Source organism: Corynebacterium sp. ES2775-CONJ (genome assembly GCF_024814515.1).
Taxonomy (GTDB): Bacteria; Actinomycetota; Actinomycetes; order Mycobacteriales; family Mycobacteriaceae; genus Corynebacterium.
This window is the reverse complement of sequence record NZ_JANUXT010000004.1, coordinates 228,657-286,327: the sequence shown is the minus strand read 5'-3', so window position 1 is coordinate 286,327 and position 57,671 is coordinate 228,657. Positions and strand designations below refer to the sequence as shown.

At 53.7% G+C, this 57,671-nt stretch carries 45 protein-coding genes, 6 tRNA genes and 1 pseudogene (2 of these 52 cut by a window edge); 19 read left to right on the top strand and 33 right to left on the bottom strand.

What is annotated here, in order from left to right; translation table 11 throughout:
- A protein-coding gene (cysK, locus tag NXT01_RS06865; RefSeq protein ID WP_259078976.1) for a cysteine synthase A crosses the window boundary here: on the top strand, positions 1 to 686 show its 3' portion. The gene continues 250 nt to the left of window position 1, outside the view; only the last 686 of its 936 coding nucleotides appear in the window; its start codon lies off the left edge, out of view; the stop codon is at positions 684 to 686.
- A gap of 86 nt (positions 687 to 772) precedes the next feature.
- Positions 773 to 1,363 (top strand): serine O-acetyltransferase EpsC, encoded by a 591-nt coding sequence (gene epsC / locus NXT01_RS06860; protein ID WP_259078972.1) that lies wholly within the window; start codon positions 773 to 775, stop codon positions 1,361 to 1,363.
- A gap of 38 nt (positions 1,364 to 1,401) precedes the next feature.
- On the opposite strand, the gene NXT01_RS06855 is transcribed toward epsC, so the two are convergent.
- The 5 genes from NXT01_RS06855 to NXT01_RS06835 all read right to left on the bottom strand — a co-directional run bounded on the left by NXT01_RS06855 (position 1,402) and on the right by NXT01_RS06835 (position 2,433).
- Entirely contained in the window at positions 1,402 to 1,695 is a 294-nt protein-coding gene (locus tag NXT01_RS06855; protein ID WP_259078971.1) for a GNAT family N-acetyltransferase, read from the bottom strand.
- Between the two features lie 53 nt (positions 1,696 to 1,748).
- Positions 1,749 to 1,824, bottom strand: a tRNA-Phe gene (locus NXT01_RS06850).
- Between the two features lie 22 nt (positions 1,825 to 1,846).
- Positions 1,847 to 1,920, bottom strand: a tRNA-Asp gene (locus NXT01_RS06845).
- A 331-nt stretch (positions 1,921 to 2,251) separates the two neighbouring features.
- Positions 2,252 to 2,325 (bottom strand) — tRNA-Asp (locus NXT01_RS06840).
- A gap of 32 nt (positions 2,326 to 2,357) precedes the next feature.
- Positions 2,358 to 2,433, bottom strand: a tRNA-Glu gene (locus tag NXT01_RS06835).
- Positions 2,434 to 3,299: 866 nt separating this feature from the next.
- On the opposite strand from NXT01_RS06835, the gene NXT01_RS06830 reads away from it, so the two are divergent.
- The gene (locus tag NXT01_RS06830) at positions 3,300 to 5,483 is read left to right on the top strand and encodes a hypothetical protein (protein ID WP_259078970.1); all 2,184 of its coding nucleotides are present in this window, start codon (positions 3,300 to 3,302) and stop codon (positions 5,481 to 5,483) included.
- 329 nt (positions 5,484 to 5,812) lie between these two features.
- Here the strand turns inward: NXT01_RS06830 and NXT01_RS06825 are convergent.
- A tRNA-Lys gene (locus tag NXT01_RS06825) sits at positions 5,813 to 5,885 on the bottom strand.
- Between the two features lie 137 nt (positions 5,886 to 6,022).
- Positions 6,023 to 7,537: an acetyl-CoA hydrolase/transferase family protein gene (locus NXT01_RS06820; protein WP_259078969.1), complete on the bottom strand. Its 1,515-nt coding sequence runs from the start codon at positions 7,535 to 7,537 to the stop codon at positions 6,023 to 6,025.
- A gap of 206 nt (positions 7,538 to 7,743) precedes the next feature.
- Here NXT01_RS06820 and dusB point away from each other — a divergent pair, with 206 nt between their 5' ends.
- Positions 7,744 to 8,883, top strand: coding sequence for a tRNA dihydrouridine synthase DusB (gene dusB / locus NXT01_RS06815; protein WP_259078968.1), 1,140 nt, complete (start codon positions 7,744 to 7,746; stop codon positions 8,881 to 8,883).
- On the opposite strand, the gene mshD is transcribed toward dusB, so the two are convergent.
- Positions 8,880 to 9,776 (bottom strand): mycothiol synthase, encoded by an 897-nt coding sequence (mshD, locus tag NXT01_RS06810; RefSeq protein WP_259078967.1) that lies wholly within the window; start codon positions 9,774 to 9,776, stop codon positions 8,880 to 8,882. The two genes, dusB and mshD, sit on opposite strands and share 4 nt — an antisense overlap.
- 19 nt (positions 9,777 to 9,795) lie before the next feature.
- Between mshD and NXT01_RS06805 the strand changes: the two genes are divergently transcribed.
- On the top strand, positions 9,796 to 10,560 hold the full coding sequence (locus tag NXT01_RS06805; protein WP_259078965.1) for a DUF2993 domain-containing protein: 765 nt from the start codon (positions 9,796 to 9,798) through the stop codon (positions 10,558 to 10,560).
- Here NXT01_RS06805 and NXT01_RS06800 read toward each other — a convergent pair.
- The gene (locus NXT01_RS06800) at positions 10,528 to 11,571 is read right to left on the bottom strand and encodes a diacylglycerol kinase family protein (RefSeq protein WP_259079005.1); all 1,044 of its coding nucleotides are present in this window, start codon (positions 11,569 to 11,571) and stop codon (positions 10,528 to 10,530) included. The genes NXT01_RS06805 and NXT01_RS06800 overlap by 33 nt on opposite strands.
- Before the next feature lie 47 nt (positions 11,572 to 11,618).
- Between NXT01_RS06800 and NXT01_RS06795 the strand changes: the two genes are divergently transcribed.
- The gene (locus tag NXT01_RS06795) at positions 11,619 to 12,260 is read left to right on the top strand and encodes an FABP family protein (RefSeq protein ID WP_259078963.1); all 642 of its coding nucleotides are present in this window, start codon (positions 11,619 to 11,621) and stop codon (positions 12,258 to 12,260) included.
- Here the strand turns inward: NXT01_RS06795 and NXT01_RS06790 are convergent.
- The gene (locus NXT01_RS06790; protein ID WP_259078961.1) at positions 12,257 to 13,126 is read right to left on the bottom strand and encodes an aminodeoxychorismate lyase; all 870 of its coding nucleotides are present in this window, start codon (positions 13,124 to 13,126) and stop codon (positions 12,257 to 12,259) included. The genes NXT01_RS06795 and NXT01_RS06790 overlap by 4 nt on opposite strands.
- Positions 13,127 to 13,158: 32 nt before the next feature.
- On the opposite strand from NXT01_RS06790, the gene NXT01_RS06785 reads away from it, so the two are divergent.
- Entirely contained in the window at positions 13,159 to 14,172 is a 1,014-nt protein-coding gene (locus NXT01_RS06785; RefSeq protein WP_259078960.1) for a folate-binding protein YgfZ, read from the top strand.
- A gap of 136 nt (positions 14,173 to 14,308) precedes the next feature.
- The gene (locus tag NXT01_RS06780; RefSeq protein WP_259078958.1) at positions 14,309 to 14,485 is read left to right on the top strand and encodes a DUF3073 domain-containing protein; all 177 of its coding nucleotides are present in this window, start codon (positions 14,309 to 14,311) and stop codon (positions 14,483 to 14,485) included.
- A gap of 53 nt (positions 14,486 to 14,538) precedes the next feature.
- Here NXT01_RS06780 and purM read toward each other — a convergent pair whose 3' ends face one another.
- The 12 genes from purM to purD form a co-directional block, all read right to left on the bottom strand.
- Positions 14,539 to 15,585, bottom strand: coding sequence for a phosphoribosylformylglycinamidine cyclo-ligase (gene purM / locus NXT01_RS06775; RefSeq protein WP_259078956.1), 1,047 nt, complete (start codon positions 15,583 to 15,585; stop codon positions 14,539 to 14,541).
- Positions 15,585 to 17,072: an amidophosphoribosyltransferase gene (purF, locus tag NXT01_RS06770; protein WP_259078954.1), complete on the bottom strand. Its 1,488-nt coding sequence runs from the start codon at positions 17,070 to 17,072 to the stop codon at positions 15,585 to 15,587. The genes purM and purF overlap by 1 nt, the downstream gene beginning before the upstream one ends.
- A gap of 57 nt (positions 17,073 to 17,129) precedes the next feature.
- Positions 17,130 to 17,504, bottom strand: coding sequence for a sterol carrier family protein (locus NXT01_RS06765; RefSeq protein ID WP_259078952.1), 375 nt, complete (start codon positions 17,502 to 17,504; stop codon positions 17,130 to 17,132).
- Between the two features lie 2 nt (positions 17,505 to 17,506).
- Positions 17,507 to 18,178 carry a hemolysin III family protein gene (locus NXT01_RS06760; RefSeq protein ID WP_259078946.1) on the bottom strand — a complete coding sequence of 224 codons (672 nt, stop codon included), beginning with the start codon at positions 18,176 to 18,178 and terminating at the stop codon, positions 17,507 to 17,509.
- Between the two features lie 100 nt (positions 18,179 to 18,278).
- Entirely contained in the window at positions 18,279 to 20,570 is a 2,292-nt protein-coding gene (gene purL / locus NXT01_RS06755; RefSeq protein WP_259078943.1) for a phosphoribosylformylglycinamidine synthase subunit PurL, read from the bottom strand.
- Between the two features lie 19 nt (positions 20,571 to 20,589).
- The gene (gene purQ / locus NXT01_RS06750; RefSeq protein WP_259078939.1) at positions 20,590 to 21,261 is read right to left on the bottom strand and encodes a phosphoribosylformylglycinamidine synthase subunit PurQ; all 672 of its coding nucleotides are present in this window, start codon (positions 21,259 to 21,261) and stop codon (positions 20,590 to 20,592) included.
- Complete coding sequence (gene purS / locus NXT01_RS06745) at positions 21,261 to 21,515, bottom strand: phosphoribosylformylglycinamidine synthase subunit PurS (protein WP_259078934.1); 255 nt, start codon at positions 21,513 to 21,515, stop codon at positions 21,261 to 21,263. Before purS ends, purQ begins: the two co-directional genes overlap by 1 nt.
- A gap of 609 nt (positions 21,516 to 22,124) precedes the next feature.
- Positions 22,125 to 24,233 (bottom strand): S9 family peptidase, encoded by a 2,109-nt coding sequence (locus tag NXT01_RS06740; RefSeq protein ID WP_259078932.1) that lies wholly within the window; start codon positions 24,231 to 24,233, stop codon positions 22,125 to 22,127.
- A 40-nt stretch (positions 24,234 to 24,273) separates the two neighbouring features.
- Positions 24,274 to 25,167 carry a phosphoribosylaminoimidazolesuccinocarboxamide synthase gene (locus NXT01_RS06735; RefSeq protein ID WP_259078931.1) on the bottom strand — a complete coding sequence of 298 codons (894 nt, stop codon included), beginning with the start codon at positions 25,165 to 25,167 and terminating at the stop codon, positions 24,274 to 24,276.
- Between the two features lie 344 nt (positions 25,168 to 25,511).
- Positions 25,512 to 26,942, bottom strand: a complete 1,431-nt coding sequence (gene purB / locus NXT01_RS06730) for an adenylosuccinate lyase (protein ID WP_259078929.1) — start codon at positions 26,940 to 26,942, stop codon at positions 25,512 to 25,514.
- A gap of 178 nt (positions 26,943 to 27,120) precedes the next feature.
- Entirely contained in the window at positions 27,121 to 33,186 is a 6,066-nt protein-coding gene (locus NXT01_RS06725) for a collagen binding domain-containing protein (RefSeq protein WP_259078919.1), read from the bottom strand.
- A gap of 362 nt (positions 33,187 to 33,548) precedes the next feature.
- Positions 33,549 to 34,820, bottom strand: a complete 1,272-nt coding sequence (gene purD, locus NXT01_RS06720; protein WP_259078913.1) for a phosphoribosylamine--glycine ligase — start codon at positions 34,818 to 34,820, stop codon at positions 33,549 to 33,551.
- A 49-nt stretch (positions 34,821 to 34,869) separates the two neighbouring features.
- Here purD and NXT01_RS06715 point away from each other — a divergent pair, with 49 nt between their 5' ends.
- On the top strand, positions 34,870 to 35,280 hold the full coding sequence (locus NXT01_RS06715) for an HIT family protein (protein ID WP_259078910.1): 411 nt from the start codon (positions 34,870 to 34,872) through the stop codon (positions 35,278 to 35,280).
- On the opposite strand, the gene NXT01_RS06710 is transcribed toward NXT01_RS06715, so the two are convergent.
- Together NXT01_RS06710 and NXT01_RS06705 are read right to left on the bottom strand one after the other, a co-directional pair.
- Positions 35,277 to 36,716, bottom strand: a complete 1,440-nt coding sequence (locus NXT01_RS06710) for a cell wall metabolism sensor histidine kinase WalK (RefSeq protein ID WP_259078908.1) — start codon at positions 36,714 to 36,716, stop codon at positions 35,277 to 35,279. The two genes, NXT01_RS06715 and NXT01_RS06710, sit on opposite strands and share 4 nt — an antisense overlap.
- 12 nt (positions 36,717 to 36,728) lie before the next feature.
- Positions 36,729 to 37,433 carry a response regulator transcription factor gene (locus tag NXT01_RS06705; RefSeq protein ID WP_259078907.1) on the bottom strand — a complete coding sequence of 235 codons (705 nt, stop codon included), beginning with the start codon at positions 37,431 to 37,433 and terminating at the stop codon, positions 36,729 to 36,731.
- A 115-nt stretch (positions 37,434 to 37,548) separates the two neighbouring features.
- Between NXT01_RS06705 and NXT01_RS06700 the strand changes: the two genes are divergently transcribed.
- From NXT01_RS06700 to NXT01_RS06690, 3 genes are all read left to right on the top strand, one after another.
- Positions 37,549 to 39,045, top strand: a complete 1,497-nt coding sequence (locus NXT01_RS06700; RefSeq protein WP_259078906.1) for an MFS transporter — start codon at positions 37,549 to 37,551, stop codon at positions 39,043 to 39,045.
- A 115-nt stretch (positions 39,046 to 39,160) separates the two neighbouring features.
- Positions 39,161 to 40,507: an MFS transporter gene (locus NXT01_RS06695; protein ID WP_259078904.1), complete on the top strand. Its 1,347-nt coding sequence runs from the start codon at positions 39,161 to 39,163 to the stop codon at positions 40,505 to 40,507.
- On the top strand, positions 40,507 to 41,940 hold the full coding sequence (locus NXT01_RS06690) for a threonine/serine exporter ThrE family protein (RefSeq protein WP_259078903.1): 1,434 nt from the start codon (positions 40,507 to 40,509) through the stop codon (positions 41,938 to 41,940). Before NXT01_RS06695 ends, NXT01_RS06690 begins: the two co-directional genes overlap by 1 nt.
- Before the next feature lie 416 nt (positions 41,941 to 42,356).
- On the opposite strand, the gene NXT01_RS06685 is transcribed toward NXT01_RS06690, so the two are convergent.
- A tRNA-Thr gene (locus NXT01_RS06685) sits at positions 42,357 to 42,429 on the bottom strand.
- Positions 42,430 to 42,590: 161 nt separating this feature from the next.
- Between NXT01_RS06685 and NXT01_RS06680 the strand changes: the two genes are divergently transcribed.
- The 5 genes from NXT01_RS06680 to otsB all read left to right on the top strand — a co-directional run bounded on the left by NXT01_RS06680 (position 42,591) and on the right by otsB (position 47,214).
- Positions 42,591 to 44,015, top strand: coding sequence for a threonine/serine exporter ThrE (locus tag NXT01_RS06680; RefSeq protein ID WP_259079004.1), 1,425 nt, complete (start codon positions 42,591 to 42,593; stop codon positions 44,013 to 44,015).
- A gap of 98 nt (positions 44,016 to 44,113) precedes the next feature.
- Positions 44,114 to 44,488: a hypothetical protein gene (locus NXT01_RS06675; protein WP_259078901.1), complete on the top strand. Its 375-nt coding sequence runs from the start codon at positions 44,114 to 44,116 to the stop codon at positions 44,486 to 44,488.
- An 88-nt stretch (positions 44,489 to 44,576) separates the two neighbouring features.
- Entirely contained in the window at positions 44,577 to 46,007 is a 1,431-nt protein-coding gene (locus NXT01_RS06670) for a trehalose-6-phosphate synthase (protein ID WP_259078899.1), read from the top strand.
- Positions 46,004 to 46,468 (top strand): META domain-containing protein, encoded by a 465-nt coding sequence (locus tag NXT01_RS06665; RefSeq protein WP_259078895.1) that lies wholly within the window; start codon positions 46,004 to 46,006, stop codon positions 46,466 to 46,468. The genes NXT01_RS06670 and NXT01_RS06665 overlap by 4 nt, the downstream gene beginning before the upstream one ends.
- Entirely contained in the window at positions 46,465 to 47,214 is a 750-nt protein-coding gene (gene otsB / locus NXT01_RS06660; protein ID WP_259078894.1) for a trehalose-phosphatase, read from the top strand. Before NXT01_RS06665 ends, otsB begins: the two co-directional genes overlap by 4 nt.
- Here the strand turns inward: otsB and NXT01_RS06655 are convergent.
- Positions 47,175 to 48,269: a substrate-binding domain-containing protein gene (locus NXT01_RS06655; protein ID WP_259078892.1), complete on the bottom strand. Its 1,095-nt coding sequence runs from the start codon at positions 48,267 to 48,269 to the stop codon at positions 47,175 to 47,177. The two genes, otsB and NXT01_RS06655, sit on opposite strands and share 40 nt — an antisense overlap.
- A gap of 32 nt (positions 48,270 to 48,301) precedes the next feature.
- Here NXT01_RS06655 and NXT01_RS06650 point away from each other — a divergent pair, with 32 nt between their 5' ends.
- Positions 48,302 to 49,111 carry a PHB depolymerase family esterase gene (locus tag NXT01_RS06650; RefSeq protein WP_259078887.1) on the top strand — a complete coding sequence of 270 codons (810 nt, stop codon included), beginning with the start codon at positions 48,302 to 48,304 and terminating at the stop codon, positions 49,109 to 49,111.
- Here the strand turns inward: NXT01_RS06650 and rlmB are convergent.
- The 7 genes and pseudogenes from rlmB to NXT01_RS06610 form a co-directional block, all read right to left on the bottom strand.
- Positions 49,108 to 50,046, bottom strand: coding sequence for a 23S rRNA (guanosine(2251)-2'-O)-methyltransferase RlmB (rlmB, locus tag NXT01_RS06645; RefSeq protein WP_259078886.1), 939 nt, complete (start codon positions 50,044 to 50,046; stop codon positions 49,108 to 49,110). The genes NXT01_RS06650 and rlmB overlap by 4 nt on opposite strands.
- Before the next feature lie 34 nt (positions 50,047 to 50,080).
- On the bottom strand, positions 50,081 to 51,466 hold the full coding sequence (gene cysS, locus NXT01_RS06640; RefSeq protein WP_259078885.1) for a cysteine--tRNA ligase: 1,386 nt from the start codon (positions 51,464 to 51,466) through the stop codon (positions 50,081 to 50,083).
- A 100-nt stretch (positions 51,467 to 51,566) separates the two neighbouring features.
- A pseudogene (nagE, locus tag NXT01_RS06630) lies at positions 51,567 to 53,644 on the bottom strand (N-acetylglucosamine-specific PTS transporter subunit IIBC).
- A 12-nt stretch (positions 53,645 to 53,656) separates the two neighbouring features.
- Positions 53,657 to 54,529 (bottom strand): PRD domain-containing protein, encoded by an 873-nt coding sequence (locus NXT01_RS06625; protein WP_259078879.1) that lies wholly within the window; start codon positions 54,527 to 54,529, stop codon positions 53,657 to 53,659.
- A gap of 431 nt (positions 54,530 to 54,960) precedes the next feature.
- Complete coding sequence (gene ispF, locus NXT01_RS06620; protein ID WP_259078878.1) at positions 54,961 to 55,446, bottom strand: 2-C-methyl-D-erythritol 2,4-cyclodiphosphate synthase; 486 nt, start codon at positions 55,444 to 55,446, stop codon at positions 54,961 to 54,963.
- The gene (gene ispD, locus NXT01_RS06615) at positions 55,439 to 56,206 is read right to left on the bottom strand and encodes a 2-C-methyl-D-erythritol 4-phosphate cytidylyltransferase (RefSeq protein ID WP_259078877.1); all 768 of its coding nucleotides are present in this window, start codon (positions 56,204 to 56,206) and stop codon (positions 55,439 to 55,441) included. Before ispD ends, ispF begins: the two co-directional genes overlap by 8 nt.
- Before the next feature lie 17 nt (positions 56,207 to 56,223).
- Entirely contained in the window at positions 56,224 to 56,808 is a 585-nt protein-coding gene (locus tag NXT01_RS06610; protein WP_259078876.1) for a CarD family transcriptional regulator, read from the bottom strand.
- Positions 56,809 to 57,220: 412 nt separating this feature from the next.
- On the opposite strand from NXT01_RS06610, the gene NXT01_RS06605 reads away from it, so the two are divergent.
- Positions 57,221 to 57,671 carry the 5' portion of a hypothetical protein gene (locus tag NXT01_RS06605; RefSeq protein ID WP_396124760.1) on the top strand. The gene runs 104 nt beyond the window's last position, so 451 of the gene's 555 nt are visible here — the first part of the coding sequence; its start codon is at positions 57,221 to 57,223; the stop codon falls past the right edge of the window.

The window sequence follows — 57,671 nt, the reverse complement described above, 5'->3', positions numbered from 1 at the left end:
GCGCGGCTCGCGGCTATAATGTCGTGCTCACAATGCCAGAAACAATGTCTAACGAACGCCGCGTTCTCCTTCGCGCCTACGGCGCCGAGATCATCCTCACTCCTGGTGCTGCTGGCATGCAAGGGGCGGTAGATAAGGCCAACGAAATCGTTAAGGAACGTGAGGGGACGATACTAGCCCGCCAGTTCGCCAACGCCGCCAACCCTGAGGTTCACCGCCGCACTACTGGCGAGGAGATTTGGCGCGACACCGATGGCAACGTCGATATTTTTGTGGCCGGCGTCGGTACTGGCGGTACCGTTACAGGCGCGGGCGAAACTCTGCGCAAGCATAAGCCAGACATTCAAATATACGCGGTCGAACCTGCTGCTTCGCCCCTGCTGTCTACTGGTAAAGCCGGCCCCCACAAAATTCAGGGATTGGGCGCCAACTTCATCCCGGAGATTCTCAATCAGAAAATCTACGATGACGTCCTAACAGTCAGCAATGAAGACGCTATCGCCGCCTCCCGCGAGCTCAGTGCTAAGGAAGGAATACTCGGCGGAATCTCCGCAGGCGCAAACGTGAAAGCCGCCCTCGAACTAGCCGCGCGCGAGGAAAATCGCGACAAGACCATTGTGACTATTATATGCGACTTCGGTGAGCGTTATGTCTCCACCGTCCTCTACGACGATATCCGCGACTAATAACGATCCGTCGCCCCCGCCCCACGGTCTACACGTGGGGCTTTTTATATCATCTTATCGCGGGCACTGCTAGGCTCTTATTTACTATGCTAATTACGCTCATATCCCGGGTTCGAGAGGATCTTCGCAATGCGCGCGAACATGATCCTGCAACCCGAGGCGATATCGAAAACGCCCTAGTTTATTCGGGACTCCACGCCATCTGGTCGCATCGGATTGCGCACTGGCTGTGGGTGCGAGACATCAAGGGTCCTGCTCGCGTCTTGGCGCAGCTAACCCGGTTCGCAACCGGGGTCGAGATTCATCCTGGAGCGACTATCGGCCGTCGATTTTTCATCGATCACGGCATGGGTGTCGTAATCGGTGAGACCACAGAAATCGGAGAGGGCGTCATGCTCTATCACGGCGTAACTCTCGGAGGGCAGGTACTCACTCAGACCAAACGCCATCCCACAATCGAAGATAATGTCACGATCGGCGCTGGGGCGAAGGTTCTCGGACCTATCACGATCGGAGAAGGTTCGGCGATTGGCGCCAACGCGGTGGTAACTAAGGACGTGCCAGCTAAGCATATTGCCGTGGGAATCCCAGCGGTAGCACGGGCTCGTCGCGATGAGGAGTGCATAAAACTCGTCGACCCAGACACTTATGTTAAAGGCGGCAATTTTGTGATTTAAAGGTGGTCGTTCAGCTCGTAGCCGAACGACCATTGTCACTAATTCACGTGATCAGCGTAGGTTTCCCGATTCTTGGAAACAAAATGGGCAACCGCAGAGCAGCTCGGCCTAATGGTGAAACCTTGGGCGATCGAATCATCCAGTGCACCCTTGATCAGCACCTGAGACAGACCGCGCCCTTGGAAGTCAGGGAAAATCTCCGTATGGTGGAAATTTCTCCGCTCGGCGATCTGCCGGTAATCAGCCAGACCGATGAGCGTCGTGCCCTCCATGAGGTGATACGAAGAATTCTGAGAGTCGTGAACAACGGTGAGGTTTGTATTATTAGTCATACGCCTATCCTAACCAAAATGATCCCCGAGCGCTTTTGCACTCGGGGATCTCATGGTGGCACGGACCAGGATCGAACTGGTGACCTTCCACTTTTCAGGCGGACGCTCTACCGACTGAGCTACCGCGCCACTCCTCATATTTCTATGAGAGCGACCCTGACGGGACTCGAACCCGCGACCTCCGCCGTGACAGGGCGGCGCGCTAACCAACTGCGCCACAGGGCCAAATATATGACGTTGCCCAAACAGCGTGGAGACTGTCTGTGCAACGTCTAAGTACTTTACAGGGGTCTTTGATAAGCAACAAATCAGCACTACACAACCCTTTTTTTCAGCAATACAGCCTTAACCATCCTGCGCTTCCTAGGCTAGCACCAAAGCAAGATCATGGTTTCGGAATTCCAGTGCTCCAGCTAATAAGGTTCTACGTTCCTTAATGCCAATAGCGGCTCGTCCATCGCTGGCATTGAACTTCAAGGGCTTATGAGACCTTCAATCTGAGGGCAACCGAGCACAAAAAAGAGAACACTCAATGAGTGTTCTCTTTTTTATCCTGCGACCCTGACGGGACTCGAACCCGCGACCTCCGCCGTGACAGGGCGGCGCGCTAACCAACTGCGCCACAGGGCCGTAGAGCAATCCTAGGTTGATAAAATATGCTCTGGTACTCCCAACGGGATTCGAACCCGTGTCGCCGCCGTGAAAGGGCGGTGTCCTAGGCCCCTAGACGATGGGAGCATAGCTAGAAACTGATTCGACATAAAGCCGATTCGCTGTTGCCAGCTCCAACAGCTTAAACGATATTGTTACGGCAGTGCAAACTCGCACCTAAAACAGCCTTTCCAAGGAATCAGACTGTCCCTATCTATTATCCATTAACCCTCTCGCAATCGATCCAAATCTGGGCAGTGAACTCACCTCAGCATTCGTTAAAAGGGTAGACAATCGTACGAAGTCGTGGGGACTTTGCGGACCGAACCTAGTCCTCAAGGAATTCACCCTACCCCCCAAACATCCGGCTTCGGTAACCACAATTGGTACAGCCGGCAATGATGCCTCCTACCCAAGACTCTCATACAACTAGGGCGCTCAGATTGCGCAACCGTACCGGCTCGTTTGAGAAGTTTTACTCCCTTCCTCGAAGTAACCGGCAGTTCGCTTGCCGGTTTACCCTCTAACGCTTTAGCACTGTTCCATATGTAGCACCGGACGCATCAGAGGTTCTATTATCCTGCCCCCAGATTGCACAGCTTTTAGAAACGGGATTACCACTTTGAGGAGGTGCCCCCAATACCACTGTTTCCGCCGACAATTCAACCGAAGGCGAAGCACGCGTTGTCACCAGGCGGTATTTTTGCAATTTCTAAGGATTAGTAGGTTGTAGCTTGCAAATAGCTACGTCCACGGGCACCCCTGTAGCGCATGTGCTCCTTTTTTAAAGACAATCAGGAATAAAGCCGTGATCAGGCCTTAATCGTCAGCTCCCTCAACGTCCACATATGGCCCCACTGGATCCTCATTCACCCCCACATAAATGTGACGAGCGTCACCTATAATCATAGCTAGTGCGCTTTGGAACACAACAATGACTAAGGTCATTAGGTATGAGAACCAAAACGAAAATACTGTCTCTGCTAGTTGGCACTAGTTTAGTAGCAACCAATCTTGCAACTGCCGCAGCGGCTGGACAGACTTTCGAAGTCACAGGTCAAAACACAGCCGCCGAAGTTCAAGCAGCCATCGCCAACCCCGATTATGACCTTATTAAATTTACCGAGGACCTCACGCTCAGCGAGGGCCTCACCGTGAACCGACCCGTGAACTTTGAAGTTGAAGACGGCATTACACTAAAAATCAACGCAGCTAATAAACCAGGTCTCGATTTCGTGAGCGGTTCGACCTTCCAAAACAACGGAATAGTCAATATAACTGCCACCAAGAATCCAGGCATTAAAGTAACCGCGCCAGGCAGCACAGATGGCGTCACACTCATTGGTGATTCGCGTGATGGGAGTGCTTTTAATATTGGCCCTATCGGATCGAATCAGGCTGGAATCGACGGTCAGTTTCTAAAATCGCCATTCACGGTCAGCGATACCTCTCTGAATATCAAACCAGGTAACGACAACGCATTCGTTTCAGCCATTTTCTCGGATCGTAATAACCCCGATGCAACAGTACTTTTCGATAACTCAAACGTGAGTTTCGAAATGACCAACCGGCTAGAAACGGTAGGCAGATGGAAGGCCCTCGCTTTTTATACGGAGTTGCCAACTGTTTTTAGACACTCTGCAGTGACATCAACGTCCTCGCGTGGATATAATATGTCGGCTGTTTCCATGCCGGGTAGACCTGCTGATCTGACCTTCGAAAATTCAGTCGCAAATCTGATCACCACTCCAGACGCCGTTGCTCATCCGCTGTCGTTTACCTTCCCTTTCTTCGGCAATGCTCCCCTGGTTTCCATCAATACCTCGAAGAACACCGTCACTATTAAAGACAGCGTGGTCACCAGTTCGATTCAATCTGGACTTCGCCATGAAGATTTTCAGTTCCAGTGTTCCCACTACGACGTGTCCGGTACATCAGTTGTTACCGGCGATTCCCTCGGTGTAGACCCAAAACAAAACCGCGCAAGTTTGTGCCCGGAACCTACTTCTACTTTAACTATCTCGGACGATGTCATCTTCAACGTACCAGGGGGCTCGGCACCAGATGGTCTCGATATCACAATCGACGGCGGTACTGTTGACCTTCCCGATGGAGCCACAGCTGTCAATTCTAAAGATCAAGCTCTCACGGAGTTCGTTTCTGAGGGAAGTTTTACCCCATCTGTAGATGTCAATTGCGGCGCTGATACCTACGAGTACCCGGTCAGCAACTCCAATATTGATGGCAAGAAGCACGTCTGGGCTCCCGCGGTTACGGTTGATTACTTCCTTCCTAACGACGTTAAGCAAGATAATCTCGATAGCCCCTTCGCTACCCGAACGCTCATTGCTGGCACCACTGTTGATCAAACCTTGAATTTCACCGACCCATCCGACAAGGGTCCCGTGCAGCTGATCAACGGCGCTGTCCCTGACGACGGTAAAATTTTCCAATTCTACATCTTTGCCCCGACTGACCTCGTCTCAGACGCACCGTTCATTCAGGAATCTGACGGCTCCACTACGCCACCTCTCACCGCAACTACGGTGTGTAAAGACATCAAGGTGACGTACAAGCAGGTCGATTGTAACTGCGATGCTGAAACCTCGACACCAACGTCTACGACCAGTGCGACACCAACCACCAGCACAACCACATCCACGGTAGAGCCACAGCCGTCGACAACCAGTGCGACACCAACCACCAGCACAACCACATCCACGGTAGAGCCACAGCCGTCCACAACGAGTGCGACACCAACCACCAGCACAACCACATCCACGGTAGAGCCACAGCCGTCGACGTCTACCACGGCGCCTGCAACATCAACGTCGACTACGACACCTGAGCCTCAACCATCAACAACGACTAGTGCACCGGCTACGAGCGCTCCAAGCGAGCCTACGGGTTCATCAACTGGTAGTTCCGACGATGGCAGCTCAATTGGCTCCATTATTGGAATCATCTTCGCGATCATTGGAGCCATGGCGTTTCTCTACAATCTTCCGAACATTTTTGACTTCTTCAAAGGTCTCCTAGCCTCCCCGAAACCCGCTCCAGAGCCTGCCCCGCACCGTCCAATCAAACCTGGTATTTCCCGAGGTAAAGGATTTACCAAGTCAGATCAGACACGGTAATCATCATAGGGTCTAAAATCTGATCTCAACTCCTATGCAGAGTAAAAAAAGGAGCTCCTTTTACGTTCACGATAAGCGAAAGCGATTAGCAACCGCTGCTGCTCACTCGAAAGCTACGAAGACTACGAGGGATATCACTCCCACGCGCGGTGTGATCTACAACACTCGTAATCTAAAATCCTCGGTCCTCCTAGCTGACCTCCACCAGCAAGGTGGGGAGGAATGGGGTATCTGTAAACGCAGCTTTAAAGGCGGGCACCGTGGTGGTTTTCTAGCCTTTAAAGAATATATAGAAAACACCCAGTTGCGTGCGGCAACTGGGTGTTTAGTGGGCCCTCCGGGGCTCGAACCCGGGACCTGCGGATTAAAAGTCCGTAGCTCTACCAGCTGAGCTAAAGGCCCGTGGCGCTAAGCTAGCCTTAGCAACCTCAGTATTATAACGCATTGCCACAATTTACAAAAACAGCTGCTAGAGCCATGGGAATGCTCCCTACCAATGAAACTGGTGAGGGAGCATTATCGGCCTAGATGCTAGTTGATTATTTACGCATAGTGCCGGTCTCAATGAAACGCTCGTGGAAGGATAGAGCAGTCTTGAGATCATGCGGGGTTTGCATGGTCTTGCGCTCCTTAGCCACACGTAGAGCACGCTCGTAGTATTCCTCGAGCAGCGGACGATAATCTGGGTGCGCAATGGCAATAACCTTGCGCGCCCGCTCGGTTGGGGCTAGACCTCTCAGATCAGCGTAGCCATATTCGGTGATGAGAACCTTCACATCTTGCTCGGTGTGGTCCACGTGCGAAACAAATGGCACGATTGCCGAAATAGCCCCACCCTTGGCATCCGATGGGGTGATAAAGGAGGAAATAAAGGCATTGCGGGTGAAGTCTGCGGATCCGCCAACACCGTTCATGATGCGAGATCCGGCCACGTTGGTGGAGTTAACATTGCCGTAGATATCGGCTTCGATTAAACCATTGGTGGCGATGAGGCCAAGACGGCGCACAACTTCAGGATGGTTGGAAATCTGCTGCGGGCGCAGGATGAGGTTCTTCGCGTAGTTCGACGCTTGCTCATTCATCTTGTGCGCATACTCTGGCGACAGCGAGAAGGAAGTAGCGGAGGCGATCGTCATCTTCCCAGCGTCGATAAGATCGACCATGCCGTCCTGGATCACCTCGGTGTAGGCCTGAATATTTTCAAACTTGGAATCGAGCAGGCCTGCCATCACGGCATTCGGCACATTACCCACACCCGACTGCATGATATAGCCGTCATAGCTGAGTCGACCAGCCGCTACCTCGCCTTCGAGGAAGTCCAAGAAGTGGCCGGCAATCTGACGCGATTGATCATCGATGGGCTTGAACGGAGCATTGCGATCTGCGTGGTTAGTCTCTACAACCGCGACCACCTTATCGAGGTCGATATCGATATAGGTGGTACCAACGCGCTGACCAGCCTCGGTAATGGGGATAGGCTGGCGGTTCGGCAATTTGTTGATGCGGTAGATATCGGCCATACCCTCGAGTTCGAGGGACTGCCAGGAGTTCACCTCAATGATAATGCGGGCAGCATTATCGAGGTATTCAACATTATTACCCACCGACGAGGATGGGACGATATGTCCTTCCTCGGTGATGCGTACGGCTTCGACGATGGCCACATCCATGGGCCCAAAGAAGCCCTGCTCAACATACATTCCCGACTCGGAGAGATGATAGTCTGCATAAAGGATGGTGCCGTCGTTAATCTTGCTGCGCAAGATGGGATCGGACTGGTAAGGGGTGCGGAATCGCAGGGCATTGGCCTCGGCCAGAACACCGTCGCAATCGTCGGCGGTGGATGCGCCCGTGAAGAGATCAATCATGAATTCATCGCCGCGCTCGTGGGCTTCCTTCGCGCGACGGGCAATGGCACCAGGGAGAGCCTTAGGGTAGCCGGCACCAGTGAATCCGGAGATGCCCACGTGGTCGCCGTGGTTCACGAATTGTGCAGCCTCATCAGCTGTCATGACCTTGCTAGCCAACTTGGCATTAGCAATACGTTCGTTCATTACAATCCTCCTGTGTACCCCTATACCCATCATGAGCATGGGGGATAAAATAGGTGGCACCCCTTCACGCTAAATGCAACATTTTTCAATAAAGGTGACGCCAGTTACCCGTCCTACTTTACCCCTAAATGGAGAGCAATTCGCGAAACCCGCCCCCGACCCCCAACGGTGGTTAAGCCTGAGGCGTTTATGACAAGATAGCTGCTGTGACTCTCTCAATCGGATCCATTACGCTCAATTCTCCCGTTATCCTCGCACCCATGGCGGGGGTAACCAATATAGCCTTTCGCACCCTGTGCCGCGAACAGGAGCTAGCTCGCACTGGAACCGTAGCTGGGCTGTATATATGCGAGATGATCACCGCACGCGCACTCGTTGAGCGTAACGAAAAAACACTCCATATGACCACCTTCGGACCCGATGAGAGCCCCCGCTCCATGCAGCTGTACACCACCGATCCACACGACACCTACCGTGCGGCACGAATGATCGCCGATGAAAACCTCGCCGACCATATTGATATGAATTTCGGCTGTCCGGTCCCCAAAGTGACCAGGCGCGGTGGTGGATCAGCCCTCCCATATAAGCGGCGACTCTTTGGTAATATCGTCGCGGCTGCGGTTAAAGGAGTCGAAGGAACCGATATTCCCGTGACGGTGAAATTCCGGATCGGCATCGATGATGAGCACCACACCCATATCGACGCAGGACGCATTGCCTACTCTGAGGGCGCTCAAGCTGTGGCTTTACATGCTCGCACAGCAGCGGAACGCTATTCGGGCCATGCTCACTGGGATGAGATCGCCAGACTAAAGGAATCGCTTCCCGAAATTCCTGTCTTAGGTAACGGTGATATCTTTAAGGCTCATGACGCGCAGGCCATGATGGAGCAAACGGGCTGTGACGGCGTGGTGGTGGGACGTGGCTGTCTCGGACGCCCCTGGCTCTTCGCCGAATTATCGGCCGCCTTAAATAATAAGCCCATCCCACTCAGCCCTACTCTCGGCGAGGTAACCGAGATCATTACCCGCCATGCAGAATTACTCATAGCCCACGACGGAGAAGCAAAGGGGTGCCGTGACCTGCGCAAACATATGGGCTGGTATTTCCGAGGCTTTCCGGTGGGCGGCGAGGCTCGCGCAGAACTGTCGCGCATTAGTACGCTGGCGGAGTTGCATAGCGCTCTCAAACCCTTCGCGGATTCTCCTGCACGAGCCCTCGACTCGGAGGGGCCACGGGGGCGCCAGGGATCACCGGCGAAGGTGGTGCTCCCTGAAGGCTGGCTCGATGATCCCGAGGACGAATCAGTACCCGAGGGCGCAGATATTATGCACTCTGGCGGTTAAGTTAAGGCTTTAGTCCTCCCCTCGGTCTGGCGATAGACTACGTGACGTTCGATAATCTCAAAGCCCATTTCCCGGTAGCGCCGGACCGCGGGCTCATTATCACTTTCAACATAAAGGATCACTCGTTGGGCTCCCTGGGACACGAGGTGCTGCAGACCCGCTGCGACTAGTGGCCCACCGAGGCCACGCCCGCGCCCAGCGGTGGCGAGGCCTACCACATAAATTTCTCCCGGAGCACCCTCATCGAGGTTGCCGTGGCGCTTGAGCCAGTGGAAGCCGATGAGCTCGCTCCCCTTTTTGAGCAGCAATACGTCTTCGTACCGAAACCACGCCGCCGATCGCGCGGAATCGAGGCGGGTCTGATCCCATCCACCCTGTTCGGGGTGCCAGTCAAAGGCCTCATTATTAACGCGTAGGAATTCTAAGTCACCGTGGGGATCATTGGGCTGCATATGCTCAAAGCGAAGTCCGTGCTCAAGCTTAAAGGAAACCGCGCCAGCCAAATTTTCGCCATCGATTTCCATCACCAGCAGCTCTCTGGTTTTGTTCAAATTAAGTCGCGCTGCGATCTTCTGGGCGGGGGCTAGATCTCCATGAGCCCACATTTCGTGTATACCTCTAGCGATCTGTTGCCCCACACCTCGGTTGCGAAAGACAGGTGCGACGAAAAACTCGGCGACCCCCTCCTCATCGGTGATCACTAGCCCGGCGCGCTGATCGTCCACCCGAATTTCTTCCAAGTCACCGGGCGCTTTACCCTCAAGAATGCGCATATACCCCTCTGAGATGGGGGCAATATGATCGTGGGCATAGACTTCTTCAATGAGGTCTTTCAGCGCCGAGTGATCGGCTTCTGTATGGACACGGTGTACGAGGTTTTCGTTGTGGGTCATAGACCCTACCTTAATTGGTGTGGCGCGCTCTGTGTCATTCTGTCATGATGATGAGGTGCGTGCTCGTTATCTTTTCCTCATCAGCGTGGTAGCAGCTGTGCTTTTAGCATGGGCCGGTGACACAGCGTTGGCGGCACGGACTGAGCGGCGGCTAGCGGAACACCTTCCCGCCGGCACGGAGGTTTATGTTGGCGGCTTTCCCTTCGTGGGCAACTATGTCAGGGAAGATATCCCCGATATGTATATCGCTTTTAATGATATTAATTATCCGCCGTGGGGGTTGCTGCGCATTAGTCAGAATTTTCTTGGGGTTAACACCACCGTTGAGCGCCTAAATCAGGGTGAGCTTGCGGGAAGTATGGCCAAGCAAGTGCGTACTCGGATCAACGTGGATGCGGTGAGTATTGGAGCTGCGCTGGGTATTCCCGATGTGGAGCTCATGCATCCTTACGATATTTCGCCGAGAGGCGGAGACAGTGCCGAAGTGGTGTTACGTGGCACGCCTGAGCAGATCGGCCAGCGCTACGCGGTGCTGGCGCACATTCGTTTGGATAATGGAGTTTTTCAACTGATTCCGCATCACCTTATCGACGCCCCTCCTCGGGTGGATACGGAGCTTCTCGCGCCCTTTAGATGGTCTTTTGATACCCGGGAGTTACCTTTACCACAGCAAGCGGATGCTGTCGCCTACTCTGGGGGTTCCCTCGTCTTTGAGTGTACACAGCGAGGTGTACCCGTTAAGGTTGGGCCTTTATACCCGAATATCGAAAAAGCGCAGTACTAACCGCACCGCCGACTCGGGGCTAGCGGGAATTTTCTTCGGTGGAGAGTAGATATCGAGGGCGCTGGGGACGACGCCGAGGTGTACGTGATCGTATTCGCCCGCAAATTCGCCGTCAACTTGAAAACTTTGCGGGGCATCGCAGTGAATATCTACGGAATCAACGTTGTCGGTGACAAAAATACGGCTGTTAATCCAGCGCTTTATTGCCCCTGGGAGCGCGATCCCGAGCATCCTCATCACAGCAAAGACACCGACTACTCCATCGAGGCTACGAGCTCCGAAAAGACCAATTCCTAGCGCGAAAGAGGTACGCGGATTGGTTACCACGGGGAGGGGGCCTAGATAAGTCCATGGGTGTGTATTGGACGCCATCACAAAGGGCAACCGTTCGCTGTATATAGCCCCGTCCAAGGTGCTGGCTTTTAGTTTGATACTCGGAGGATAGCGGCGAGTGGTATTCCACACGTGGAAGGCGGCGCGTAGATAGCGCAGCGGGGTGGCGGCGAATCCGCTCCTGCGCACTCGCTCCATTTTCTCGATCACATCAGCGTCTAATCCGAAACCAGCGTTGACTACAAACCATTGATCGTTCCAGGTCCCTAGATTGAGTTTTTCACAGGCTACCGCGCGATCATGGGCGAGTAATTCGGCTAAGACCTCAGCAGCCTGGATCGATTCTGGTGGGAATCCCAGGGCGCGAACGAAGACGTTGGCAGAACCAGTGGGGATTATTGCGACAGCTGGTAGCTGCTCTGGAGGGCGTTGACTACCAACTGGGCCTAAGAGGCCGTTGACTAATTCGTTGACAGTCCCGTCGCCGCCGACGCCAATAACGACGTCGGCATCCTCCCGCGTGAGGCCGGAGCAAATATCTCGGGCATGTCCTGGGTGGTGAGTGAAACGCGCCTTAAGCTGGAGTCCTGGAACCGCGAGTAACTTAGGAATAATATGGCGAAATATTTCCGAGTTTTGAGTCGTGGAATTAGGGTTGACAATGATCAGCGCCTTCATGACCACCACAATAGTCTTCAGCACCCGATTTGGTAGGCTAATGCCTTATGAATAACCCAGATCAATCTGCATCTATGTCTCTGTCTGGATCCGAGGCGGTCGATCGCGCCGCCGAGCAGTGGAAAGATTGCGCCCACCGCAATATTCCAGGACTTGGGGATCTTCCCATCCCAGACGACACCGCCAACCTCCGCGAAGGCCCCAGCCTTAACGATGGATTGCTCGCACTGCTGCCACTGGTCGGGGTATGGCGTGGCACTGGGAAGGGTATCGACGAGACTGGAACTCATTTTGAATTCGGCCAGCAGCTCGTCTTCTCCCATGATGGCGAGAATTATCTCGGGGTTGAATCTAAGATCTGGAAAACCGATGACATGGGCGAATCTTTGGGGATTTTCGCTCGTGAATCTGGATTTTGGCGCATTAATCTTCAAGACGAAATTGAAGTAATTCTCACTCATAGTCTCGGCGCCGTGGAGATATTCTATGGTGAGCCCCTCAATGAGCGAGCCTGGCAGATCGAATCCGCTTCCACGATGGTAACCGCCACGGGGCCGGGAAAAATGGGGCCTGGAAAACGCCTCTATGGACTTATGCCCAATAACAATCTGGGTTGGGTAGATGAGCGCCATGTCAATGGTGAGCTCACCCCTCGTATGTCCGCGGAACTAGCCCGCGTCATCGGCTAACGCCGCGTGGCTTTCTCGATGAGTTTGCGCACCTCGGCCTCGTTGTCGGGGGCTGCAAGCTCATCACCGTTGAGCGAGCGAATGCGCGCTCCGCGGCGGACTGAACTGATGAGCCACACGCTATCAGCCTTATAGAGATCGTCGAGGGTGATCTCGCGCTCCCCGCAGCGCCACCCTTTTTCTGTCGCGTATTCAAAAAGCGCCTGTTGGGTAGTGCCAGGCAGAACATTGGGGTTAGAGCTTGGGGTGCGAATCTTATTTCCGCGCACTGTTATTAGATTGCTCGTGGCACCCTCCAGCACGATATCCCCATCTGTATACAGCACATCGTCGTAGCCATGAGCCCTAGCCCACCGTAGCGCCGCCATAGTTGCGGCATAACTGAGTGTTTTTGCTCCACCGGCTAGCCACGGGGCATTCTCAGGATTGGTGATCACAAAACCTCGCGGAGTGGTCAGCACTGCCACACCCTGCTCGCGCTGCATAATGACCTGCTCAGAAACTGGGTTGACGGTCAGCCATGCACTCGGGATCCCCGTGCTCGCGCGCCCCCGGCTGAGGGTCCAAGTAATAGTGCCTTCGACCTCCGTGCCCCATAATTCGGCGGCCTCTTCGGTTGCTCGACGCCAATCTTTTTCAATCGGATGGGGCAAGTCAAGGAGTTCTGCCGAGCGGGTGAAGCGGCTAAAATGCCGATCGAAATTGCGCGGTTTTCCTTTACGCAGCAGCACTGTTTCAAAGATGCCATCGCCGCGGGTGACGGCGGCATCATCGGCGTAAATAAAGGGGAGATTGATATTATGGTTGCGGATCGAACCTCCGAAGGGTTCGATCGCGAGCATCAATGGAGCGGGAATTGTTGCCATGAATGTCACTTTAATCGCTACCATGGGTTTATATGAGTCTTTCTTCCCCTCTACTTTCCCTCCCTGGCGCCCAAGAGTTGCCCGATGCCCATCCAAGCTGGGCGCACGTTGCCTGGCATTACGGAGATCCGCTGTCTGAGCAGCGCTATTTGGAATCTCAAGCCTTCGTCGATCGCTGGCAGCGCGGGGTCGTAGAAGTTGCGGGGCCTGATGCGAATGAATTTCTCAATAATTTATTATCCCAAGAATTTCTCAACCCCACCCCCGATACCTACCTTAGTGCGCTCGATCTTTCCGCCCAGGGCCGCATTATCAACCAGATGGATGTGCTCTATCACGGGGGTGTTTTCTACCTCGATTCCGCGCTCGCCGAACAGCTCTACGACTATTTACACTCCATGATCTTTTGGTCTCAGGTAGAGGTCACCATGAGTGACAAGAAAGTACTTTCCGTCTTCGGCGGTTATGCTGGCGCGCATCCGCACCGCCAAGGACCATTCGGGCGCACCGATGTGCTTATCGACTCCGCCCTTTACCGCGACGTGGTCGACGAGGAGCTGCGTGGCCGGGGCTACCAGCCTGTTGGACTCATGGCCTATGAGGCGTGGCGGGTGCGCCACGTCATGCCCGACGTCGCCCAGGACCTCGATGCAACATCCATTCCCCATGAGTCTCCTCACCTCATTGAATATGCCGTTCACCTCAACAAAGGCTGCTATCGAGGGCAGGAAACTGTCGCTCGGGTGGAGAATCTAGGCCGAAGCCCTCGAGTCATTGTCATGGTTCACCTCGATGGTTCGGCACCCGAGCTACCCGCCCCAGGTATGGATATTGCAGGCAGCAGGCGCACGGTGGGCCGAATCGGTACTGTTGTGCACGATTGCGACTATGGTCCCATTGCTTTAGCTGCGATCAAGCGTTCGGCTTTAGATGGTCCCCTCAAGGCTGGCGAGTGCGCATTGTCAGTTGATCCAGATAGCATTCCGCCAGAAAATAACGACCAGGCGGGCAGGCGCGCAATCGAGCGCTTACGCAACCCTTTTTAAGCAGGTCGTGGGCTTAGCGGGACAAAGCGCGATAAAAAGGCTATTCTATGTGAATAGGACACACGTTTTTTTAAAGCCAATGGAGCTCTCCCCACCCCGGGGATTCTTGCTCCGCTTATACCAAGGGGGTCATGCCATGGGTCGCGGTCGCGCGAAGGCAAAGCAGACCAAGGTTGCACGTCAGTTAAAATACAGCACTCCAGAAATGGATCTGGATTCTCTCCAGCGGGAGCTGGCGCGAAAGCGGGAAGAGCGCAGAAATAACGGGGACTACTCCGATTATCCTGATGATCCCGAGTGGACCGAGAGATAGACTAAAAACCCTCAGCGCTCCCTTTATGCTAGAAAGGGAGCGCTGAGGGTTTTTTAGTGCTCGCCACTTAAGATAACGTAGCGATCATCATCGGCAGGACGGATCTGTCCGAGCACCCATGCATCAATGTGACGGGCTGCGAGAATTGCGAGAGCGCGGTCAAGATCTTCTGGCGCCACCACGGCCACCATTCCTACGCCCATATTGAAGGTTTTCTCCATCTCAGCGACCGACACCTTACCCACTCGTTGGATGAGGCGGAAGATGGGGCCAGGAGTCCAGGTGGCGCGACTTAATTCAGCGACGAGGCCGTGCGGGATGACCCTCTCGAGGTTCGCTGCGAGGCCCCCTCCAGTGACATGGCAGAAGGTGCGGATCTCACATTCGTCAATAAGCGCGAGGCAGTCTTTGGCATAAATACGGGTGGGCTCTAATAGCTCCTCGCCTAAGGTGCGATCGAGTTCCTCAACGAAACCGTCAAGCGGTAGCCCGGCTTTATCGAGCAAGACGTGACGCGCGAGCGAGTAGCCATTGGAATGCAGCCCCGAGGCTGCCATTGCTATCACCTGATCGCCGGCGCGCACGCGATCTGGCCCCAACAGATCGCGGGCTTCAACGACCCCAACTGCGGTCGCCGAGACATCATATTCCCCAGGTTCCATCAACCCGGGATGCTCGGCGGTTTCACCACCTAGAAGAGCACAACCAGCCTGCACGCAGCCCTCCGCGATCCCCTCAACAATTTGGGCTACATGCTCCGGCACTACTTGGCCAACGGCGATATAGTCTTGTAAAAAGAGCGGCTCTGCTCCACAGACGACGAGGTCATCGACGCACATAGCCACAAGATCAATACCGATCGTATTGTGGATATCGAGAGCTTGAGCAATAGCTACCTTGGTTCCTACTCCATCTGAGCCGGCCGCTAAGATAGGCTCCTCATATTTTCCTAAGGCAAAAAGCCCCGCAAAACCGCCAAGGCCGCCGCGCACTTCGGGGCGCGTGGCCCGCTTGGCCAGCGGGGCGAAAAGCTCAACGGCTTGATCTCCTGCCTCGATGCTGACTCCCGCTGCTGCGTAGGACATATTATCGTCGCTCATTATTCTCCTCTATCTTCGGTGCCACCACACGAACCCCGTTTAATGGCAGATACTAATTCAGCATTAATATTTCCCTTGGGCAAACCCAAAGAATAGTTCCCATCGAAACAGGCTATACATAGATCCTGCGACGGCTGATGCGTCGCCGCCACCATCCCCTCCTGGGAAACAAAACCCAGAGAATCTGCCCCTATAGCCTGACAGACGCTAGTGACCATTTCGTCGACACCGGATACCACATTGGCGATTAATTCCCCGGGGCTCGCGAAGTCAATGCCATAGAAACAAGGCCATTTCACCGGCGGTGACGCGATACGCACATGCACCTCGCTCGCGCCTGCCTCGCGGAGCATGCGAATGAGGGCACGCTGGGTATTCCCGCGCACGATTGAATCATCCACCACGATTAGTCGCTTGCCTTCGAGAACCTCACGGAGAGGGTTCAATTTGAGTCGAATTCCTAGCTGGCGCAGAGTTTGGGAGGGCTGAATGAACGTTCGGCCCACATAGGCGTTTTTAACGAGGCCCTGACCAAAGGGGATGCCAGAGGCTTGGGCATAACCCACGGCAGCTGGTACCCCCGATTCTGGAACAGGAATCACTAGATCCCCATCAGCGGGCCATTCTTTAGCCAGTCTTCGCCCGATCTCAAGGCGTGCGGCATTCACGGAGCGGCCATTGATCACTGAGTCAGGGCGAGCTAGATACACGTACTCAAAGACACAGGACTTTCTCTCCCCCTGGGCAAAGCGCTCGGAGTGAATTCCACTGGCGTCAATGGCTAGCAGTTCTCCGGGCTCGATATCGCGAACAAACGACGCACCCACGATATCGAGCGCACACGTTTCAGAGGCCACGACCCAACCGGCATCCAACCGCCCTAAACACAGCGGCCTAACCCCCTGCGGATCGCGGGCGGCATAGAGCGTTGTGCCATCGGTGAAGGTTAAACAAAAAGCACCCTTGAGCCTAGGCAAAAGGGTGCGTGCAGATTCCAGAAGGCTGGTGCGCTGGGAAATACTATGCGCTAATAAACCCGTGATGACATCGGAGTCGGAGGGTTGCGTCGCCTTATCAACCAACCTCATCGCGTGGGCTTGATCGAGCAGGTCTAGGTAGTTGACGATATTGCCGTTGTGCGCCAGTGCGATATCGGTGCCATCGGGGGCAACCCGAAACATGGGCTGAGAATTTGCCCACGTCACCCCGCCTGCGGTGGAATAACGGGTATGCCCGATGGCCACATCACCGTGGAGGGACTCTAAGGTTTGTTCATCGAAAATCTGCGAGACGAGTCCGAGATCTTTGAATACTACTACTTGTTGGCCATCGCCGACCGCAATGCCCGCGGCTTCTTGGCCGCGATGTTGTAGGGCAAAAAGCCCGAAATACGTGAGTTTTGATACTTCTTCGCCTGGGGCCCAGACTCCGAATACCCCACACTCTTCGCGAGGTGCGGATTCTGATAAATCATCATAAGCGCTCATAGGCGTCTTTTTATCTGCCACTTAGACAATGGTAGCCGATGCAGACGCCTTGCACGGTCACCTAGCAGAAACTTTCACAATGGGTAGGTACCCACTGATTTCTTGTGCCCGTGTGCCTGAGGCGGAAATCCTCGGATTATCTGCGAATTCTTCTAAACCGCACGCCAATCTTAACCACGTCTTGGGGTCCATTTCTACAATATTTGGTGGTGTGCCACGGGTATGGGCAGGGCCTGGGATGCACTGGATAGCAGCAAAGGGCGGCACCCTCACTTCCACCGATGCCCCGGGGGCGATGGTCTCAAGCGTATACAGTGTGGCACGGCAGGCTGCTGCTAGCGCGGCTCGTGGCGGCTGTTGGTCAGTGGCTTCGATAATCCACGAGTAAATAGCCATGACGGCCTCACGAGGAGGTGGGAGTTTTCTTGCCATCTCTAGGCCACCAAGATCCACACGGCAATCAGGTGCAAGGTAGCGGCGATTACGGTTGCAAGATGAAAATGCTCGTGATAGCCGAAAAGTTTTGCCTTCCTACCGGGCCACTTAAGCGCATAGAAGAGCGCACCTAAGGTATATACCACTCCCCCTGCGGCGAGGAGCCATATGACCGTGGGGCCGGCAAAATCTAAAATCGCCGGAATGATTGGGACAGCCGCCCAGCCTAGTCCGAGATACACTACCACGTCGAATACCTTGTAGTGCGGAATAAAAGTCAGCAGCACACTGATGAGCGCCGCTGCCCAAATTCCATAAAGCATCCAGTGCCCGGGCAGCGTAATGACGACAACGGGGGTATAGGTCGCGGCGATAAATAAGGCGATCGTTGCATGATCGGCGGTCTGCCAGTAACTCACCGCCCGAGCGCTGCGCCACGGACCTCGATGGTATGCGGCCGAAATTCCGAATAAAGCGACGACCCCAACCGAATAAATTGTGACGGCTAGGCCAATCGGCCATGGGTGGTTGATCCATGTATAAGTGGTGAGAACGGTAACAGCAATACTGAAGGCATACGCGGCATAAAAATGATAGAGGCCACGCGCGGCGGGACGATCCCCGCGGTCTAATCGCCATGTAGTGATGGGCACCAGATTATCGGCCGACATGAGTCCTGCTTTCTTCTTTTAAACTACCTCCTTCGATTAAAGCCGCCACCACGGCATAAAAACAAGGCACCGGCAGAAAAAACCGGTGCCTTATCTTTAATTAGGCTACAACCGAGTTAGCCCCAACTGCGTGGCCGAAAAGCCGTGGCAGTGTGTCAGACCACGCCTCTTTAAGCTCAGCAACAGGGATGGAGAATTCCACATCATGCTGGCGAATATTAAGAGAACCGCACCCGCAAGTATGACCAATCTTCACGCAAGGAATGCCTAATTCACTCGCCCGCTGTTCCACGTCCTCACCCCGCGAGGTAGCGACCACTACGCGCGACGCCGATTCCGAGAATAGCGCCGTGAATAGATCCAACTCCACAGCACTTAAATCAATATTAAGACACTTTGGGGAGTGAATGGCTAGTTCGGCGAGGCTGGTGCCCAATCCGCCTTCCGAAAGATCATGCGCGGCAGTAACAAGGGAAGTATCGGCGAAGAACTCTACCAATTTTTCCTCATTTCGCAGATCAATATGAGGGGGAAGTCCATTAAGGCCCGCACCTGAAAGCTGCTGCCATATCGAGCCACCGAATTCATCGAATGTTTCCCCCAACAGATAGATCTCTTCCACCTGATCAGTAGGGCCTAAACGATTGGGGATAGAGTGCTCGACATTGTCAATCACTCCTAAAACACCCACGACGGGGGTAGGCAGGATGGCTTCCGAGCCGGTTTGGTTATAGAAGGACACGTTGCCACCGGAAACGGGAATTCCCAGCTCCTGAGCACCATCGGCTAGGCCATGCACTGCCTCTCGGAATTGCCACATAACTTCGGGATCCTCGGGTGAACCGAAATTTAGGCAGTTTGTGACTGCTACCGGTCGAGCACCAGTAACTGCGACGTTGCGATACGCTTCAGCGAGAGCAAGGCGAGCACCTGTATTCGGGTCAAGCTTGGTATAACGCCCAGAGGCGTCAGTAGAGATAGCCACACCGCGCTTTGTTGCTTCGTCAATACGCAACACTCCAGCATTGGCGTGCTGGGCCTGCACGGTATTGCCGCGCACATAGCGATCATACTGTTCAGTAATAAAAGCTCTCGAACACAAAGCCGGCGAGGCGATCATATCCAGCAAAACCTGGCGCATCTCGGCAGCCTCGCTCGGCTTTTTCACCCCGGTGAAGCGCTGGATATCGTCCTGGTCGGCGGGGCGGGAGAAGGGCCGCTCATAGACCGGGCCTTCGTGGGCGATCGTATGAGCTGGTGCGTCCACCACCACCTCGCCGCGATGACGGATGATGAGGTGTTCGCCATCTGTCACCTCACCGATCTCGGCACAGGTGACATCCCAGTGAGCACAGATCTCGCGGAAGCGCTCCACATCCTCGGGACGCACCACGGCACACATACGCTCCTGAGACTCCGAGCACAGAATCTCGGCGGCAAGCATATTGGCCGCCCGTAGCGGCACTGCATCGAGGTTGATCTCCATTCCACCATCTCCGGCGGCCGCTAGCTCTGAGGTCGCGCAGGACAACCCCGCACCGCCAAGATCCTGGATGCCCACAACCACACCTGCCCGGTATAGGTCGAGGCAGCATTCGATCAGCACCTTCTCTGCGAAGGGGTCCCCCACCTGAACGGCCGGCAATTTCCGCTCAGCCCCCTCCTCAAAGGTATCGGAGGCTAAAACTGAGACACCTCCAATGCCGTCGAGCCCGGTGCGCGAGCCGAAGAGCATGACTTTATTGCCTAAGCCCGAGGCGAAGGCAAGTTTTAATTCATCTACCTTGAGAGTACCCACGCACAGGGCATTGACTAAAGGATTGCCAGCATAGGATTCATCGAAGACGGTTTCTCCACCAATATTGGGTAAACCCAAACAGTTGCCATAATGGGAAATACCGTCCACCACACCTGGTAGCACCCGCGAGGTATCAGGGGCATCGGCGGGGCCGAAGCGAAGCTGATCCATCACTGCAATGGGGCGCGCTCCCATGGCCATAATATCGCGGACGATACCTCCAACCCCCGTCGCTGCACCCTGATGCGGCTCCACATAGGAGGGGTGATTATGGGATTCGACGCGGAAAGTCACGGCGTTACCATCACCGATATCAACCACACCGGCGTTCTCCCCGATGCCGGCGAGAATCTTCTCGCTCATTTGCTTCGTGGTGGTTTCCCCGAAGTAGCGCAGGTGCACCTTTGATGATTTATACGAGCAGTGCTCCGACCACATCACCGAATACATTGCTAATTCGGCATCGGTGGGGCGCCGCCCCAGAATCTCTTTGATTCGGGCGTACTCATCATCTTTGAGACCCAGCGAGGCGTAGGGCTGCTCGAGATCTGGGGTGGAAAGGGCATGGTCCACGGTGTCGTTAAAAGTAGTCATGAAATTCTCCTCAATATTCTTAAGCACCGATGGATCCAACAGCGGAGAGGAATAATTCCAATCCGTCGACCGAGGGGCCTGTTAACGTTTCGATGGCGTGCTCTGGGTGAGGCATCAACCCCACCACGCGCCCATTGGCACTCGTAATACCGGCAATGGCATTGATGGAGCCGTTGAAGTTATCGGTATAGCGGAAGACAACTCGGCCCTCTCCTTCGAGCATGTCTACAGTGTCCTGTGACGCTTGGAAGCGACCTTCGCCGTGCTTAGCAGGGACGAGGATGCGGGAGCCTTCGGAGAGTGTATTCGTCCACGCAGTATCTGCACGCACGACCTCGAGGTAGGTATCAACGCAATGGAAATGCAATCCTTGGTTTCTCGTCAGTGCGCCAGGGAGGAGGTGAGCCTCGGTGAGGATTTGGAATCCATTGCAAATTCCCAGCACAGGCATGCCCTTAGCAGCCTGTTCGATGACTGATTGCATCACAGGCGCCAATGCCGAGATCGCTCCACTACGCAGGTAGTCTCCATAAGAAAAGCCTCCAGGCACAACCACCGCATCGACTCCCTTGAGATCGTGGTCTGCGTGCCAGAGGCTTATGGCTTCTGCGCCGGCATATCTCACCGCGCGTGCTGCATCGACATCGTCGAGTGTGCCAGGAAAAGTAATAACTCCGATCTTCGCGCTCATTATTGGGCTGCTCCCGTGGCTGCTTCGAAAACGATATCGAATTCTTCGATCACAGTATTGGTCAGCAAGGTTTCGGCCATATGCTCAAGCTCTTCAGTACTAATATTCTCGTCTACCTCTATTTCGAAGCGCTTGCCTTGTCGCACATCTGTGATTCCCTTTATGTTCAGGCGTCCTAGCGCTCGAACAACGGCTTGGCCCTGGGGATCGAGAATCTCCGCTTTGGGCATAACATTTACTACTACACGGGCCACCTTGCACGCTCCTTGGCTATCGCCGTTCAGTACTATTTTCCAAGGTGTGCCAGAGCGCACACCACGGGTGAAACTTTACCCTGTGCGCTGGAAGTATGAGCCATTTTTCCCAAAGATCCTCACGCCCCCTATTCACCATGTCACAAGCGAACGAAGAAAACTCTTCCAGTTGCGATCTTGGGAGATGAGTTGGCTACCGCAGCGAGGGTAAAACGGATACCTGTTCACCCCACCGCGAATGAGCTATTAACAAACTTCTAGCCAACCACAACCCAACCACAATCAAACCCAGTTTCTGTCATTTTTATGACCAGCTTGAAAAATATGCGGATTCTGGAAGATCTGGGCATTATAGGCAGCGTGGGATAACGCACTTCCTATACCCAGATAAGACCTACAAACTGGGCCTCTACCCACAATTACGCTCACCTCGTGGTGGGCCACCTCGTTGCCAGCATCAGTATGGAGAATATCAGCCTCGTCATTAACTCCCCATATGGTGCCAAAGCCCTTTTTCGCGCCCTTGATCAGAACCTTCTAAAGGAACGGTCAGTACCGACGATTGAGCAAAAAAGTACCCGCACTCTTAATGAGTACGGGTACGTTCAACTATTTTTCGAGGCCGGTGGCCTGATTAATAAGCCAAGCGTATTCGAAGGCGGATTGCCGCCATGATTCATAGCGGCCGGAGACGCCTCCGTGGCCGGCCACCATCTCAGTTTTCAACAAGAAGGTGCCACCGGTCGCGGTCTCGCGCAGCCGGGCGATCCATTTCGCAGGCTCCACGTAAAACACTCGGGTGTCGTTAAGTGAGGTGGTAGCTAGAATATTGGGGTATTTTTGGGGCGCAATATTCTCATATGGCGCATAGGAAGCCATATATTCATAGACTTCTTGGCTCTCCAAGGGATTACCCCACTCTTCCCACTCTCCCACCGTTAACGGTAGCTCCGGCTTCAACATGGAGGTCAGGGGATCAACAAATGGCACATCGGCCTCTATGGCGCAAAAGCGATCGGGAGCCATATTTGCCACAGCGCCCATGAGAAGGCCGCCAGCGGAACCACCATTAGCTACCAGCATCTCTGGCTGAGTAATACCCTGTTCAATGAGGGCATCGGCTACCGCAATGAAGTCCGTAAAAGTATTCATCTTGTGCAGGATTTTGCCGGTGTTATACCACTCGCGACCCATTTCACCACCGCCACGGATATGGGCGACCGCGAAAATCATGCCTCGATCGAGCAGTGATAGGCGGAGCACGCTAAAGCCGGGCTCCATGCTCGCCTCATACGAGCCGTATCCGTAAAGCAAGGTGGGGTTTGGGCGGCTGATATCCATATCGGCACGGTGGACAATGGAAACGGGAATGGCAACTCCATCTGCAGCTTCGACCCACATCCGCTTGGAAATATAGTTGCTGCGATCATAGCCGCCCTCGATCTCCTGTTCTTTCAAGAGAGTGAAGTTTCTACTTGCTACGTGGTAGTCGAAAAGCCTAGAAGGGGTGGTAAAGGAGGTATAGCTCACCCGCACGACGGGAGCCTCCCATTGAGGATTACCTCCGATGCCGACGGAGTAGAGTTCTTCATCAAAGGTGAGCTCTCGAAGTTCACCAAAACTAGTGTCACTGATCTCCATAACCCCGGCGCGTCCTATACCACCTGAGCGGTAGCCCACAAAGAGGAAATCGCGGTAGCAATCCACCCCATCGATGCGAGCGCTATCATTATGAGCGATCAATTCCCTGGCTGTGCCGAAGTCTAGGGGTTGGCCGACTGGACTATACGCTAGGGAGAAATTGGGGCCGAAAGCATTGTGCGTGACCACCCACATATCGTCACCAGCTACGACGGCGTGGTCAACTTCGTATTCGATATCGGCTTCGCGGGGTCGAATGCATACAAATTCCCCCTCGGGTTCGTTGGTATCGAGGTACCAGGTCTCAGAGCTAGTACGCGAGCTCACTCCGATAATGAGATATTTTTCGCTGCGCACTGAGCCAATACCGACACTAAAACGTTCGTCATCCTCGTAAAATACGCGAACGTCTTCGTCTACAGGGCTTCCGATCTTGTGGCGCCAGATGGAATCTGCACGCCACGCCTCATCCACGCGGGTATAGAAGATATACTCCTCGCCAATCCAGGTAGCGCCATAGTGAATGTCACTCAGAGTATCCTCGAGCAGCGTCCCAGTTTTTAAATCTTTAATGCGCAGCGTAAAGCGCTCGTCTCCCTGGGTGTCGGTGGAGTATGCAAGGTAGCGGCCACTCTTGGTGATGCTGGTGGCACCGAGCGCAAAAAACTCCTGTCCGTCTGCGAGCTCATTCAGGTCCAGCAAGACTTCCTCGCCTGGCACCTCTCCGGTATCTGGAATCACGGGTGGCGTCCAGGTGTCGGCACCGGGGGTTACGCGGACTCGGCAGGAAATGCCGTAACTTTTTCCTTCTTCGGTGCGCGAATAATACCAATGTTCACCCATGCGCTGGGGCACCGACATATCGGTTTCTTTCACTCGCGCCTTGAGCTCGGAAAAGATAGCTTCGCTCAAGGGAGTCAGATGCTCGGTGTGCTGTGCAGTATAAGCGTTTTCAGCCTCGAGATAGCTAATGGTCTCAGGATCTTCTTTTGCCCGCAGCCATTCATAGTTATCAACAAAATCGATTCCATGAACAGTGCGGACTATGGGTTTTTTCTTAGCAACAGGGGCATTCATAGCCCACATAGTACTGCCCTGAGAGCTGGAGATGAATTTATCAGGCGCTCTCGCCCAACCACTCGCTAAACTTCCGGCCCGTAATCCGCTCAAAGGCCTCGACGTAGCGTTCCCGCGTTGCCTCTATAACCGAGCCGGGCAAGGATGGCGGAGCCTGGTTGGAGTCGGTGGACCACCCCGATTTAGGCCCGGTGAGCCAATTGCGCACAAATTGCTTATCAAAACTAGGCTGCGCTTGACCCTCTTGGTAGGTGCTGGCTGGCCAATAGCGAGAAGAATCAGGGGTGAGTACTTCGTCGGCCAGCACTACGTTGCCATCGGCATCGAGACCGAATTCAAATTTAGTATCGGCGAGAATAAGTCCCTTTTCCAAGGCTAATTCCGCGGCACGTTGATAGATCGATATTGAGGCGTCGCGCAGTTCTGTGGCGCGCTCAATGCCCAAACGAGCTACCACGCGATCGAAGGACACATTTTCGTCGTGGTCGCCCTTTTCCGCCTTCGTCGCTGGGGTGAAGATGGGTTCCGGCAGGTGGGAGGCCTCGACAAGCCCTGCAGGCAATTCAACGTCACATATCGAACCGGCATTCTTATATTCGCTTAAGCCCGAGCCGGTGAGATACCCGCGCACAATACATTCAAAGGGAAGCATCTCAAGTTTGCGACATATCATAGCCCGACCCAGAACATCTTCAGGGATTCTCTCATCATCGATAGCTCCCACCACGTGATTGGGGAAGTCAATATTGTCGAAGAAGTACATGCTCATCGCTGTGAGCACCCGGCCCTTATCAGGGATCTCCGAGTCCAAGACGTGGTCATAAGCGGAGATACGATCAGAGGCGACAAGCAATAAGGTCGCCTCATCGATCTCGTAGATTTCACGTACTTTACCTGCGGAAAGGTGCTTATACTGAGAAAGTTCAGGGCGCATGTAGATTGAGTTTAGACCCTTTCGAGCGCCGCTGCTAGTTAACCTGGAAAGATTCAGATTATCTTATACTCAAGCTATCCCTTGGTATCCTAAGCGATCCCGCCAATGGCCTCGTATCCATTAAAACCGGGGATGTGTCATTCTTAAAATCTCACCATAGGCCTAGTGCAACACCGCAATAGTAGCGCGAGGCCTGGCATCGTAAAGATCCCAAATGCTTGATTCAGCCAGCTACATAATTCTGTAACCGCACCGGTGAAACTAGATGGTCAATAGATATAAAAAGCATAGGAGGTACACCCTATTTTATTTCTAGGGGCACCTCCCTGCAGCTAGTGTGCGGCCTATAGGATTTCTGCTGGTTGGTATTGCCGCGAATCCGGGTATCGCGCAACGAGCTCATTCACCCGCGCTATCACCCGAGCTGTTTGCGATTGCGACGCTCCTATGAAGGCATGACGGTCAGCTAGAGCCTCCTCTAAGGCTTTGACATCGAGAGGGAAACGCGGATCCTTCGCTAAGCGTTGCACGAGGTCCTGTTCGCCTCCGTGTTCTCTCATATTGAGAGCTACAGCCACGGCGTGCTCCTTGATGAGCTCGTGTGCTTCCTCTCTACCAAAGCCAGTTTTCACCGCTGCCATGAGGATCCGAGTGGTGGCTAGGAAAGGAAGGTAGCGTTCAAGTTCTCGATCGAGCATCGCTGGAAAGGCTCCGAACTCTTCGAGGATTGTTAAGAAGGTTTCGAACATCCCGTCGAGAGCGAAGAATGCGTCAGGGAGTGCAACCCTTCGCACTACAGAGCAGAACACATCTCCCTCGTTCCACTGCTGGCCCGATAAGTCCGCGACCATGGTGAGATATCCGCGAAGGATCACCTGAAGTCCGCATACTCTCTCACATGAGCGGGCGTTCATCTTGTGGGGCATCGCAGAGGAGCCTACTTGTCCCTCCTTGAAACCCTCGGTTACGGTCTCGTTGCCAGCCATTAACCTAATGGTATGGGCAAAGGACGAAGGTCCAGCCCCTAGATGCACCAGCGTAGAGACGGCGTCGAAGTCGAGGGAGCGAGGGTAGACCTGACCGACCGAGTCGCACGTGCGCGAGAAGCCCAAATAATCGGCGATGGTGATCTCAAGAGAGGTAAGTTTGGCCTCGTCGCCTCCCACCAGGTCGAGCATATCTTGCGCCGTTCCCATGGGGCCTTTTATGCCCCGTAAAGGATAGGTATCTAGGAAATTCTCGGCTCGCTCAATGGCAATCAGCATTTCCTCCGCTGCGGTTGCAAACCGTTTTCCGAGAGTGGTGGCTTGAGCAGCGACGTTGTGGGAGCGTCCAGCCATAACAAGACCAGCATATTGTTCTGCCCGCTGGGCCAAACGGTGGGCAACAGCCACCGCCTTAGACAGCACAATTTCGAAGGAGCGATAGACCTGTAGCTGTTCGACATTCTCGGTGAGATCTCGGGAAGTCATCCCTTTATGAATATGCTCATATCCCGCTAGAGCATTAAATTCCTCGATCCGCGCTTTGACATCATGGCGTGTTTTCCGCTCACGGGCTGCGATCGACTCAAGATCAACGTTGTCAAGAACACCCTCGTAGGCGGCAATTGCCACTGCTGGGATATCTACGCCCAGGTCGCGTTGGGCTTGCATCACGGTGATCCACAGCTGTCGCTCCATGATGATTTTTGCCTCAGGGCTCCACAGATCAACCAGCTCTGCGGAAGCATATCGGTTGGATAGGACGTTTACAATATTTGTTTTTTCAGCCACCCCATCATGATATTAGATCGGCGATAGGGATGTACGACGAAACCTAAAAGTCACCAAATAAGCACAATTAGTATGTGGTAATGGCACAATATAGAAACCCAGAAGGCCTCCGCTTAATGAAGCGGAGGCCTTCTATCTATCGGAACAGGAGAATAAAATTTTAGCTACTGATTCTCTCCTAGTTTCGACGACGGCGTGCTACCAGTAGGGCACTTGCCCCTAAGAGAAGGAGCACGAGTGCAACACCGAGGAGCCAGAACACAGAGGCGCCAGTCTGAGCCAAGGCGGATATCCCTCCCTTGCTTTCACCATTTTTATCACCTGGGTGGGTTTTCTCAATGCCCTTCTTAGTATCCTTGTCGATACCCTTACCTGGCGTTCCCGGCTCCGCTGGGGGATTGGGTTTGCCAGGTATCCCTGGAATAAACGGCAAGAACGGAATCAGCGGTGTTGTTCCCGGCTCGCTTGGCACTCTGTCATTGGCGATATCGCCGAGATCAACATTCTTAGCTTCAGTGCCGATCGTTATCGGAACGGAATTCTTTGCTAGGACGAAGCCACTCGGCGCCTTTACCTCAACGAGCTCGTAGTCACCTGGCTTGACGGCGGTAAACGAAATCAACCCTTGTGAATCGGAGGTCGCTTCAGCGATCACCGAGGCCCCTTGGCGTAATTCGAATTCCGCCCCCTCAAGTGGCTTCTTGGTATCAGCGGCGATCTTCCTCGCTGTCACCATTGTTGGATCGTTCTGTACCGGATCTAGCTCGATAGGGTCACCCTTTTCAGAAATCGTCACCGTGATGGCCTGTGCAGATGCGCGCCATCCAGCAGGTGGGGCGATTTCCTTGATCGTGTACTCACCGTATGGAATGGCCTCGAAGATCACTTCTCCAGCGTCATTGGAGACGGCGGTTCGGATGAGCTCGCCCTTTGCATCATGGATTCCGAATTCGGCACCAGCTAGTGGTGCGCCATTCGTCGAGTCAACCTTCATGAACTTAATTGACCGAGTGATTTGTTCGTTCGCAATATTGCCCAGATCCACAACCTGGCCATGCTCAACTATAGAGAAGGTGTACTTCTCTTGAGACGTTAACCAGCCTTCAGGGGCCTTGGTCTCACGCAACTCATAGTCACCGTAAGGAAGCTCAGCGAATTCGATATTGCCATCGTTATCACTTGTGGACTTATCGATAACATCATCGATAACCACACCATCCTCGATCTTGCGTAGCTCGAACTCAGCTCCGCTCAAAACGCGGTTCTGATCAACTGCATCGACCTTTTTGGCTCTGAAGCCTCCGCGAATGAGGTCATTGACAATTTTCCCGTTGACGCCCAGTTTCACTATTTCGCCCTGTTCGGTGATGCTCACTGGCCAAGCATTCCTTTCCTCTTCTGGAAGAAGGTAGCCAATGGCGGGTGTGATTTCCTTGACTAGGTAGTCACCGTAGAGCAAATTATTGAAGGAAACTTCACCTCGTTCGTTGCTCCGTTGCGTATCCACAGGTTGATCTTCGCGAATACCGTCTTGGTCCTTCTTGTAAATACCGAAGGTCGCACCAGAAATTACCTTCTCAGTTTCGGCCTCTACCTTGGTGAAGGAAGCAGATCCGCGAATCTGGTTGTTGGTGAGTTCGCCGTAATCTATTGGATCTCCAACCTCAGTCACATTGACCACCAACGGTTCTTTCAGAGGTTCGTACCCTTCCAATGGCTCCTTTTCAACCAGAAGGTAAGTTCCGAATAGTACGTCCGGGAAGGTAATTTTTCCGTCAGCTTGCGAGGTGGCGGTATAGGACGGTTGCTTTTCATAATTCTCACGCGATGTGTTGCTTTCAGCGCCGTCCAGATTTTTGTACAGTTCGAAGACGACTCCCTCTAGCGGTACCCCTGAATCAGACACCTTAGTGGCGGTGATAGTACGGGTGATTGGGTTGTTTACAATATCGCCGACTTCGTATTCGAGTCTTTCCGAGTTGATTTCTACTGCCTCGTGAACAATATTCGGATCTGGAATCCTGTAGCCAAGAGGAGCGCGAGTTTCGAGGAGCTGATATTCTCCCCACTCCACGTTGTCGAATGTGGCGACTCCCTCGTCATTGGTCACCGCAGTCTGTGCGGGGTCAGCATAGGATCCATCCTCAAGCTTCTTGGCGAGCTTAAATCTAGCTCCCTTCAGCGGATTCGCAGGCGATGCGTTGTCGACCTTGCGCACGGTCACGGTACCAGGAAGCCGGTCATTGCTGACCTTTTTAATGATCGGATCAATCGTATTATCGAGTCCAACGATCACTTCAGTATTGTCGGGTTTCTTATATCCACGTGGAGCTTCAACTTCTTCCAACGCGTAGGTGCCAACGAGGACATCCTTGAAGATGAGCACACCATTAGCGTCGGTGCGGCCATTCACTTGAGGGTAGCTCTTGTGAACTAGATTAAACTCCACGCCTTCAAGTAGAGCTCCTGAGGTCGCGTCAGTTTTGATTATCTTCACGTCACGTCTCGCGGCCAAACCAGCATTGCGAACCGCCGTACGTGATTGAGGATTCAGACTAAATTCTGCCGTCGCTCCCTCGAGATTGACGTCACTGCAGGTCTTTTCTTTTGCAGTAAGGCAAACATCTTGAGCATCTTGAGTCCAATACTGTGCAGGGTCGCCCTTCTCGAAGACGATATACCGACCGTCACCTCGGTTAAAGATGTCGTGCGAGTACTCACCCTGTTCGTTCGTCGAGCCCTCGATGCGCTGACCGTTAGGATCAAGTGCGTCTTCTCCGTTCGCTTCTTTCAAAACCCAACGAAGGTTGGCAACGCCCGGTTCGCCGTCATCTTGGACTCCGTTAGCGTTCACATCGTTGAATACCTTGCCGGACACTATATATTTCAGTGCTTCCACATAGACTTGGTTTGCTTCAACATAGTTATTCCCAGCGCCCGAGAGTGCCACCGACATGACAGCGCGATCGCCGTAGTTGAGAGCCTTAGTTGCTTCACTGAAGGGGATCGTCACTGGAAGGTTGAAGTACACCCTCTCGTTACTCGCGATCACTTGGCCAGCCTTCAGGACGGCCTTGACGGCGGTAACCTTTGCCCATTCATCGGGTCCAATATCTTCGGCCATCTTCCAGACAGCAACGTCCTGGCCACCTGGATACCCACCGATGGGCTGCCGTGGGTTTTGAGGCTGTTCTGTCATTGTGTAGTAGATATCGAACATATCGATGGCTGGATTCTTAGTACCGTCGGGGGCGATCTTCTCTACCGTGGTTACAGGCCCAGTTAGAGGAGTACGGAAAGCGGAGTGATCTCCGGTAGTTTTGTTGCCGTTCTCATCCCTAGACTCCCAGGTCCGGTCGAGGTACTCCCCCTTTTCGTTAGCAACAATCGTGTAGTCTTCTTCACCGGGCAGAAGCGCCAGGATGGACACCGTTTGGGCAGGGATTAGGGTGTTATTAGTCAGACTCATCTGGTAGGTAAATGTACTGCCGATTTCGTGAGCAGTTTCTAACACCAAATTCTCTGAAGGACTAGCGACTTCAACTTTACTACTAATCTCCAGAGGTGCAGCGAGAGCGATAACACGTTGTGCTGTAGCAAAGCTTTCATCCGTATTGCCGTCCTTGTCGAGATCGAGGGTATCGACGTAGGGCGTTCCTCCGTCCCTAGGGGTTGCGGCTTTAATTTCATCGGCATTGTCCCATACAGAATAAGTCTGTACCGTGTTGGGTCCAAAATTGGCATTTTTGGTCGTATCCACCGTGAGATAGATATCGATATTAGCGTTCGAGCTTCCTAGTGCGGGCGCTTCGTAATCGATGTCACCGAATGCGTAGACCAGAGCCGTTAAGCCTGTATTCTTGTAATTGGGGATAACCTGTGGTTCTGCAGGAGATTTATCTACCTTGCCCGATCCCGCAGCGTGGATTCCTAGGGTATTCACGTAATCCACCCCAGGAGGTAGAAGCACAATCTGACGAAGATTCCTTACCGTATTTTTAGTTACACCCCAGTTTCCAACCGCTTGGACTCTCACGTTTAGAGCCGCGACGCGGTCGCAGTTAGCAGGGGTCAATTTATCAAGACCAGCACACTCGGATAGGGCGGTACGGGTATCTGTGGGATTAAAGGCCCCGTAGGCCTCTCTAAGTTCCCACCCGTCTTTGGAGAAGAATTCTCTATCAAGAGTGGTGCTAATCGAAGTCTTCAGACGTGGTCGATGACCCTTCACAAGGATAGGATTATTACCAGTTCCATCAAACTTAGTTTCATCAAATTTCACACCATCGACGCGTTCGTGCCGCACGTCAGCTGTTGCGCGATTGGAATACGACTTTGATAGTTCTGCGATTTGTTCAGCTGGAGTTTGAGCAAGCTCCTGCTTCCACCACGCCAGCTCCGCATCTGTTGGGTAAGCCCAAACGTTGAATGGAAGCCCGATATTATCTAGCTCCAAGGGCGGATCGAATACAAGCTTAAGCTCTTTATACTCTCGGTCGGTGTCATTGATGGCAACAAAATCCCCTGGCATGAGATCCGCTGCCAGCTCGATGCGAGAATCGTCATCGCGAACTCCATATAGTTTGACTTTTGAATCTCGAATTCGCTGATAGATTTCGCTCTTGCTAAAGGTCGAGCTATTGCTTAAGAATTTGCTGTTGAACTGGAACTTTTGGTAATAAAGACCCGGATCAAGGTCCCTGTCCGTCACCTCATAAAGGAAATCGTGAATACCACCGGTTCTATCGTCGTAGCCTGAACCGTTATTCGATTGATTGACGTTAATACGCCACTTCATACCGCCAAGAGATGCTAGGAGCTTCGGGTCTCGTGTCTTGCCCTTCTGAGAATCGTCCAGGCTGATTGGTCGGTAGTATCGCGGCGGGCGGCTGCCATACTTATAAGAAAGTGCCTCACCGTCCGTGACCCAATCGGTGTACTGCGGTAAACCGACCTGGTACTCGTCTGAGAGTGCGTACATACGCACTTTGTCGACCTTTACCACGCTCCCCCTCTGGAAGGGTACGACTTCTTCTTTGAAGGCCGTTCCGACCGAGGTTTCCTCTGCATAGACTTCCTCTTTAGTTCCCTTGTCGACCCAACTCTTTAGGAAAATGGGGAAGATCTTCTTCGAGCCGTCAGGGTTTACAATGTCGGCATCGTAGCGGAGAGTTAGTGGAATGCCGTCAGACCAGTAGGCTGAAATACTTTTGTTTCTCGCGTAAGGAAGGGAATAGGTGAGCGTACGAGCTACTGGATCCCAAACCCAGTAGTTCTCGGTTTTATCAACTTTCGCACCCTCGGGAACAGTAACTTGGTAGGTTACAGTCTTGCCGTCATAAAGGCCTTTACCACTTGGCGCACCAGAGGGGCGAACTTGATTAATTCTCACCTTATATCTAAAGGTTTTATCCTTTGGCGCACGATCGGTTTTGGTTTCGCTTTTGAATTTATAAATTCCAACCTGTGGATCATTGATAGGTTTTTTTTCGGTGAAACCTCCATCGAGCAAAATGCGACTTTTGTACTGAGAAATCGACTGTGCGGTGAACGTGATGTTTTCCGTACGGCTTGGTAATTCATCGGAACTAAACGTCGCCTGCGGAGTGACCTCTACGCCACTGGGGGTGAGTCTATTCTTAAAGGCAAAAGCGAGTGGGAACTGGAAAATCTGTCCACTCTTCAGCTTTTTGAACGTATATTCAACATAGAAAGCATCGTCATTTTCGCCGATTTCCGAGGAGTCTGCTGACTCGAGACGAGCAAAGTCTGGTTTCTCATTGTACACTACCGAACCGTCAGAACTGCGGGTCTTTGGTACGGTGATCGTTACTTTCGCATTATTTAACTCAACATCTGCACCTGAGACCGCGAGCGTAACTATGGGATCAATGCGCTCACCAGACCAGTAGTCGAGTCTATCGTCGGTACTATTAACGAGCCCTTCCTTGGTCCTGATATCAAAGCGCACCAGACTCTTATCATCTGGAGCGGCCACTGATATCGGAGCATCGTTATTTTCTATTATCGGCGCAGTCGCGTCGGATGCCTCCGCCGGAGCGGGTTGATCGTCAGGGACTGCGCTGGGGGTCGTAACTATGTCATCGGGAGCCACCGATGTTGTGGCTCTATCATCTTGGGCCCACGCAGGAATCGCCATCTGGGCAGAGGTTAGCCCGAGGATTACTGCGAGGACCATGAGCGCTCGTGTGATGAGCGATCTGGTCTCTGCAAACTTAAACATGTGATGATATTAACAGTTATCACAAATAAGGGTTGGGCCATTTAATTTTTTCTGGAAAAGGGTGCCCCCGAAGCCACAGATCACCGATTCTGGGGCGTTCAAGCCGCTGGCAGACGGTGACGTATGCCAGCAGATCTCGCGGAGAAGAAGCAAGTTGAGCTTTGATACACATATGTGCCAGGTTATAGAAACCTGCGATTTGCCTTAACTTAAGCCAAATTTTAGCTCACTGCTCCGAAGGCACTGGGCTTATCATTTCAACCATCAACTGACCAGGTGACCTCACGATTATGTCCAGCATGATTCGCTTATGCGAAGAGAATCACGCCTTCCCCCCCAGCGGCGCTAAGTAATGTCGAGATCTACGGAATCTTAATTTTTCCCTCTATCGCGGCCGTAGCTATATCGCGACGGTAGTGCGAACCATCAAGGGAGACAGTTCTCAAGATTTCATAGGCCTCCCGCTGCGCTTCAGCTAGAGTGTCTCCGGTTGCCACAACATTAATCACCCGTCCCCCCGCAGCTACCGTCTCTCCCGCTGCATTTAGAGCGGTACCAGCGTGCAAGATATGCGGATGATCGACACCGCTCACCACTCCACCAAGCTGTGGGGCAGTCGGATAACCTGGGGCCGCGAGCACGACCGTCAGAGCCGCGCCGTCATCCCACTCCAAGGCGGGGTGCTGGGCCAATTTCTCCGTGGCTACTGCATGCAGCAGCGTTCCGAGAGGGGTCTTTAATAAAGCCAGCACCGCCTGGGTCTCGGGATCGCCGAAACGACAGTTAAATTCCACTACGGCTGGACCCTCCGCACCCCAGGCGATCCCAGCGTAGAGCAGACCTGAATAGCTGCAACCACGGGCCACCATTTCCTTAGCTACCGGTATGCACACCTCATCGACAATGCGCTGCACCCCGTCATCGGGTAGCCACGGTAGGGGACAATACGCGCCCATGCCGCCGGTATTGGGGCCTGTATCCCCCTCCCCCACACGCTTATGATCTTGGGCAGGTAGGAGGGGAATAACAGTCTCGCCATCAACGAGACAAAAGAGGGTAACCTCCGGCCCATCCAGGAAGGATTCCAATAGTACTGGGTTTCCAGCACCTAAAACGGTGTGCACATGATCAAGGGCCGCCGTGCGATCATCGGTGACAACCACACCCTTGCCGCCAGCTAGTCCATCATCTTTAACAACGAAATGTGGGCCGAATCTATTCAACGCCGCATCTATGTCGGCATCCGTCGAGCCTGGGGAGAGCTGCTCCGCGCGTGCGGTTCGCACACCGGCTTTGGCCATTACATCCTTGGCAAAGGCTTTTGATCCCTCAATGTGAGCGGCTTGCTGATTAGGGCCAAAGACCGCAAATCCTTGAGCACGAAGCGCATCCGCAACACCAGCGACAAGGGGTATCTCGGGCCCAATCACAACCAAATCCGCAGCAACTTCCTGTGCCGCTTGAAGCATCTGTGACGGAGAATCAACCTGCGAGAATTCGGGGTGGATCTCAGCTACTGGAGCCATTCCCACATTCCCGGGAGCCACATGGATCGTCGTGACAGCTGGATCGTGGGATAAAGCTAGAACAAGGGCGTGCTCGCGGGCGCCCGACCCGATAACTAGAATGCGCATGGGCATTAGTTTAGCCCCAAAAAATAGCTCATCTACTAGTGTTGATGATATGACGAGCGTATTTAGCAAGATTATTAATGGTGAGTTGCCCGGCCGCTTTGTTTACCGCGATGAGGACGTGGTGGCTTTCCTCACCATCGAGCCTCTCTCTTATGGCCACACCCTGGTGGTTCCGGTCCAAGAAGTAGATAAGTGGACAGATCTTGAGCCTGAGGTGTGGGCCAAATTAACCGCTGTAGCCCAACGGGTGGGTCAGGCTATCGTGAGTACTTTTGATGCTCCACGGGCCGGATTTGTCATCGCTGGCTTCGATGTACCCCATACCCATATTCACGTATTTCCTGCCACGGATATGGGCGATTATGATTTCCGCACTGCCCTGAAGATGAATGAGACAGACCCTAAACTCATGGATGAGGCGGCGCTGAAGATAAGCCTAGCGCTCTCCGCCCAGAACTAGACCTCTTTGAAGGGGTGATATCGGGGCAAAATCACCCTAAATATTGTGCCCTCACCAGGTGCGGTCTTCACAGAGACTGCACCTTTATGTGCCTCTACTATGGACTTCACTATAGCCAGACCGAGACCGGAGCCTCCGGTTGAGCGGGTACGTGAGGTATCTGCACGGTAAAATCGCTCGAAAATATGATCGGCATCTTCCTTTTCGATGCCCACGCCATCATCGGCCACATCGATGAAGAAGGCAGACTCATTCTCTCCAATCACAACGCGCACCGTGGCCTCGTCGCCAGCATGTTTCAACGCATTGACCATAAGGTTCATAATCACTCGGCGTAACCGGGCCTTATCACCTAAGACGACGGGGAGGGTTTGTGCGGAATTTTCCACCTTGATATCGCGCTGCGGATAGGCTCCCCGCAAGGAATCGAGTACCGATAGTGCTATCTCTAAAAGATCCACCGGCTGTTCTTCAAAGTGCTTTTCCTCCGCGCGAGTCAAGCTAAGGAGATCTTCCACCAGCAGCGACATCCGTGAAGATTCCTCCTCGATTTTGTCTAAGACCATACAGGCATCCTGAGTAGCGCCCGAGCGATATAACTCCGCATAACCGCGCACGCTGGTCAACGGAGTGCGTAACTCATGGGAAGCATCGCCGACGAAGCGGCGCATCTGCACTTCCTTGGCCTTTAGTTCCACAATCAGCGTCTGTAGCTGCTCCATCATCACGTTAATGGAACGGCTGAGGGCTCCCACCTCGGTATTCTCTGGTAAGACCGGAGCTCGGCGATCGAGGTCCCCGGTGGTGATTGCCTTGGCCGTATCCTCGACCAAACGCAGCGGTTGCAGGGTGCGTTGAATGATGACGTGTGCGAAGATCCCCACCATGGCCAGCACAATAAACCCAATGGATATTTGCCCTGCGGCGAGTCGGCTGAGAAATTCTTTATCACTACTAATTTCCTTAGCCACGATAACAATGAAGTCCGCGCGCTGAGTGGCAATAACGCGCCATTCCCCCTTATCTTCGCGATTCCACGAACGCACAGTCCGGGGAACTCCGTCGAATCGTATATCGCGGGTATCGGGAATCTCATCCGCCTGCTGGCTCACAAAGGCCAAGGTTCCATCTCGGTAATACCGAGCCACAAAATAATCGGAAGGGAGGGAGAATAAATTGCGCTGTGGGTGGTTATAAAGCGCATCACGCTGAGCCCAGGTCTCTAAACCCTGGCTCAATTCGTTATCCACTCGCGTTAAAGCCTCCGCCTCCATGGATCGCTGGATTGCAATACCCGAAGCCAACAGCCCGAAGCCGGTCATAAAGATAGTGACAAAGACGAGTATAAAACGCAAGGGGATGCCCACCCGTGGATCGCGTGCAGCCCGCGTAATCCGTGAGGTTCGAGAGGATTTTTCCATCACCGCATCATGCACAGCTACACCCCGTTACTGCCGCGGCCGACGCAGAACATATCCGACGCCGCGCACTGTATGAATAAGCGGCACATCGCCGGTATCGACTTTGCGGCGCAAATAGGAGATATAACTCTCCACCACATTGCCGTCGCCGCCAAAATCGTAGTGCCACACATTGTCCAGGATTTTAGCCTTCGACAGCACCACTTCCGCGTTAAGAAGCAGGTACCGGAGAAGATTGAACTCTGTGGGCGAGAGATCAATAACGTTCCCGGCGCGCTTGACCTCGTGTGTGAGATCATTCAGCTCCAGATCAGCGTATTTTAAAACACTGGAACTATCCTCGGCCTCCATGGCGGGCGTCCCGCGCCTTAAGATAACGCGGAGTCTCGTGATCACCTCTTCTAAGCTAAAAGGCTTGGTGACATAGTCGTCGGCGCCGATGGTTAAACCGTGAATACGGTGCTCAACTGCATCCTTAGCCGTGAGAAATAGAACGGGCCCATCAAAACCTTCGTCGCGCAGCCGCGGGAGTAGTTCGAAACCATCCATATGCGGCATCATCACATCTAGTATGAACGCATCGGGGTGGAAATCTCGAGCCACCACGAGGGCCTCCTTGCCGGACTGAGCAGTGGCCACATTAAAACCTTGGAAACGCAAGCTAACACTTAACAGTTCAACGATATTAGGTTCATCATCGACAACGAGAATTCTCGTCTCTTCTTCCTTCATCGTTCCACCCTTTCCTAGCTGCTCCGGTTATCAGGAAAGCCGCCTTCTATCAATATATGTGTCTTCAGCTTAGCGAGCTAGTTGAGCTAGAGGAACGGATGTACAATCAGGAGCCATGCCGCAGTCGATACATTCCGATTCTATTTCTACTACGCCAGCCAAGCGGTGGGGTTTTCTCGCCGTCATTTCTCTCGGGCTTTTTATGGTGGGAGCAGATAATTCAATTCTCTATACTGCGCTTCCCACACTGCGTCACGAATTAGGTCCGAGTGAGGTGCAGGCTTTGTGGATTATCAATGCCTACCCACTGGTGCTCGCGAGCCTTCTGTTGGGTACGGGCACATTGGGAGACAAAATTGGTCACCGCCGAATGTTTGAAATAGGTCTAATCTTTTTCGGACTCTCCTCTCTCGCAGCAGCCTTCGCCCCAACGCCGGCTTATCTTATTGCCGCTCGGGCCTTTCTTGGCGCTGGGGCAGCAACTATGATGCCCGCAACATTGGCTCTACTGCGCTTAACCTTTAGTGATATCAAAGAACGCAATACTGCCATCGGTGTGTGGGGCTCTGTGGCCACCTTGGGGGCTGCGTCGGGGCCGATTATGGGCGGCTTTCTCCTGGAGCACTTTTGGTGGGGCTCAGCCTTCTTAGTCAATATTCCGGTCGTCGTCATTGCCTTCCTCGCTACTTTTGCGCTGGCACCTAAAAATATCGCTGATCCCTCTCGGCACTGGGATGCGCCCTCCTCACTGTGGGCGGGGCTAACCATGGCGAGTGCGGTCGTGATTATTAAGGATCTCGCCCACAACGCCGATCTAACTGTTTTACTCCCCGCATCGATAGTGCTCATTGGCAGCGGCTACCTTTTCCACCAGCGCCAGGGCTCTTTAAGCGAGCCCGTTATTGCCTGGGGCATTTTTGCTAATCCGGTGCTTTCCGCTGGAGTACTGGGAGCTGGCATAGCAATGTTCATCATCTCTGGCACAGAACTCACCACCACGCAGCGCGCACAATTGGTCTTGGGGTTCAGCCCTCTCGAGGCAGGGCTTTTAACGGCAGCCGCGGCGGCCGCGGCCGTCCCCACGTCAGTTATCGGTGGAGCCTTTTTACACCGCATCGGTTTTCGACCTCTCATCGCCGGAGGTTTTGGCGTCATGAGTCTAGGTTTGCTCACGATGGTCTTGAGCCTCACGAAGCTCCTCGGTGATCGCGACTTCGCTATCTTAGTCCTGGGTCTGGTATTCGTTGGATTGGGCGGTGGCTTAGTGATGAGCGTGACGTCCACCGCTATTATTGGTTCAGCGCCCAAACGCCGGTTGGGAATGGCGAGTGCGGTGGAAGAGGTGTCCTATGAATTTGGAACCTTATTAGCGGTTGCCGTACTCGGGTCGCTGTTTCCGCTTTTCTTCTCTCTGGCATTCGGAGAGGGCGGCCGTGAAGCGTATGCCCATATCATCTCCGGCGACACTTCACCCCTAGCTTCCTTAATTGCGCTCGATCAGGCCTATCAAGGTGTCTTGAGTGTAGCTTTGATCGTTGCGATGGGAACGGGAATAATTACTTATATACTATTGCGCGGCAATCCTAAGGAAACCCTCTACGCCCACGAGTAGCAGGCAAAATACCCCCTAGGATTGTCCGGGGCGACCGCCTTGGATAGGGCAGTTATCGATTGCTGAGGGAAAAATCTGCTATCTAAAATGAGGTCGAGGGTTTAAAGTTGTTTCTATGACCCCGACAACGCCGGTCGCTGCCAAACCACTTCAGGCAGCCCCTGATTTTGCCGCCGCGACCCGAACCGATAAGAAAACTATCACCACGTGGGCGCTGTGGGACTTAGGATCCGCAGCCTTTAACGCCGTTCTCATCACCTTCGTATTCTCGGTTTATCTCACCGAGTCCGTGGGCAAAAATATCGACTCCCGCTTTTCCGCCACTTCATGGTTCGGCTGGGCAATCGCTGCCGGAGGCGTCCTCATTGCCTTGATAGCCCCCGTTATAGGCCAGCGTTCCGATGCCCGGGGCACGAGACGCCGCAGCGTCCGCTTCTGGAGCATTATCACTGTAGCTTTGATGTTTTCGCTGTTCTTCATCCGCAATGATGCCCCGATTTATTTCTGGCTAGGTATAGGCATCCTTGCCATCGCCTCGGTCACCTTTGAACTCGGTGAAGTCAGTTATTTCGCCATGTTGAACCAGATCTCCACGCCAGATAATGTCGGACGGGTTTCTGGCTTCGGCTGGGCAGCCGGCTACTTCGGCGGCATTATCCTCCTTGCTAGCTGCTATTTTGGTTTTATTGCCGGCGACGGCGGGCTGCTGGGAATATCCACCGAGGCCGGTTTTAATATCCGACTTGTCGCAGCCCTTTCCGCCCTCTGGTTCCTCATCTTCGCAGTTCCTGTCATGCTGAGAGTCCCCGAGATCCCCCCGAATCCACAAATCGCCACAGGGGGAATCCGCACGAGTTATGCACAACTGTTCAATACTTTAAAAACTTTATGGCGCACTGACCGTTCTGCGGTGTACTTCCTCATTTCCTCTGCCCTTTTCCGTGACGGCGTTGCAGCCGTCTTTACTTTTGGCGCGATCCTCGCTGTGTCCGTGTACGAACTCTCCCCTGGCGATGTCCTCCTCTTCGGCATTGCTGCCAATGTGGTTGCTGGACTCGGCGCCATCGGCTGCGGCTTTCTCGACGATCGCTTTGGACCCAAACCTGTCATTTTAGGATCGCTCTTTCTCATGGTTGCCGATTCCGTCGTCCTGTATTTCGTCTCGGGGCCGAAGAATTTCTGGATCTTTGGGCTCATCCTGTGCCTCTTCGTTGGCCCCATCCAATCATCCTCTCGAACCTTCCTCTCTCGCATGGCTCCTCAAGGTCATGAAGGGGAAATGTTCGGCCTCTACGCCACCACCGGCCGAGCAGTCAGCTGGCTTGCCCCCATGGCATTCTCGGCTGCCGTTGTGCACTTTGGCTCTGATCGCGCCGGAATCTTTGGTATTGGAATTGTGCTGCTCATGGGCGCTTTAGTGCTGCTCTTTGTCAAAGAGCCACGGCAATCTATGCTGGACTAATGGCACTTTTGGCTGCAGTACGCTCACTCTTCCAAACCCCTTACCGGGTAGCAACTATCGACGTTGCCAGAGCGACCCCACTGGCGCCGCTGGCACCTGTTGATTTTAGCGACCAAGTGCAGGTCAGCGCGGTACTCGATGTAGCCGCGCGCATTGGTGATATTCTCATTGCGGCCGGGACTACGCATACCGACGCCACCTATCAAGTCAAGGCTATCCTAGAGACCTTCGGATTATGGGACGCCCACGTTGATTTTACCAATAGTCGCATTCGTATCTTCGCCCGTATAAGCGGCGACTATAACGAACCCATCAATATCATTCGCGTCATCAGCAGCCCTCCCAATGATTACCACCGTCTTCGGCGGGTCGATGCCCTCATTCGAGATATCCACGCTCGCCGAGTCGATGTGGACACTGCCGATCGAATCTTGACCGAGATTATAACTGCTCCACCCACGGTAGGTATTTGGGGCATCATGGCCTCGTGGGCTGTTCTCGGCGGGGCTGTAACCGTGCTCATTGGCGGCGATATTTGGGTAGCTTTAACGTCTATGATTGCGGCCTTTGCGGTGGTGTGGGTGGCCACTGAGTTATCAAAGAAGGGAATGCCGCTTTTTCTTTTCAATGCCATTGGTGGCTTGATTGTGTCTATACTGGCGGCCCTGGCCTACCACGCAGGTGCTGAGCTGGGATTGATATTGCGCCCATCTATGGTGATTGCTACCGGAATTATTGCCTTGGCTGCTGGTCTCACCCTCTTTCAGGCCATTCAAAATGGTATATCCAACTCCCCAGTCACTGGAAGTGCTCGATTTTTTGACACAATGATCGCCACCGGCGGCATCGTGGCAGGCGTAGCGATGGGTATTGCACTGTCCAATTACCTCGGTATTCCCTTGCCACCCATGCAAACCCAACCAAATCCCAATTTTGCCTCGATGACCTTGAGGATTGTCGCGGGCGCTTTTGCCGCGGCGGGATTCGCACGTGGCTGTTTCGCAGATTGGTCCTCGGTTTGGGTGGCCAGCATCGTTAGTCTTTTTTCCACCAGTATCTTTTATCTCACCGTGATGCCCTTAGGTTTAGGCGGTATTACGAGCTCGGCTATAGCTGCAACTTTTATTGGGCTCATTGGCGGTTTATTAGCGCGCGGCTACGGGGTCCCACCACTGATCGTCTCGGCCTCAGCCGCGACCCCTCTGCTACCTGGTTTGGCAATTTATCGGGGTCTGTATGCCTTGACCCACGAGCAAATTCTCACCGGTTTTTCTAATCTCACGATCGCTCTTGCTATTGCTGCAGCTCTAAGCGCAGGGGTTTACTTAGGTGAATGGATAGCCAGGCGCATCAAGCGCCCTCGAGGTTTGCGTCGCTATATGCGCTTTAAGCGCATGCGGGCACGCGAAACATCGTATTTCACCGAAGATTAAACCAGCATTTATACCCCCTCAGTTCCCCCCACTCTTCGAGCACCGCTTAGCGCCAGGGACAGAGCGAAATCTGTTGTCCCTCTACTTTTTATTGCCCTGAGAAAGGGGCGCGTACAGCGCCACTTAAAAGCACGCTCGTGAAGGCTATTAGGTGTGCTGTCAGAGAAATTAGTGGGCGGGGAGGTATATAAATCCCAAGGAAAGGCCGGCCCGTCTCCTCCGAAGGACTTCGCTCCGCACGTGTCCGCTCAGCCCCCATGCCTTAACTTTCAGTACTTTAGTTCTGGCCTTTTAAGCCTACGCCTCACGTGTAAAACTCCAGCTCCACCACTTAAAGCGAACCTCCTGGGATGCTACCTGTCCGCGAAAATTAACGGTAAAGGCCCCATCCGCAATCACGGGTGGGGCCTTAAGTGAGCTGGAGACGAGACTTGAACTCGCAACCACCGGTTTACAAGACCGGTGCGCTACCAATTGCGCCACTCCAGCACTGCTGTGAAATACTACCTAATCTTCCCCAAGAATTTCAATGCGCGGGTTTACCGATAGCGTTGCAGCGGGCTATCTTGGGGTAGAACTGATGTACTGTACTCAACGAATTCTAAGGCTCAAGTGTGTTTAATCCACTCGTGTGGTTGAAAACTGTCGCAATGCAAGGCGGCAGATATTCCACGATCGATACCGCGAAGGCAGCGCCGCCGCCTTCGCCGCTCGCCCCTATTGATCTCACCAACCCCGTAGAGGTGGCCGGGGTCATGGATCTGGCAGCGCGCATCGGTGATATTTTTCTCTCTGCGGGGACATCGAATCGCGATACCGTCGCCTATATTCAAGCAGTGACCACCTCCTACGGGCTGCACTACACCCACGTAGACATCACTCTTAATACGATCACTATCTTCTCCACTATTGGGGTAGAGAAAAAGGTGCCACTGAGTGTTTTCAGAGTGGTCAGCCGCATGAATGTAGATTTCTCGAAACTCAGCGAGATCGACCGCCTCATCCGATCGATCCGCGGTGGCGCTACTCCGCCACAGGTTGCCGAGAAGATCCTCAACGAACTTTTTCAGACTCCCTCGCGGCGCACCTTCCGGCGTAGCCTCTTAGGGTGGGGTGGCATGGGAGCGGCCGTTGCAGTAGGCGCAGGGGGTGGATTCGCGGCAGCAGTGATCAGTTTTATTATCGCCGTGCTCATTCAATGGAGCTCCGCTGTGCTGGCCCGGCATAATCTGCCTACCTTTTTCCAGATGCTACTCGGGGGGTTCATCACCACCGTTCCAGCTGCCTTGACCTATCAAATCACCTTAAATAACGCCTCGCCGATCTTTCCTTCGCATATTATCGCAGCGGGCATTGTGGTGATGCTCGCCTCGCTCTCACTCGTGCAATCCATGCAAGACGGAATGATGGGGGCTCCTGTGACCGCGAGTGCCCGTTTCTTTGAAACGATGCTCTCTACCGGTGCCATCGTGGCAGGCGTGGGTGCCGGACTCCAGGTGAGTGAATTTTTAGGGATTACTCTCCCTCCGCTGGAAAATCTGAGCCTCTTAAGTTTTACTTCAGCCACGGTCAAGCTGCTGGCCGGAGGGTTTGCTGCCTTCTCGTTCGCGGTTGCATGCCGAGCGGAGTTCTCGAGTACTGTGGCGGCGGCTTTTAACTCTATGCTTGGGCTTTTTGTTTATTATTTCCTGGTTCTACCCTTTGGCCTCAGCGAGATTATCGGAGCTGCCATCGCTGCCTCTGTTATTGGTTTGGCTGGAGGTTTAATTGCCAGGCGTTTTCTCATCCCCCCGCTCATTACCGCGGTCTCGGGTATCACTCCGTTACTTCCTGGCCTGGCTATTTATCGGGGAATGTACGCAGCCTTGAATGAACAGGTACTGCTGAGTTTCACCAATATTTCCGTAGCTCTCTCGGTAGCGGCAGCACTTGCCAGTGGCGTTGTATTTGGTGAATGGATGGCACGAAGGATACGCCGGAAACCACGATTGAATTTCTACGGATCTTTCAAAACCTATGGTAAGCCGGTGGCACGCAGTAAAAAACCGCCGCTAAAAAATAAAGACAAGAAGTGACCGTGTCACCCTTGACGCTTTCACAAGCTTAAAAGCTCTGCTAGAATGTGTCTTTTGCATGATTGTGAACAAAATATATTCTCACAAAGGAGAAGGCTTTGCCACCGAAGGTCACTGATACCAGAACCCCTGCGGAGTCCCTGCACGCGGTGGAAGCGGAAACTGCAGCAGCTGCTCGGAAAGTAGTGGCTTCTTATGCTCACGATTTCTTCGACGGCGTCACCTTAATGTGCATGCTGGGGATCGAAACTGAGGGCCTCAACTACCAAAAGGTTGCCGCCGACCACGAGGCAGCTCTCGCCCCGAAGAAGGTTACTAAGAAGGCTAAAGCAACTAAGAAGGCCTCAAAAAAGACCACCACTAAGAAGACAACGAAGAAAACCACCGCTAAAAAGACAGCGGCTAAAAAAACCACTGCTAAAAAGGCAACAAAGAAAGCGACGAAGAAGACTACCAAGGCTACTCAGGCCTAAGGCCCGCACGAAGGTATCGCGGTAGCATTATTACACCACCTTCTCCTCCAAACTTTTTGGGGGAGATTTTTTAAGAGGACTAAGATGCATGAATTCCCCTCACGCGCCCACAGGCACCCATGATTTCGTGGTGGTGGCTAACCGACTACCGGTAGATTTGACTATTGATAACCTTGGGGCCTCCACGTGGAGCCCGAGCCCAGGTGGACTGGTTAGTGCCTTGTCCCCCATCTTAAGCAAACACTCCGGGTGTTGGGTGGGATGGCCCGGAGCCATCGTAGAAAAACTAGAACCCTTTCATACCGATAACGGCATTCTCCTCCATCCTGTGGAGTTGACTCGCGTCGATTACGAGAATTTCTATGAGGGCTTTTCTAATGCCACGCTATGGCCGCTGTACCACGACCTTATTGTAAGCCCAGAATATCGCTACGATTGGTGGCAGTCGTATCACGCGGTGAATGTGAAATTTGCCGAAGAGGCTGCCAGTGTTGCAGCCCCCGGGGCTACGGTATGGGTCCAAGATTATCAGCTCCAGCTCGTACCTGGCCTCTTGCGGGAGCTGCGCCCTGATCTGACTATTGGGCTGTTTTTACATATTCCGTTCCCAGCCCCGGATCTTTTTCGCCAGCTGCCGTGGCGCACCGATATCCTGGCGGGCATGTTGGGCGCTGACCTCATCGGTTTCCACCTGATATCCAATGCCCAAAATTTCCTCGATATTGTCGATCGCTACCATCCAGAGCGAGTCAGTGGATCCGTAAAGGTCCGCCAGCCAAACGCTACAATTCACACCGATGATGATCGCGTAGTTAAAGTGGCCGCCTTTCCAATCTCTATTGATCCTGAGCCCTTTGTATCAGCCCACGTAGACAGAACTCGTGTACGTAGGGAGATGGGTAATCCCGAGACACTCATTTTGGGAGTTGACCGCCTAGACTATACGAAGGGGATTTTACAGCGACTGGAGGCCTTGGAAAGTTTACTCGAGGAGGGGTTGATTGATCACCGCACCAGCTTTGTTCAGATCGCCACTCCTTCCAGAGAGCGCATCGACCACTATCAGGCCACGCGCAGCAAAGTTGAAGAGGCCGTTGGTCGCATCAATGGGCGCTTTGGGGCGCTAGGTAAGCCTGTGGTGAGCTACCATCATGCATCGCTGTCGAAGGAGCGTCTGATCGAGCTCTATAGCGCCGCCGATATTATGCTGGTCACCCCATTCAAGGACGGCATGAATTTGGTGGCTAAAGAGTATGTTGCTTGCCACGGAGACGGGTCTGGGGCGTTGGTGCTCAGCGAATTTGCTGGCGCAGCCACCGAGCTCGTCGACGCATATTTGTGCAATCCCTTCGATAGTGAATCTATTAAGGCTGAGATTCATAATGCGATGATGGCACTAGCAACGCAACCGGAAATCCCCCAGAAACGGATGCTCACCATGTACCAGCAGGTTATAACGCATGATGTTGATCTGTGGGCTCGCTCCTATCTCGACGCTTTGAAGGAATCTTCCCGATGAAACAACGTCTCTTACTCGTGGGTATTCTTGCGCTATCCGCGTGCGCACCCACCCCCACCCTAGTAGGCACCACATGGCAAGTCACCGATGTGTTTAGTAGCGCAGATCTGCCCTCGACCCTTCCAGATGATAATGCAACGAAGGTGACTATCAGTTTTGGTAATTCCACCATTGTGGGCTTCAGCGGATGTTCGCAGTTTACAGCAACAGCTAACTATAAAAAGGATTCCGCTCCGGCGCTCATCGATGAGGCTACAACTGTGAGCTTCTCGGACTTTTCCATCTCCCCCCCAGATGAGCTCGTATGCACAGCTAAGACACGCTATATCCACGATGCACTACAGGATATTCTCACGACGGGCCCGCTCGAGATTACCCGCCCGCAGCCCGATAGCATGGTGCTGCGTGAACCGCTGACAGCATCGGTGGAACCGAGAGCTATTGGATTGGCACTCCCATGATCGCCGAAGCCCCTTCCCTTCTGGTCATCTCTGATTTCGACGGAACTTTGGCAGAATTCTCTCCTGACCCCACCCATGTTCCCGTGAACCAGCGCGCCATGGCAGCCTTGAAGAATTTAAGTGTTCTGCGTGATACCACGGTTGCCATTCTCTCCGGGCGCGATCGCCGCGGCCTGGCGAGCGTATCTGGGCTAGATCCACGCGGTGATATCATTCTGGCCGGCTCCCATGGGGCCGAGTCCGAGCTCCTCGCCACCACGATGAGCCCCGAACGAGCCACGGCACTCGATAAGGTCACGGAGCGATTTGAAGAACTTATTGCAGATCTACCTGGCGCCTTTGTTGAATACAAGCCCTTTCATCGCGTTCTCCACCTCATGGCCGCCGATCAGCACAAGTCTGCCGATATTGCGGCCTTAGCCCAAGCCGTCGATATTCCAGGGGTTACTATTGCGCCTGGCAAAAATATAGTCGAAGCTGGGGTCTTAGATATCAACAAAGGTTCATGGATCCGCATAGCCACCTCGGTGTACCAACCCGATGCTGTCATTTTCTTAGGCGATGATACGACCGACGAAGATGGCTTTGACGTCTTGCGCCCGTGCGATCTATCAGTCAAGGTAGGTGAAGGATTCACCCACGCCAGGAAACGCGTGGCCGATTGTGCAGCAGTAGCAGACCTCCTCGAGGACCTATACCTCCAGCGTCAGGAGTTTTTATCCTCATCTGGGGAAGCGACTGTTTGACCAGGATTATATCCCACCTCAAGAAGAGTTCGCTGACTGATCTCTTTTCCCTGCAGTTGCTGAAAAAGAATGCGCCCAGCCCACTCCCCCTTGAGCTTATTGGGTTGGATGACGGTGCTGAGATCCTTTATCAGTGCTGTGCTCGTGCCGTCAAAACCGGTCAGAGAGAGCTGTGCTGGAATGGACATACCGTGATCTCGGGCGTAGGCCATTACTCCCAAAGCCATAGTGTCAGTGGTGCATAAAATGGCGGTCAGATGGGGATGGCTTCCTAGCAACTCAGCAGCTGCCTGGTAGTTATTCTCCATATCGTTGAGATGGCGCTCGATGATGGGCACGTGCTGCGGATCAATTCCGGCTGCCGCGAAGACCTCAAGGGCACCGAGCACGCGATCACGTTGCACATGATGCTTGGCCTGGCGGAGCCGATCGGGAAGAACTGGCCCATTATTTGGCTGTGGTGAAAGGCGGATACACAATATTCCGATTGATCGGTGGCCAGCATGGATAAGCGCCTGGGCTGCGGGAGCAATAGCTTTTTTATCGTCTATTCCCACAAAGGGAAAGCGCAGATCACCCTTGGGTTGATCGCAGATGACCCCAGGTAATCCGCGGCGCTCCACAGCGCGAAGAAAGGGTTCATCCGCTGCCACCGAGTAGATGACAAAACCATCGACCACAGCCTGGTTGAGTAAATCCACGGAATCATTCTCTGCGTGGGGACCTACAGGTATGAGAGTTAAGGAGGTTTGGCTTCCCGTCGAAGCAGTGGCCATACCCGCGAGGAAATCAACCGAAGCCATATCCTCAAATGCGTAGGTCATATGCTCGGTGAGTAGCACCCCCACGCTCCCAACCTCTTTGGTGCGCAATCCGCGTGCCATGGGGTCCGGGCCTGGGTAGCCGCGCTTGGCTGCGGTGGCTAGGATTTTCCTCCGCAATTGTGGGGATAACTCTTCGGGGCGGTTATAGGCATTGGAGACTGTGGTGCGCGAGACTCCAAGTTCGGCTGCAAGGGAGGCGAGGGAACTTCTGCGGACACGCTTTTTCTCCATACTCTTTAGGCTACTGCCTAAAATAGGACAGTATGAGTATAGAGCGGGCCGTATTTCACACCTCAACCGGCCAAGAGCGCCAGTACCTTTTCAACCCAGCGGCGCAACCTAGTGGAGATATCTTCATCTTTCTTCACGGATCCACGCAATCAGCGCAGGTAATCCGCCACTTCAGTGGCAACCAGTGGGACCGGCTCAACGATTACGGCCTCCACGTTATTTACCCCGAGGGAATCGGACGGCACTGGAATGACGGAAGAAAATACTTCGCTGAGCGCACCCGACTCCTCGAAACTGACGATGCTGCCTTTATCAACGAACTAGCCCGATCCATAGCCCCCAACGGGCGAGTATTCTGCGGCGGATTTTCCAATGGCGGCCATATGGTCTTTCGGTTGCTCCACGAATACCCAGGGCTAATATCTGGCGCTCTCATAATCGGTGCCACGCAACCGGTGGCGGAAGAATTCTTGTGTAGCGCACACGGCTATATCCCTACGCCGACACTTTTGATGCACGGCACCGATGATCCCATCATTCCCTTCGCTGGTGGCGATATTCAGTTGGTATCCCGCAATAATCGCGGGCGCGTCCTGGGCTTAGAGGACACCGCCCACTATTATGCAGTCTTGAATCGAGAAAACCGCCTAGCCACACGGGTGACGGGCTTAAGCGGCTATCAGTATCTCGACTATGGCAGTGTAGTAGCCTATATTCTCGAGGGCGTCGGCCACCATATTCCTACAGCACAACCAGTTGAATCAACGGTGCTAGGCCCTGGAACTGATCGCTTTGAGGCCGTTGACGCAGCGATAGATTTCTTCGGTTTTCAGCGCGCTTAACGACGACGCTGACGAGCGAATTCGCTGAGTACGACACCTGCGGCCACGGAGGCATTGAGGCTTTCTACCCAGCTGGCCATGGGAATACTCATCAGTTCATCACAGTTTTCCCGCACGAGGCGCGAAATCCCTTTTCCTTCGGACCCCACCACGATGACCACATTATCGGTGCCATCATAGTTATCTAGCGTGGCATTGCCGCCGGTATCGAGCCCGACCACTTGGTAGCCACTACGTTGGAATTCTTTAATCGTACGGGTGATATTCGTGGCTTTAGCAACGGGCATTCTCGCAGCGGTACCGGCGGAGGTACGCCAAGCCACTGCGGTCACGGACGCGGACCGGCGCTCAGGGATGACCACTCCGTGGCCTCCAAAGGCTGCAACGGATCGGATCACCGCACCCAAGTTACGCGGATCGGTGATATTGTCGAGCACCACAATCATGCCTTTTTCCCCAGATTCGCGCACCTTAGTGATGAGATCGTTCACGTCAGCGTATTTATATGGGGGGATTTCTAAACCGATGCCTTGATGCATCCCATTCCCGGTCATCCGGTCCAACTCGTGGCGAGCCACTTCAATCAGCGGAATCGAACGCGCGTGGGCTATCTGGACCGCCTCACTGAGACGGTTATCATTCCGCGTCCCTTCACTGATATACAAGGCCGTGGCTGGTACCCGTGCGTGTAGGCATTCAACCACAGGATTGCGTCCTACGACGAGTTCATGCTGATCATCTTTTTGGTGCCGGCCACTATTGCGACGCTCGCGCTCTAGTTTGCGCTTATGGGCCTGATGGTAGACCCGGTCTTCGGCCTTAGGGGTAGGACCTTTTCCGGCTAAGCCACGGCGTCTGACTCCGCCCGATCCTTTTTGAGCGCCCTTCTTATTTGTTTTCCGCAAACCGGGACGATTAGGTTGATTACCTGCCATTATTTTGGTCCTTTTGTGTAGTTAAAAAGCGCGCTTAGAGCGACCACTCGGGTCCGTCGGGTGTATCAGTGACGGTGATACCCGCTTGGGCGAGGCGGTCGCGGACTTCGTCGGCAAGCGCAAAATTCTTATCCTGCCGCGCCTGAGTGCGGCGCTGCAATTCGGCCTCGATGAGAACCTCGAGAGCATGGTGGGCGGCAGCAGAGTGCTGGTTTTCGCCACGCCACTGCTCACTGAGTGGATCGATGCCCAATACGGAGGTCATAGCGCGAACGGTGGCGGCGATTGCGCGTGCGCGTTCGGGGTTTTTCTCTGCCAGCGCCTTATTGCCAGCCCGGACCTGGTTGTGAATATCGGCAAGTGCACGCGGAACCGCGAGATCCTCATTCATAGCGGCTTCAAATTCTTCGGTCCACTCTCCAATCTCCACATCGGGGAAGCGGTGAATGAATGTCTCGATTCGTCGGTAGCCGCTGGCCGCCTCGACAAGTGCCGCTTCTGAGTATTCCAATACGGAGCGGTAGTGTGCGGATCCTAAATAGTAGCGCAGTTCCACGGGTCGCACTGTGCTGAGGATCTCAGGAACGCTCAGGATATTGCCTAGGGATTTACTCATTTTCTCGCCCGCTAAGGTCACCCAATGATTATGCATCCAATACTGGGCAAAGCCATCGCCTGCGGCGTGAGATTGAGCAATCTCATTCTCGTGGTGCGGGAATTGTAAATCGAGGCCACCTGCGTGGATATCAAATTTTTCTCCGAGATACCAGGTGGCCATCGCGGAGCACTCTAGGTGCCACCCGGGACGCCCGTCGCCCCACGGGGTCGGCCAGCTCGGCTCACCAGGTTTGCTCGCTTTCCACAGAGCGAAGTCGAGTGGCGATTTCTTGCCTGGATGCTCGGATTCGCACATGTCCATATCTGCTACTTTATTGCCAGATAGGGAACCATAATCCGAGCCTGCGGCGCTAACCCATGCAGTGACATCGAAATAGACCGAACCTGCGACCGCATAAGCAAAGCCGCGGTCGATCAGGCGCTGCATATAATCAATCATCTGGGTGATATGTCCGGTTGCGCGCGGCTCTACAGATGGAGGAAGCACACCCAGTTGCTGGTACGCGGAGGTGAATTCGCGCTCGTAGGTGCTCACCCATTCCCACCACGGCCGATTATTCTCTGCCGCTTTGGTGAGAATTTTATCGTCGATATCAGTGACGTTGCGTACAAAAGCTACATCGAGCCCTTGGGCTATGAGCCAGCGGCGCAGAATATCGAAGGCAACCCCAGAGCGCACGTGGCCGATATGGGGTTGGCTTTGGGGAGTGGCACCACACAGGTAGATCGTGGCGTGCCCTGGTTGAAGGGGCTCGAAGTCTCTTAACGTTCGGGTACCTGTGTCAAAGATGCGTAAATTCACACCATCAGTCTAGATTATCCACCCCATAACCGCATGTATCAGATCGTTCGATAAAAATTCCCCTAGCGCTTATACGCTAGGGGAAGGGCCTTTATTAATGTTAGGCAAGGGAAACAGTTGCGATCTCGTCCTGGGCCGAGGCTCTGTTGGCATTTACTACCACAGATTTGACCTGCTTCTTATTGGTCATTACCACAGGCGTCACAAGGTCTTTCCCAGCGGCGCGCACTGCTGCGGCATCCACTCGAATAATAGGTTGACCAGCAGTAACTTTGTCGCCCTTTGCGGCTAATTGGCTAAAGCCTTCGCCCTTGAGCTCCACCGTATCGAGGCCAATATGGACCAGCACCTCGAGGCCTTCATCAGTTTTGAGTGCGAAGGCATGCAGGGTTTTGAACAAGGTTGCAATGGTACCGGTGACGGGGCTGAGAACTTCAAAGGTTTCGATATTCTCATCGGGGACCACGGCGAAGCCTTCGCCCAACATGCCGCCTGCAAAAACCGCATCCGGCACTTGGTCGATGGGTATGACTGCACCAGAAAATGGAGCGCTGAGCTTAACTTTCTTCTTGCCGAATCCAAACACTAGATTTCCTTTTCTCCTTCGAGAGCCACCTGATGGCCCTTGAGTTGGCGGGCTACCTCGTCGTAGACGAATTGCACCTTCGGCCCAATGATCACCTGAACATTTTTCTGCGATGGGCGGATAACTCCCGCGACCCCGGCGCGCTTAATAACTTGTTCGGACACCTGGGTATTATCTTTAACAACTACACGTAGACGGGTTGCACAGTAGTCGATATTCTCCACATTGGAGCCACCACCGAGGCCATCGATGATGATGCGGGAGGCCGTTGCAACTTCTTCGTCGGTGTCCATGGTAGCTTCCGAAACCTCGGTATCTTCATCTTCGCGGCCAGGAGTGCGCATATTGAGCCATCCGATGAGGGCGTAGAAGACGAAATAGTACACCGCGAAATAGACCACACCCATAACGAGTAGCATCCACCACTCGTTGGCCAGCGGGTTCTGCGAGGAGAGCGCCATATCCACAGCGCCTGCGGAGAAGCCGAAACCGGCGGTCCAGTTCATCGAGGCGGCGATAGCCACCGAGATGCCGGTGAGTAATGCGTGGACTAAGAAGAGCAACGGGGCCACGAACATAAAGGAGAATTCAAGAGGCTCGGTCACCCCGGTAAAGAAGGAAGCAAGAGCGCCTGCCATCATCAGGGAACCGACGACTTTACGACGCTCAGGGCGAGCGCGCAGCGTGATAGCAAGAGCAGCACCTGGCAAGCCGAACATCATGACTGGGAAGAAACCAGCCTGGTAACGACCAACGTATCCGACCGCTTCGCAGACGGTACCGGTCCAATTGCCCGGGCAGGAGGCAGCGTCGGTGGCGCTAGCGGCAGCGGCGATTGTTTCTCCACCCTTAAGGAAGTTGCCGATATCGTTGATACCAATGACGTCGAACCAGAAGATCGAGTTCAAAGCGTGATGCAAACCGGTGGGGATCAGAAGCCGGTTAGCAAAACCGTAGATGCCGGCGCCAAGTGCGCCGAGACTTTGAATGGACTCACCGAAGTCGAAGAGGATGTGATAGACGAAAGGCCAGACGATATAGAGAATGCCGGCGAGCACGATAGAGAAGATCGAAGTGAGGATCGGCACTAAGCGACGGCCGGAGAAAAAGGCCAGGTAATCGGGAAGTTTGGTGTTGTGGAAACGGTTATAGACCCACGAGGCGAGGATGCCGACGATAATGCCAAAGAGGACATTTTTATTTCCTACCGCACCCCACCCGTAGGAGAGCCATTCGAGTTTGCCTGCCCCGTCAAGAGAATCAACATCGATGCCCTTATAGCCAGCGACGGCGCTGGCATTGAGCAAACTTGTTACTGTCATAAACCCGATAAAGCCGGAGAGGGCGGCGGCGCCATTGGAATCCTTGGCGAGGCCGTAGGAAATAGCCACGGCGAAGATGAGGCCGAGGTTATCAAGCACGGCTGCCCCGGATTTGATGAGGATGGCGGCTGCAAGGCTGTTTTCTCCCCACCCATTCGGGTCAATCCAATAACCGATACCCATAAGCAGAGCGGCGACCGGCAGGACGGCGACAGCTCCCATCAAAGCTTTACCGAGTTTCTGCAGACCGGTAAAGACTGCGTCTTTCATGATCTGTCCTTTCTATAGTTGAGGTGCCGACATATGATGATCCTGCATCAGCCCGTGGAGGAAAACCGCGAGATAAGCAGCTTCCCCACCGGCTGTGGGAGGAAAATCAGGGCTACCGAGAATACGGCAGATAAGCTGCCGTGCGAGGGAATATTCTGTATGCAATTGTTGGGCAATCACGGGTTGAGCTGCATTGCTGCGTACTATTCCCCCGCGAAGTCGACGAATCAGGCGAGCGATGGTGGGCTCGAGCCCGGAATCGAAATGGTCAAGATCATAAGCCGATAGATTCAAACCTTCGCGAATAAATCGAAGATATGAGGCGAGTTCATTAGCGGCGGCTAGGGAATTACGCACACTGGTTCCGCTGAGGGCGGCATTGAGGTGCAGCGCAATAAAGCCAGCTTCGCTCTTGGGCAGGGGTGTCCCGTCCAGCTGAGAATTGATATATTGCAACATCACCTCAGCGGCGGAGTACTCCAAGGGGAAAACCGCTCGAATTTCCCCGGTAATACCATTGCTGAGTAATTCATCTCGTTGCGCTCGTTCTAGGGCGAAGACGAGGTGCTCAACTAACAGAACATAGACGCTGGGATGAAGGGGCCCTAAAATATCGGTGGCGAGATCCAAGGCTTGGGAAAAATGTTCGATGAACTCGGTATCTATGGCATTTAATGATTCGAAGAATTGCGCTTGCTCTGGGCTGAGGTGGACGAAGCGTTGGTGCTGCGCTGAGAATGTGATGATATCGCCTGATTTGGCTTGGAAACCCACACCCTTAGCCACGAGGACCTGAGGGATCGTGCCCACGGTGACGAGGACAGCGTTATTACTCAGTACGCGCTTGATTTGGGCGGACTCAGTGGGGTTTAGGGTATCACTCACGGTAGAAACGCCTTCAATAGAGACTTAGCTAAAGGTATGCCAAGTGCTGGGAAACGTTCGCTTACCTCGGTTATGCCTGATCCAGCTATGCTGCTATCTGGTCAGTGACACCCAAAGTTGTTTGTATTATGTATCGATAAATGAATAAAACTCAAGGGAGGGGTGTTAGATTTTGCGGACTTTTACCCCCAACTGTGACCTATACGCAGAAATGCCTTTATCTGAGCGTCCATTTAACTGCCTTTAGTTATTAAAGTACTTAAATCTTTAGGTAACCATGCTTGATAGCCACTGGATGAAGGCTAGCGCCCCATCGCTGGCTCTTATCGCCGACTGCTCTTAGCGCACATGTCCCACCAGCGAGCGCACTCGATTCGCCGCTTCCTTTCCGGCGCAGATATCAACCCACCTAGAATCGTTCGGCTTCTCGATCAGTCTGCTACCCATACCACCGCGGTTGCGATGGCTGCCCGACCCTCGCCGCGCCCGGTAAAGCCCATATGGTCGGTGGTGGTGGCCGATAACGACACTGGGGCGCCTACGATCGTCGACATTTTCGCTTCGGCTTCTTCGCGCCTGGGCCCCATCTTCGGGGTCTGTCCCACTAATTGCACAGCGGCGTTACCGATCACGAAACCCTTAGACTCAAGCAGCTCACGGCATTCTTTCAACAATCTAGCACCGGAGACATTGTCATATTCTTTGCGGCCTACTCCAACGAAGGATCCAAGATCGCCAAGATTCGCCGCTGAGAGGAGGGCGTCGACAAGAGCGTGCGCCACGACATCACCATCGGAATGTCCCTCGCAGCCGGATTCGTGGGGGAATAACAGACAGGCTATCCAGCATGGTTGAGCGGAATCGATCTGGTGGGCGTCGGTTGCGATTCCAACACGGGGGATTATGGGCTTAGTCATCGGGGACCTCAAATATTGTCGGTTCCGCCTCATCAGTGACGGCTTTGGCCAGCATATAGTCGATGGGAGTGGTGATTTTAAAGGCCATGGGGTCACCCGCCACACAACTAATAGGCACCCCAAACCACTCCATGAGGGAGGCATCATCGGTGGCCTGGAAGTGCGGTGGCCCAGAAAAGTAGGCTGCATTCGCCGCGCGAGCTGTTTGAAGGTCGAGACCTTGCGGGGTTTGCACTGCTCGTAAGCTCTCGCGGTCGAGGGTGCGCTCCACGGTATCGCCTTCAACCACCTTGATGGTATCTGTTACAGGCAGCACCGGGATTACTGCTTTATACCCTTGCAAAACGGCCCGCGCCACCCTGGCAATCATGCCGGGCGGTGTGAGAGCGCGCGCTGCGTCGTGGACGAGCACAACCGCTTCTGGGTACGCGATCGCTTGGATCCCCTCCCACACTGAATCAGCCCGTTCACCACCGCCAAAAACTAAGCGCACGGGTATTTCAGCGTGAAGCAGACCAGCTCGCTCCAGAATCGCACGAGCATGTGCTTCCATCGCTGGGCTAATGATAACGATGACTTCATCGACAACACCAGAGTAAATCATGGCGCGTACTGAGCGCTCGATGAGGGTTTTCCCCCGTAGTGCCACATAGGCTTTGGGAAGATCAGCGCCAAGACGTGAGCCCTTGCCCGCCGCTGCGATAAGAGCCACCACAGGACGGGCAGGAAGCTGAGTTACCTGATCTACACAACCACCCATCGTTATATTTTGGGGTCCTAGTCTTTATCGTCGAAGCTCAGATCGTCGAGTTCCACGGGTGTGTCATCGAGATCTTTGGACTCTTGATCAGCCTGGGGGGATACCATCTGGTGGCGGATGATCGTGGCATCCACTTCAGCGAGGATATCTTCTGCCTGCTTCTCATCTTTAATCTGCGCAAGCGCTAATTCACCTACCAGAACCTGGCGCGCCTTTGCCAACATCCGCTTCTCGCCAGCGGATAGGCCCTTCCCCTGATCGCGGCGCCATAAATCGCGCACAACTTCGGCTACCTTATTAACATCACCCGAGGCCAGGCGTTCCTGATTGGCTTTAAAGCGCCTGGACCAGTTACCTGCTTCCTCGACGTCGGTTTCACGCAGGAAACCAAAGACTTTTTGCAGCCCAGCATCGTCGACTACATCTCTGACCCCGACACGCTCGGTATTCTTGGATGGTACGCGCACGACTAAATCAGACTGATGAATCTGCAGGACGAGATATTCAACGGTTTCACCGTTCATCTCGCGCTCTTCGATCGCCTCAATGACGGCTGCACCGTGGTGCGGATAAACTACGGTATCGCCGACTTTGAAATCCATAACCAAGTCTCCTTTATGAGCAAATTTACTTCGGGCTACAATCTTTTCCACATCATCTCAGCTGTCAACCCAGCATTATTGCTAAGCGGTGGCGATTGAAAAAGCGCGCAGTGACCAAATCTTTTCATATACTAACACGTCACAACAACGGGAAATGGATACGAGGAGGTGGCCTTTGCTCGCGGGCTACTGGATATCTCTTCTCAGAGAAGATCAGAATATTATTTAGCTCACAGTTTTTCTGTCTATTCCGTCTTTCCATTGACCCCACATCACACCTTTTAACCACAAAAGTGAAGGCGTCGTCCTAGCTACCGGCTAAAGTGGTAGAGAATCACTATAATTTTCTACCAGCTCAAGAATTTTGTAGCTCCACAGCCATGAACATACCTTTAATTGGAGGACGCGTACCGTGAAGCCTTTTAAATCCACTCGCCGGCTTAGTGCCGCTCTTGTACTTGCCAGCGCTTCGGCCATGGTTCTATCCGCTTGCTCGGCAGGTCAGATCTCTCAGACCTCCAGTCAGGTAGCGGCGGTTGATGGTGCTTCAGCTGAATCCTCCAACGGCGCTATCGCGGTGCGCGACGTGACCGTTCAGGTTGCCCCCGATGGCACCGCTGGGGTGAAATTTACTGCTATTAACCAAGACGACACCAATGCTGATCACACCCTGAAATCCGTCAGCATCGATGGTGTGGAGGCAAGCCTTAAAGGCGATAGCTCTTTAAAGCACGGGTGTAGCTTGGTAGCTAATATCCCCTCTGAAATGAAGAAATTGGTCGAACCTAAGGGCGCTTGCGTCAACCATATCAGCACCACCATTGCTAACCCGGGCTTTTCCTACGGCGGCACCAAAGAGGTGA

Excerpts from the sequence above, each read along its gene's own strand:
- epsC (WP_259078972.1), top strand. The coding sequence starts at position 773 with ATGCTAATTACGCTCATATCCCGGGTTCGAGAGGATCTTCGCAATGCG.
- NXT01_RS06855 (WP_259078971.1), bottom strand. The coding sequence starts at position 1,695 with ATGACTAATAATACAAACCTCACCGTTGTTCACGACTCTCAGAATTCT.
- NXT01_RS06830 (WP_259078970.1), top strand. The coding sequence starts at position 3,300 with ATGAGAACCAAAACGAAAATACTGTCTCTGCTAGTTGGCACTAGTTTA.
- NXT01_RS06820 (WP_259078969.1), bottom strand. The coding sequence starts at position 7,537 with ATGAACGAACGTATTGCTAATGCCAAGTTGGCTAGCAAGGTCATGACA.
- mshD (WP_259078967.1), bottom strand. The coding sequence starts at position 9,776 with ATGACCCACAACGAAAACCTCGTACACCGTGTCCATACAGAAGCCGAT.
- NXT01_RS06800 (WP_259079005.1), bottom strand. The coding sequence starts at position 11,571 with ATGAAGGCGCTGATCATTGTCAACCCTAATTCCACGACTCAAAACTCG.
- NXT01_RS06795 (WP_259078963.1), top strand. The coding sequence starts at position 11,619 with ATGAATAACCCAGATCAATCTGCATCTATGTCTCTGTCTGGATCCGAG.
- NXT01_RS06790 (WP_259078961.1), bottom strand. The coding sequence starts at position 13,126 with ATGGCAACAATTCCCGCTCCATTGATGCTCGCGATCGAACCCTTCGGA.
- NXT01_RS06785 (WP_259078960.1), top strand. The coding sequence starts at position 13,159 with ATGAGTCTTTCTTCCCCTCTACTTTCCCTCCCTGGCGCCCAAGAGTTG.
- NXT01_RS06780 (WP_259078958.1), top strand. The coding sequence starts at position 14,309 with ATGGGTCGCGGTCGCGCGAAGGCAAAGCAGACCAAGGTTGCACGTCAG.
- purM (WP_259078956.1), bottom strand. The coding sequence starts at position 15,585 with ATGAGCGACGATAATATGTCCTACGCAGCAGCGGGAGTCAGCATCGAG.
- purF (WP_259078954.1), bottom strand. The coding sequence starts at position 17,072 with ATGAGCGCTTATGATGATTTATCAGAATCCGCACCTCGCGAAGAGTGT.
- NXT01_RS06765 (WP_259078952.1), bottom strand. The coding sequence starts at position 17,504 with ATGGCAAGAAAACTCCCACCTCCTCGTGAGGCCGTCATGGCTATTTAC.
- NXT01_RS06760 (WP_259078946.1), bottom strand. The coding sequence starts at position 18,178 with ATGTCGGCCGATAATCTGGTGCCCATCACTACATGGCGATTAGACCGC.
- purL (WP_259078943.1), bottom strand. The coding sequence starts at position 20,570 with ATGACTACTTTTAACGACACCGTGGACCATGCCCTTTCCACCCCAGAT.
- purQ (WP_259078939.1), bottom strand. The coding sequence starts at position 21,261 with ATGAGCGCGAAGATCGGAGTTATTACTTTTCCTGGCACACTCGACGAT.
- NXT01_RS06740 (WP_259078932.1), bottom strand. The coding sequence starts at position 24,233 with ATGAATGCCCCTGTTGCTAAGAAAAAACCCATAGTCCGCACTGTTCAT.
- NXT01_RS06735 (WP_259078931.1), bottom strand. The coding sequence starts at position 25,167 with ATGCGCCCTGAACTTTCTCAGTATAAGCACCTTTCCGCAGGTAAAGTA.
- NXT01_RS06725 (WP_259078919.1), bottom strand. The coding sequence starts at position 33,186 with ATGTTTAAGTTTGCAGAGACCAGATCGCTCATCACACGAGCGCTCATG.
- purD (WP_259078913.1), bottom strand. The coding sequence starts at position 34,820 with ATGCGCATTCTAGTTATCGGGTCGGGCGCCCGCGAGCACGCCCTTGTT.
- NXT01_RS06715 (WP_259078910.1), top strand. The coding sequence starts at position 34,870 with ATGACGAGCGTATTTAGCAAGATTATTAATGGTGAGTTGCCCGGCCGC.
- NXT01_RS06705 (WP_259078907.1), bottom strand. The coding sequence starts at position 37,433 with ATGAAGGAAGAAGAGACGAGAATTCTCGTTGTCGATGATGAACCTAAT.
- NXT01_RS06700 (WP_259078906.1), top strand. The coding sequence starts at position 37,549 with ATGCCGCAGTCGATACATTCCGATTCTATTTCTACTACGCCAGCCAAG.
- NXT01_RS06695 (WP_259078904.1), top strand. The coding sequence starts at position 39,161 with ATGACCCCGACAACGCCGGTCGCTGCCAAACCACTTCAGGCAGCCCCT.
- NXT01_RS06690 (WP_259078903.1), top strand. The coding sequence starts at position 40,507 with ATGGCACTTTTGGCTGCAGTACGCTCACTCTTCCAAACCCCTTACCGG.
- NXT01_RS06680 (WP_259079004.1), top strand. The coding sequence starts at position 42,591 with ATGCAAGGCGGCAGATATTCCACGATCGATACCGCGAAGGCAGCGCCG.
- NXT01_RS06670 (WP_259078899.1), top strand. The coding sequence starts at position 44,577 with ATGAATTCCCCTCACGCGCCCACAGGCACCCATGATTTCGTGGTGGTG.
- NXT01_RS06665 (WP_259078895.1), top strand. The coding sequence starts at position 46,004 with ATGAAACAACGTCTCTTACTCGTGGGTATTCTTGCGCTATCCGCGTGC.
- otsB (WP_259078894.1), top strand. The coding sequence starts at position 46,465 with ATGATCGCCGAAGCCCCTTCCCTTCTGGTCATCTCTGATTTCGACGGA.
- NXT01_RS06655 (WP_259078892.1), bottom strand. The coding sequence starts at position 48,269 with ATGGAGAAAAAGCGTGTCCGCAGAAGTTCCCTCGCCTCCCTTGCAGCC.
- NXT01_RS06650 (WP_259078887.1), top strand. The coding sequence starts at position 48,302 with ATGAGTATAGAGCGGGCCGTATTTCACACCTCAACCGGCCAAGAGCGC.
- rlmB (WP_259078886.1), bottom strand. The coding sequence starts at position 50,046 with ATGGCAGGTAATCAACCTAATCGTCCCGGTTTGCGGAAAACAAATAAG.
- ispF (WP_259078878.1), bottom strand. The coding sequence starts at position 55,446 with ATGACTAAGCCCATAATCCCCCGTGTTGGAATCGCAACCGACGCCCAC.
- ispD (WP_259078877.1), bottom strand. The coding sequence starts at position 56,206 with ATGGGTGGTTGTGTAGATCAGGTAACTCAGCTTCCTGCCCGTCCTGTG.
- NXT01_RS06610 (WP_259078876.1), bottom strand. The coding sequence starts at position 56,808 with ATGGATTTCAAAGTCGGCGATACCGTAGTTTATCCGCACCACGGTGCA.